Origin of the sequence: Xanthomonas protegens (assembly GCF_038442435.1) — a bacterium.
GTDB classification, from domain to species: Bacteria; Pseudomonadota; Gammaproteobacteria; order Xanthomonadales; family Xanthomonadaceae; genus Xanthomonas_A; species Xanthomonas_A sontii.
In genome coordinates, this window is sequence record NZ_JAQJCQ010000001.1 from 56839 (window position 1) to 113827 (window position 56989).

Genomic DNA, 56989 nt, shown 5'->3' on the forward strand with positions numbered 1-56989 from the left:
CGGCACCAGGCCCGAGGTGGACAGGGTCACGCGCTTGTTGGCCAGGCCGTAGCCCAGGTCGTCGCGCATCACGCTCATCGCGCGCACGACGTTGTCGAAATTCATCAGCGGCTCGCCCATGCCCATCATCACCACGTTGGTGAGGCGGCGCATCTGGTGCGGCACGTTGCCCAGGTGACGCGCCGCCACCCACACCTGGCCGATGATCTCGGCGGTGGAGAGGTTGCGGTTGAAGCCCTGGGTGGCGGTGGAGCAGAACGTGCAGTTGAGGCCGCAACCGACCTGCGAGGACACACACAGCGTGCCGCGGGTCTTGTCGGGGATGTAGACGGTCTCGATCGCGTTCTTGCCGTCCACGCCCATCGCCAGCAGCCACTTGTGGGTGCCGTCGGCGGAAGGCTTGTCGAACACGATGTTGGGGACGACGACCTCGGCATGCTGCTGCAGCTTGGCGCGCAGCGCCTTGCCGAGGTCGGTCATCTGGTCGAAGTCGGTGACGTAGCGGTGGTGGATCCACTTCATCACCTGGTGGGCGCGGTAGCGCGCTTCGCCGAGGGTCTCGGCGAAGAAGCGCTCCAGCCCCTCGCGATCGAGGTCGAGCAGATTCTGCTTGGCCGCCGCGCCGGTCCGCACGGGATCGGCGATGGCCAAGGGAGGATGGACGACCTCGTTCACGACGACCTCGCTTAGCGCGAAACCACTTCGGTGGCGGCGAAGAAATACGCCACTTCGTTGGCGGCGTTCTCGACCGAATCCGAGCCGTGCGCGGCGTTGGCGTCGATCGAATCGGCGAAGTCGGCGCGGATGGTGCCCGGCGCGGCGTCCTTCGGGTTGGTGGCGCCCAGCAGGTCGCGGTGCGCGGCCACGGCGTTCTCACCTTCCAGCGCCTGGATCATCACCGGGCCGGAGATCATGAACTCGACCAGCGCGTTGAAGAACGGACGCTCGCGGTGCACGGCGTAGAAGCCCTCGGCCTCGCGGCGCGACAGCTGCTTGTACTTGGCGGCCACGACCTTCAGGCCGGCCTTCTCGAAGCGCGAGTAGATTTCGCCGATGACGTTCTTGGCGACGGCGTCGGGCTTGATGATGGACAGGGTGCGCTCCAGCGCCATGGGAAGTTCTCCGTTGGGCGGGCCACTGAAGGCCCGAGGTTAACATGAAAAAAACCCGCGTCAAAACGCGGGCTTAGCCAGAATTGCGATGGACAATTCTATCCAATCGGCGCCGGCTTTGCACGGCCAGGCTGAATCGTGCTGCAAAGCAGCATGACGCGCCCACCGCCCGGGCCTAGACTCAAACAATCGTTTGATTGATTCTGGCGGCCGCATGGCAAAGCAAGCGCACTTCTCGACCAAGGACCGCATCCTCAGCGCGGCCGAGGAACTGTTCGCGCAGCACGGCTTTTCCGGCACCTCGCTGCGCCAGGTCACCAGCCAGGCCGACGTCAACATCGCCGCGGTGAACTACCACTTCGGGTCCAAGGAAAACCTGGTCAACGAGGTGTTCCGGCGGCGCATGGACGAAATGACCGCCGCGCGCATGGCGCAGTTGGAAACCGCGCAACGGCAGCATCCCGGCCAGCTCGGCCCGGTACTGGCGGCCTTCGTCGAGCCGGCCCTGGCGATGGCCCAGGAGCGGCAGAGCGGCGGCGCCTTCGTGCGGGTGATCGCCCGCGCCTATGCCGAGAACAACGACAGCCTGCGCCAGTTCCTGTCCGACCACTACGGCCATGTGCTGCGCGAGTTCGGCAAGGCCATCGCCGCCTGCGTGCCCGGGCTGAGCAAGCAGGAGCTGTACTGGCGCCTGGACTTCCTGGCCGGCGCCCTGACCTACGCCATGGCCGACTTCGGCCTGATCAAGCGCCCCGCCGGCGTCAGCGAGGGCGCGCACCGCGCCCACGCCGCCCGCGAACTCATCCGTTTCGCCGAAGCCGGCTTCCTCGCCCATTCGGTTCCCTGATCCCGCAAACGTTGACCCACAGAGGCTGATCGCTATGTCCAATCCCCTGCTCGTCCGCCGTGCCGCCGTCCTGGGCGCGGGCGTGATGGGTGCGCAGATCGCTGCGCACCTGACCAACGCCGGCGTCGACACCGTGCTGTTCGACCTCCCCGCCAAGGAAGGCCCCGCCGATGGCGTGGTGCTCAAGGCGATCGCCAACCTGACCAAGCTCAGCCCGGCGCCGCTGGCCAGCACCGCGCTGGCCGAGGCCATCACCCCGGCCAACTACGACTCCGGCCTGGAGCAGTTGCGCGGCTGCGACCTGATCGTCGAAGCCATCGCCGAGCGCATGGACTGGAAACAGGACCTGTACAAGAAGATCGCGCCGTTCGTGGCCGACCATGCGGTGCTGGCCTCCAACACCTCCGGCCTGGGCATCAACGCCCTGTCCGACGTGCTGCCGGAACAGCTGCGCCACCGTTTCTGCGGCGTGCACTTCTTCAATCCGCCGCGCTACATGCACCTGGCCGAACTGATCCCGGCCAAGCACACCGAACCGGCCGTGCTGGAAGGCCTGGAAAGCTTCCTGGTCACCACCCTGGGCAAGGGCGTGGTCTACGCCAAGGACACCCCGAACTTCATCGGCAACCGCATCGGCGTGTTCTCGATCCTGTCCACCATCCACCACACCGAGCAGTTCGGCCTGGGCTTCGACGAGGTCGACGGCCTCACCGGCCCGCTGGTCGGCCGGCCGAAGTCGGCGACCTACCGCACCTCGGACGTGGTCGGCCTGGACACCATGGCGCACGTCATCAAGACCATGGGCGACACCCTGCCGAACGATCCGTGGCATGCCTTCTTCAAGGCGCCGAAGTGGCTGGAGGCGCTGATCGGCAAGGGCGCGCTCGGCCAGAAGACCGGCGCCGGCATCTTCCGCAAGGTCGGCAAGGACATCGTGGTGCTGGATCTGCAGAAGCAGGACTACCGCCCGGCCGACCGCGCCGCGGCGCCGGAGGTGGTCGAGATCCTGAAGATCAAGAACCCGGCCGAGAAGTTCGCCAAGCTGCGCGAGAGCCAGCATCCGCAGGCGCAGTTCCTGTGGGCGACCTTCCGCGACCTGTTCCACTACAGCGCCTACCACCTGGCCGACATCGCCGAGACCGCGCGCGACGTGGACCTGGCGATCCGCTGGGGCTACGGCTGGGCGCTGGGTCCGTTCGAGACCTGGCAGGCCGCGGGCTGGAAGCAGGTCGCGCAGTGGATCGCCGACGACATCGCCGCCGGCAAGAGCATGAGCAGCGCGCCGCTGCCGAACTGGGTGTTCGACGGCCGCGACGGCGTGCACGCCGCCGAGGGCTCGTACAGCCCGGCGCGCGACGCCAAGCTGCCGCGCTCGGCGCTGCCGGTGTACAAGCGCCAGCGCTTCCCCGATCCGCTGTTGGGCGAAAAGTTCGCGCAAGGCGAGACCGTGTTCGAGAACGACGGCCTGCGCATGTGGCACGACGGCGACGACATCGCCGTGGTCAGCTTCAAGACCAAGATGAACACCGTCTCCGACCAGGTGCTGGACGGCCTGCAGGAAGCGGTCGGCCGCGCCGAGAAGGACTTCAAGGGCCTGGTGCTGTGGCAGCACAAGGAACCCTTCTCCGCCGGCGCCGACCTGGCCGGCGCGCTGGGCCTGCTGCAGGCCGGCAAGGTCGATGCGTTCGAGGCGATGGTCGCCAACTTCCAGGCCACCAGCCAGCGCATCAAGTACTCGCTGGTGCCGGTGGTCGCGGCGGTGCGCGGGCTGGCGCTGGGCGGCGGTTGCGAGTTCCAGATGCACAGCGCCAAGACCGTGGCCGCGCTGGAGAGCTACATCGGCCTGGTCGAGGCCGGCGTGGGCCTGCTGCCGGCCGGCGGCGGCCTCAAGGAGATCGCGGTGCGCGCGGCGCAGGCCGCGGGTCCGGGCGGCGACGTGTTCGCCGAGCTGAAGAAGACCTTCGAGACCGTGGCCATGGCCAAGGTCTCCACCTCGGCGGTCAACGCCAAGGAACTGGGCCTGCTGCGCGGCACCGACAAGGTGGTGTTCAACAGCTACGAATCGCTGTACATCGCCAAGGCCGAGGCGCGCGCCCTGGCCGAGGGCGGCTACCGCCCGCCGCTGCCGGCGCGACGCATCCAGGTCGCCGGCGACGTCGGCATCGCCACCTTCAAGATGCTGCTGGTCAACATGCTGGAGGGCCGCTTCATCAGCGAGTACGACTACGAGATCGCCACCCGCATCGCCACCGTGCTGTGCGGCGGCGAAGTCGACCGCGGCGCGCTGGTGGACGAGGAATGGCTGCTCAAGCTCGAGCGCAAGCACTTCGTCGAACTGGCCCAGCAGGAAAAGACCCAGGCGCGCATCGGGCACATGCTCAAGACGGGTAAGCCGCTTAGGAACTGAGATTCGGGAGTCGGGATTGGGGATTCGTGACAGCGGATCCCCAACACCTGATGCCACCCTCGCCTCCCACCATTTATCAGCCGGGCAAAACGCATTCGACGTCGGGATCCGCTCTGACGAATCCCCAATCCCGAATCCTCAATCCCGGCTTTCGGAGAAAGCCAAATGAGCAAACAGATCCAGGAAGCCTACATCGTCGCCGCCACCCGTACCCCGGTCGGCAAGGCGCCCAAGGGCATGTTCCGCAACACCCGTCCCGACGACATGCTGGCGCACGTGCTGCGCGCGGTGGTGGCGCAGGCGCCGGGCATCGACACCTCGCGCATCGACGACGCGATCATCGGCTGCGCGATGCCCGAGGGCGAGCAAGGCATGAACGTGGCGCGCATCGGCGTGCTGCTGGCCGGCCTGCCGAACTCGGTGGCCGGGCAGACCATCAACCGCTTCTGCTCCTCGGGCATCCAGGCGGTGGCGCTGGCCGCCGACCAGATCCGCCTGGGCAACGCCGACCTGATGCTGGCCGGCGGCACCGAATCGATGTCGATGGTGCCGATGATGGGCAACAAGGTCGCGCTGTCGCCGAGCGTGTTCGCCGACGACCACGTGGCCATCGCCTACGGCATGGGCATCACCGCCGAGAAGGTGGCCGAGGAATGGAAGGTGTCGCGCGAGGACCAGGATGCCTTCGCCCTCGCCTCGCACCAGAAGGCCATCGCCGCGATCGCCGCCGGCGAGTTCCGCGACGAGATCAGCCCCTACGAGATCGTCTCGCACCAGCCCGACCTGGCCGGCAACGTCATCGCCCTGCGCAAGAAGCTGGTCGACACCGACGAAGGCCCGCGTCCGGACAGCTCGATCGAAGGCCTGGCCAAGCTGCGCCCGGTGTTCCGCAACGGCCAGTTCGGCGGCAGCGTCACCGCCGGCAACTCCTCGCAGATGAGCGACGGCGCCGGTGCGGTGCTGCTGGCCTCCGAGCAGGCGATCAAGGACTACGGGCTGACCCCGCTGGCCCGCTTCGTCAGCTTCTCGGTCGCCGGCGTGCGTCCGGAAGTGATGGGCATCGGCCCGATCGAGGCGATTCCGAAGGCGCTCAAGCAGGCCGGCCTGAGCAAGGACCAACTGGACTGGATCGAGCTCAACGAAGCCTTCGCCGCGCAGTCGCTGGCGGTGATCCGCGACAGCGGCCTGGATCCGTCCAAGGTCAATCCGCTGGGCGGCGCCATCGCCCTGGGCCATCCGCTCGGCGCCACCGGCGCGATCCGCACCGCGACCCTGGTGCACGGCCTGCGTCGCCACAAGCAGAAGTACGGCATGGTCACCATGTGCATCGGCACCGGCATGGGCGCCGCGGGGATCATCGAGGCGCTGTAAGCATGCGGCGCCCTACCCTCGTCCGTTCCTGCGTGCCACCTTTCCCCAAAGGGCGCCATGGTCCCGATGGGAAAAGGGAACAGCTATGGCCCCTCTCCCACCGGGAGAGGGGTTGGGGTGAGGGTCCGGCACCAAGCGTTGTTGTCAGACCAGCGCAAAAACAGAAAAAGGCAGCCTCACGGCTGCCTTTTTCTGTTTGTCACCTGATTCGACCTATCTGGATCGGATCAATGCCTGAAGCTCCTTGGCCAGCGCGCCGCCTACAGCGGCGCACGGCACCAGGCTCACTCCTCGGCGAGCATCTGGGTCAGCTTCTCACGCGCCGGCTTGGCCAGCTTCTTGTTCTCCAGCGCAAACCGGATGGTCGCCTCGACCAGGCCCAGGTGGGTACCGCAGTCGAAACGGGTGCCCTCGAAGCGATACGCATCGACTTCCTCGCTCTTTAGCAGCGCGGCGATGGCGTCGGTCAGCTGGATCTCGCCGCCGGCACCGGTGCCGGTGCTTTCCAGCAGTTCGAAGATCTTCGAGCTGAGCACGTAGCGCCCGACCACCGCCAGATCGCTCGGCGCGTCTTCCGGCTTGGGCTTCTCGACGATCTGCGCGATGCGGCCCTTGCGGCCGTCGAAGGCCTCGGTGGCGACGATGCCGTAGCTGGCGGTGTTCTCATGCGGCACGTCTTCCACCGCGATCACGCTGGCGCCGCTGCGCTCGTTGAGGTCGGCCATCTGCTTCAGCGCGCCGTCGCCGCGGTTCCAGATCAGGTCGTCCGGCAGCAACACCGCAAACGGCTCGTCGCCGATGACCGACTTGGCGCACAGGACGGCGTGGCCCAGGCCCAGCGCTTCGGCCTGGGTCACGAAGATCGCGCGCACGCCTTCCGGCAGCACGTGGCGGATCATTTCCAGCTGTTCGTGCTTGCCGGCACGCTCCAGCTTCTGCTCCAGTTCGTAGGCCTTGTCGAAATAATCCGCGACCGCGTGCTTGTAGCGGTTGGTGACGAAGATCAGGGTATCGCACCCGGCTTCGATCGCCTCGTCCACGGCGTACTGGATCAGCGGCCGATCGATGATCGGCAACATTTCCTTGGGAACCGTCTTGGTGGCGGGAAGGAAGCGGGTACCCAAACCTGCCACCGGGAATACTGCCTTGCGGATTCTCTTGCTCATCAGAGCCTTCTGGCCTCGCGTGCGGGGAATGGAACGATGGTAGCGGAGCTGTCGTGACCGTCTTGCTGACGCAAGGGCGCGAACTCCGGCATGGTCATGCGCAACACCTTCTCGATGGTGTCGCTGTCGTAGTCGGCCACCGCGGCGCGCAACTGCTGCACGCCGCGCAGCACGTCCTCGCGCGAGAAACTGCGCACGCCGGCCTCAAGGATCTTCGGATGCGAGGTGGGCCGGTAGTTCTCGTCGGCGTAGAACAGCGTCTCGTGCAGCTTTTCGCCAGGCCGCAGGCCGGTGTAGACGATGGCGATGTCGCGCCCGGGCTGCTTGCCCGCCAGGCGGATCATCTGCTCGGCAAGCAAACGGATCGGTACCGGCTCGCCCATGTCCAGCGTATAGATGGCGCCATGCGATGCCGAGGCCGCCGCCTGCACGATCAGCTGGCTGGCTTCGGGAATGGTCATGAAGTAACGCGTCACCTGCGGATCGGTAACCGTCACCGGACCGCCCTGGCGGATCTGCTCGCGGAACAGAGGCACCACGCTGCCGGCCGAGTCCAACACATTGCCGAAGCGCACGGTCACGAAGCGCGTGCTCACCGCCTGGTCGTCCAGCGACTGGCACACCATCTCGGCGTAGCGCTTGGACGCACCGAGCAGGTTGACCGGATTGACCGCCTTGTCGGTGGAAATGAACACGAAGGTCGAGACCTTGGCCGCGACACAGGCGCGCGCCACGTTCTCGGTGGCCAGCACGTTGTTGCGCACCGCCTCGCGGCACTGCCGCTCCAGCAGCGGCACCTGCTTGTAGGCGGCGGCATGGAACACCGCGTCCGGCTCGGCCACCTGCATGGCGTGGCGGATCACCGCCGGATCGCCGCAATCGCCGAGCACGCAGTCGATCTCCAGATCGGGGAACGTGCGGTGCAGGTCGGCATGGATGGTGATCAGCGCCAGCTCGTTGATCTCAAGCAGCACGATCTTGCGCGCGCCGTGACGCGCGCACTGCCGGCACAGTTCCGAGCCGATCGAACCGCCGGCGCCGGTCACCAGCACGGTACGCCCCGAGAGCCAGCCCTTGATCAGCTTCCAGTCTGGGGTCACCGGCTTGCGACCGAGCAGGTCCTCGATCGCGACCTCCTTGAGCTCGCCCGGCAGGTAATGACCTTCGAGCACGTCGAGCAGGCGCGGCACGGTGCGGAACGGCAGGCCGGTGCTCTCGCAGATCGCCACCACCCGCTGCATGCCGGCCGCGTCCAGCGACGGGATCGCGATCACCAGCAGCTTCGCGGCGGTTTCCTTGGCGATTGCGCCGGCTTCATCGATGCGGCCCAGGATCGGCAGGCCCTGCAGCTTGGCGCCGTGCAGGTGACCAGCGTCGTCGACGAAGCCGACCGGATGATAGGCGCCGGAACGGCGCAGGTCGCGTACCAGCGCCTCGGCCGCACGGCCTGCGCCGACGATCAACACCCGCCGCGCGGTATCGTCCGAATGCGCGATCTGATAATCCTTCCAGGCGCGGTACAGCAGGCGCGGCGCGCCCAGCAGCGCCGACAACGCAAACGGATACACCATCAGCACAGAGAGCGGGATCGCGTCGAAGCGGCTGTAGGCCAGCCCCAGCACGATCGCCACCAGGCCATAGAAGCTGGCCTTGAAGATATTGAGCAGGTCCGGGACGCTGGCAAAGCGCCACAGGCCGCGGTACAGGCCGACCTTCCAGAACACCAGCCCCTGCGCCACCAAAACGATGGCGGTGTTGAGGTTCCACAACGGCAGCGGGTGCTCGCCGGGGAGCATGGTGTAACGCGCCGCGTGCAGCAGCTGCCAACAGACCCAGACGATGACCAGATCGTGGACAACCACGGAGGCCTTGGGAAACAGCTCGGTGACTCGGTCGCGCGTGGAAAGCATCAGTGATCCGTGAGAGTTCGGCGCATCCGGTTGCGCAAGGCCAGCCAAAGCACACCTGCCGAACAGAACCAGGCGATCGTCAGACCGGCCTGCATGCCCGCATCCAGGGGCCTGCCCAGCCGCGCAATTGTAATCGCGACAATGCTGAACAGACCGTAGGCGAGCGTGACGACAGTATGGCTACTGCCGGTATGTACCCAACGCTGATAGAAATGTTGCGCGTGCGGTTGCCACCAGCGTTCGCCGGCGAGCATGCGCGAGACGAGCGTGAAGCCTGCGTCGATTGCAAAGGCCGACAGCGGCAATGCCGGCAGCCAGGGCGCCTGCTCGCCAGCAACGAGGCACCAGGCGAACAGCGCGGCGATCAGGTAGCCAAGCGCGCCGCTGCCGACATCGCCGAGGAAAATGCGCGCCCGGGGGTAGTTGAACGGCAAAAATCCCGCGCAGGCCACCAGCAGCACCCAGCACGGCCAATGCAGCGGAGCCGATAGAAGGCTGGCGAATCCGAGGGCGGCGAGCATCGCCTGGCTGCTGGCCAGCCCATTGATGCCGTCCATGAAATTCCAGATATTGATTAGCGAAACCGTCGCCAACCACACCAGCGCGACCATCCACAGCGGTTGGCTCGCCTTGTAGACAAGTGCAGCCAGCAGGGTCGCGGCGACCGCATGCACCAGCAATCGCAGCGCCGCCGATAGCGACCGGTGGTCGTCCCACCAACCGATGCCGGCCACCAGCAGCAGGCCCGCCGCGACGGTGGCGACGCCGGCGCCGTGCTGGGGCCACTGCAGCGCCGCCCAGGCGCAGGCCAGCAGCACCGCCGCCACGATCGCCACGCCACCGCCGCGCGGCGTGGCCACGGTGTGGCTACGCCGCTCGCCCGGCGCGTCCATCAGCTTGCGTTTGAGTGCGTACTGGCGCGACAGCCAGGTGCCAGCCGCGCTGAACACCCCGAGCGCCAAGAGCAGCGCGGCTCCTGCGATGGGCACTACACCACCGCGTAGTTGAGCAGGGGCTTGACCGTGCCCCACTCCTTGCAACTGGGGCATTGCCAGTGGTGGGTGCGCGCGCCGAAGCCGCAGCGGGTGCAGCGGTAGCTGGGATTGCGCACCAGCAACTGGTCGGTGATGTGCTTGAGATCCTGCAGGGTCGCGGTGGAATCGGCGCCCTCGGCCAGGGTCAGGTCGATCAGCGCGGACTCGCCGCGCACCGACGGCCGGTCCTTGAGCTGCCGGCCCAGGTAGGAACGCGCGGCGGAAATGCCTTCCTGCGACTCCATCAGGCGGGTCAGCGCCAGCACCGGGGCGATGCCGCGGTAGTGCTCGGTCATCTCCGACAGGAACGCGCGCGCGCCGCTGAGATCGTCGCCGCGGCGGTAGCACTCCATCAGCGCCGGCATGATCTCCGGCAGATAGTCGGGATCGTGGCGCGCGGCGCGCTCGAAGGCGCGGATGGCGGCCTCGTCGTTGCCGTCGTCGACATCGATGCGCCCTTCCAGGATGCCGGCACGCACAGACTTGGCATCGGCCTGGTAGGCGCGCGCGATCGCCTCCCGCGCCAGGTCATTCTTGCCCGAGGCGCGATAGCGGTCGGCCAGTTCGCATTCGAACTGGGCGATCAGCTTGCCCATCGGCTCGCCGGTCACCTCTTCGTAGCGGGTGGCGTTGTCGATGGCCTTTTCCCAGTCGCGTTCGGCCTGGTAGATGCCGATCAGGTGCTTGAGCGCCTGCGGCGCACGCTGGTCGATCTGCGCCAGTTCGGTGAACACGGTTTCGGCGCGGTCCAGCAGCCCCGACTTCATGTAGTCCTCGCCCAGCGCCAGCAAGGCCTGCACGCGCTGCGCGTCGCTCAGGTCGCCGCGCTGGACCAGGCCCTGGTGCAGGCGGATGGCGCGGTCGACCTCACCGCGGCGGCGGAACAGGTGGCCCAGCGCGACCTGGGTCTCGAAGGTTTCCTTGTCCAGTTCGGCGATGTGCAGGAACAGCTCGATCGCCTTGTCCGGCTGCTCGTTGAGCAGGTAGTTGAGGCCGCGGAAATAGGTGCTGGACAGCCGGCTGACCTGGGTATCGCCATGGCGCTGGCCGCCACGGCGGCCGATCACCCAGCCGCTCAAGGCCGCCAGCGGCAGGAACAGGAAGAACCAGAACCACTCGGTCAGAAAGTCCATCGAAGATCAGCGTCCGTCCAAGGGCTGGTGGGCATGGGAGGAAACCGGCGCGACGGCCGGGGCAGCGGCGTTCGCGGCCTTATTGGCGCGACGCAGCTTGGCATACAGGGGGATCACCAGGGCCGCCAGGACCAGCGAGGCGCCGATCAGCACGCCGGCGAACAGCGAGACGATGATGGCGATGCCGGAGGTGGTGGCGATGCTGGAGAACACGAAGTTGATCTGGATCGGCTGCGAATTGAGCGACCCGATGACCAGGCCGGCCAACAGCAACACCAGCAGGATCAGCAGTCGTGCAATCTTCATGAGCAACTCCAGCGTCGGGAGACACTAGATTAGCCGAACAGGCGTGGATTCCGGCAAGCGCCGGACGCCGGGCTCAGGGCGTGTCGGATTCGACCGGGACGACGCCGCTCACGCGCTCGCGCAGCTCTTTGCCAGGCTTGAAATGCGGCACGTGCTTGCCAGGAAGCGCGACGGACTCGCCGGTCTTGGGATTGCGTCCCAGGCGCGGCGGCCGGTAATGCAGGGAAAAGCTGCCGAAGCCGCGGATCTCGATGCGATCGCCGCCGGACAGGGCGCCGCCCATCATTTCCAACAACGACTTCACCGCCAGATCGACGTCGTCCGACTTCAGATGCGCCTGCTTGCGCGCCAGGATTTCGATCAGCTCGGATTTGGTCATTACGGATTCGTGCAGTGGGGTCGCAACCTGGCACGGCCCGGGAACACCGGGCCGTGCCAGTAACGCTGCGTGTGGCGGATTACTCGGACTTGTTGCCGTTCAGCTGCGCACGCAGCAGCGCGCCCAGCTGGGTGGTGCCGCCCGACGCGGACTGGTATTCCTCCAGCACTTCGCGCATTTCGGCATCGTCCTTGGCCTTGATCGACAGCTGCAGGGTGCGGCCCTTGCGGTCCATGCCCACGAACTTGGCTTCGATCTTGTCGCCGACCTTCAGGTGCTGGCTGGCGTCGTCGACGCGCTCGTTGGCGATGTCGCGCGCGGCGACGTAGCCTTCGATGCCGTCGGCCAGGTCGATGGTGGCGCCCTTGGCGTCCACTTCACGCACCACGCCCTCGACCTTCGAGCCCTTCGGGTTGGCAGCCATGTACTGGCCGAACGGATCCTGCTCCAGCTGCTTGACGCCCAGGCTGATGCGCTCGCGCTCCGGGTCCACCGCCAGCACCACGGCTTCCAGCGTGTCGCCCTTCTTGAAGTTGCGCACGATGTCTTCGCCGGTGGTGTTCCAGCTGATGTCGGACAGGTGCACCAGGCCGTCGATGCCGCCGTCCAGGCCGATGAAGATGCCGAAATCGGTGATCGACTTGATCTGGCCGGACACCTTGTCGTTCTTCTTGTGGGTGGCAGCGAAGGTTTCCCACGGATTGGCGGCGACCTGCTTCATGCCCAGCGAGATGCGGCGACGCTCTTCGTCCACGTCCAGCACCATCACTTCGACTTCGTCGCCGACCTGCACGACCTTGGACGGGTTGACGTTCTTGTTGGTCCAGTCCATCTCGGACACGTGCACCAGGCCTTCCACGCCCGGCTCGATCTCGACGAACGCGCCGTAATCGGTGACGTTGGAGACCTTGCCGAACACGCGGCTGTTGGCCGGGTAACGACGCGCGATGTTGTCCCACGGATCCTCGCCCAGCTGCTTCAGGCCGAGGCTGACGCGGTTACGCTCGCGATCGAACTTCAGCACGCGCACGTCCAGCTCGTCGCCGACGTTGACCACTTCGGACGGATGGCGCACGCGCTTCCAGGCCATGTCGGTGATGTGCAGCAGGCCGTCGATGCCGCCCAGGTCCACGAACGCGCCGTAGTCGGTCAGGTTCTTGACCACGCCCTTCAGGATCGCGCCTTCCTGCAGCTTGTCCATCAGCTGCTCGCGCTCTTCCGAGTGCTCGCTTTCGACCACCGCACGACGCGAGACCACCACGTTGTTGCGCTTGCGGTCCAGCTTGATCAGCTTGAACTCCAGTTCCTTGCCTTCCAGGTAGGCCGGGTCGCGCACCGGGCGCACATCCACCAGCGAACCGGGCAGGAACGCGCGGACATCCTTGATGTCCACGGTGAAACCACCCTTGACCTTGCCGCTGATGCGGCCGGTGATGGTCTCGTTCTTCTCCAACGCTTCTTCCAGCTCGTCCCACACCATGGCGCGCTTGGCCTTCTCGCGCGACAGCACGGTCTCGCCGAAGCCGTTCTCGAGCGAGTCGAGCGCGACCTTGACCAGGTCGCCTTCGGCGACGTCGATTTCGCCAGCGTCGTTACGGAACTGCTCGATCGGCACGATGCCTTCGGACTTCAGGCCGGCGTTGATCACCACCACGTCGCCGCGGACTTCCACGACGGTACCGGTGACGATGGCGCCGGGCTTCAGCTTGGCCAGATTGGCTTGGCTGGCTTCGAACAGTTCGGCAAAAGATTCGGTCATTTGAAATTACTCTAGTGGACACACGGACAGGGCGTTTTCTTCTGGAAAACAGCGACTGTCCACCTGTTAGTCGGCCCGAACGGCGGCCGGGTGTGGAATGGAAAAACCGCAGCGCGGAATTGCGCAGCGGAGCCTTTGACGCTATCGGTGGAACATGGATGTTGCGGGTGTAACGAGGAACCGGTGGCGTGCACGACGCCACCAAACTGCTGCCCTGCCCTGCGTGCCGCTCAGACCGGCAGCAACTGCAGGACGCGGCCCACCACCTGGTCGATGTCCATGCCGGTGGTATCGAGGAGGACGGCATCGTCTGCCGGCCTCAGCGGGGCCACCGCGCGTTGCGCATCGCGTGCGTCGCGGGCCATGATCTCGCGCAGCAGGTCGCCGAATATAACCGAAACTCCTTTTTCCTTCAACTGCTTATGCCGGCGCTGGGCGCGCTCCTCGGCGCTGGCGGTCAGGAACACCTTGTACGGGGCGTCCGGAAAAATCACCGTGCCCATGTCGCGGCCGTCGGCGACCAGCCCCGGCGGGGTGCGGAAGGCGCGCTGGCGCTGTTTCAGCGCCGCGCGCACCTCGGGGATCGCGGCGATCGCCGAGGCCACCGCGCCGGTGGTCTCCAGGCGCAGCTCGTCGGTGGCATCGGCGCCGTTGATCCGCACCCGCAGGCCGCCATCGGCAACCTCGTCGAACTCCACCCGGGTGTCGAAGGTGCAGCGCACCAGGGCGGCGGCATCGGAAATGTCCAGATTGGCCCAGCTGGCCGCCACTCCGACCGCCCGGTACAGCGCCCCCGAATCCAGGTAATGCCAGCCCAGGCGGGCGGCGACGATGCGGCTGACGGTGCCTTTGCCGGCCCCGGAAGGGCCATCGATGGTCAGGACGGGAGCGGGCTCGTTCATGCGGTTCCTCGGACGGGGGGCGGCGCATTGTAGCGCCGACGCCGGCCGGGCTGGCGCAAGCAGTTGAAACCATGAAGAAAACCAGGCTACAATCGCCGGCTTACTGATCCCGCGCCATGGTTTCGGCCGTGCCGCCCTCCTTCGAATCCACAAGTTTACGCCGAGGTGTGCCATGAAAGTCCTGTCCTCCCTGAAGTCGGCGAAGGCCCGTCACCGCGACTGCAAGGTGGTCCGCCGCCGCGGTAAGGTCTTCGTGATCTGCAAGTCCAACCCCCGTTTCAAGGCGCGTCAGCGCTGATCCGACCCGGCCTGCCCTGCCGCGCCGCGCGCAGCGGTGGCCGGTCGTCGACGAAAGCCGCCTTCGGGCGGTTTTTTGTTATCGAAGTTTGCTGTAATCGGCGTTCGTCCTCTGGGGAGTACACGTGATGAAGCATCGTCTGTCCGTCCTGCCGCTGCTGGCCGTGTTGGGCCTGGCCGGCGGCGCCCACGCCGAGACCCTGCTGGTCGACCGGGTCAAGGAAGAACCCGCCGCGGCGCTGCCGACCCGCGGCCTGAGCATGGCCCAGGTGCAGGCGCGCTACGGCGCCCCGCAGCAGAAGCTGGAGCCGCGTGGCGGCCAGAAGCGGCAATGGCCGACCATCAACCGCTGGGTCTATCCGGCCTTCACCGTGTACTTCGAGAAGCAGAAGGTGGTGGACGTGGTCGCCAACAAGGCCGACGCCAACGAGATCGGCCCGAAACCCGCGATCCGCTGACGCCGATCCTGCGCCCGGTCGCGCCTGCGCCTGGCCGAGCACCCCAGTACTGCCGCGTCGCCGCCGCCCAGCCGCGGCGCGGTGCAAAGCTCCCGCGCCTCGCCGGTGCGGGATAGGAACGACACACACCCTGGCGCGATGCCGGGCACAACCTGAGTAGTGGTCGCAATGACTGATCGTCTTCGCCTTCCCGCGGAATGGGAGCCCCAGTCCGCCATCCTGATCGCCTGGCCGCATGCCGGCACCGACTGGGCCGAGCGCCTGGCCGAGGTCGAGGAAACCTACATCGCCCTGGTCGCGGCGATCGTGCGCTTCCAGCGGGTGCTGATCTGCGTGGCCGACGCCGACCTGCAAATCTACGCAGAGGCGCGCTTGCGCTCGGCGCGGGTGGACATGCAGCGGGTGCGCTTCGTCGAGGCCGAGTACGACGACACCTGGCTGCGCGATTCCGGCCCGATCACCCTGGCGCGCGCCGGCGGTGGCTTCCAGCTGCTGGACTTCCGCTTCACCGGCTGGGGCGGCAAGTTCCAGGCCAGCCGCGACGACCAGTTGGTGAGCGTGCTGGCCGAACAAGGCCTGTTCGCCGACAGTGACGTGCGCCGCATCGACTTCGCCCTGGAAGGCGGCGCCATCGACTGCGACGGTGCCGGCACGCTGCTGACCACCTGGCAGTGCCTGCACGAGCGCCACCCGCAGCGCAGCCGCGAATCGCTCAGCCACGACCTGGCCGACTGGCTGGCGCAGCAGCGCGTGCTGTGGCTGGACCACGGCTACCTGGAAGGCGACGACACCGACGCGCACATCGACACCCTCGCCCGCTTCGCCAGCCCCGACGCGATCGTCTACCAGGCCTGCGACGACGCCGGCGATTCGCACTACGCCGAGCTGCAGGCGATGGGCGCCGAACTGGCCGCGTTGCGTACCGCAGACGGCGCGCCCTATCGCCTGTTCCCGTTGCCGTGGGCGCAGCCGGTGATCGATCAGGGCCGGCGCCTGGCCGCGTCCTACGCCAACTTCCTGATCGTCAACGGCGCGGTGCTGATGCCGGCCTACGGCGACGCGGCCGATGCGCAGGCGCAGGCGGTGATGGCGCAGGCCTTCCCGCAGCACGAGATCGTGCCGATCCCCTGCCGCGCGCTGATCTGGCAGAACGGCAGCCTGCACTGCATCACCATGCAGCTGCCGGCCGGACTGCTGGCGAACTGAGCCGCCGCGCCTGCGTCGCACGTCGGCGCAGCCCCAAGCACCCCGCGCCGCCGCCACGCGTGGCGCGGGATTCATCTCCCCGGAACCTGCCGCGCGGCCATCCGCGCTACCATGCCGGTTTACCGCGAACCTTGATTCCGCAATGACCCGAACCACTCTTTCCGTCGCGCTGATCCAGGAGCGCAACCACGGCGACGCCGCGGCGAACCTGGCAGCGATCGAATCGCGTGTGGCCGAGGCCGCCGCGCAGGGCGCGCAGCTGGTGCTGCTGCAGGAACTGCACAATGGCGCGTACTTCTGCCAGCACGAGTCGGTGGACGAATTCGACCTGGCCGAGCCGATTCCCGGTCCCAGCACCGAGCGCCTGGGCGCGCTGGCCAAGCGCCACGGCGTGGTCCTGGTCGGCTCGCTGTTCGAGCGCCGCGCCGCCGGGCTGTACCACAACACCGCGGTGGTGTTCGAAAAGGACGGCAGCCTGCTGGGCAAGTACCGCAAGATGCACATTCCCGACGATCCGGGTTTCTACGAGAAGTTCTACTTCACCCCGGGCGATCTGGGCTTCACCCCGATCCAGACCTCGGTCGGCCGCCTCGGCGTGCTGGTGTGCTGGGACCAGTGGTATCCGGAAGCGGCGCGGCTGATGGCCCTGGCCGGCGCCGAACTGCTGCTGTATCCCACTGCGATCGGCTGGGACCCCAGCGACGAACAGGCCGAGCAGGAACGCCAGCGCGATGCCTGGATCCTCAGCCATCGCGGCCATGCCGTGGCCAACGGCGTGCCGGTGCTGAGCTGCAACCGGGTCGGCCACGAGCCGTCGCCACTGGGCGCGTCGGGCATCCAGTTCTGGGGCAACAGCCACGTGCTCGGCCCGCAGGGCGAGTTCATCGCCGAGGCCGGTGGCGAGCCGACCGTGCTGGTCTGCGACGTGGACCTGCAGCGCAGCGAGCACGTGCGGCGGATCTGGCCGTTCCTGCGCGACCGCCGCATCGATGCCTACGGCGACCTGCTGAAGCGCTACATCGACTGACCCGCAGCGCCGTGCCGGGTCGTTGCTTGTGCAGCGCCGTTGACTGCGGCGCGGCGCGACTCGGTCTCAGGCGCCCATGCCGATTGCGGCCGATGCCCTCACACCCCCATGCCCGCTGAGCCCCGGCGCTGCCGAGGCGCCCTCCGATGAGTGATGGAATGAACGAACTTTCCCAGGCCGACGGCGACGACGCGCTGTTCGACGGCCAGCCGTACCGCATCGTCGAACGCGACGGCATCCGCTACACCCTGCTCGGCACCGCGCACGTGTCCCTGGCCAGCGTCGCCGCGGTGGAACGGGCGATCGGCAGCGGCCGTTTCGATGCAGTGGCGGTGGAACTGGATCCGCAACGCCTGCAGGCGCTGACCGATCCGGACGCGCTGACCAAGCTGGACCTGGTGCAGGTGATCCGCAAGGGCCGCGTGGCCCTGTTCGCCGCCAATCTGGCGCTGGCCGCCTACCAGCGGCGCCTGGCCGAGCAACTGGGCATCGAGCCCGGTGCCGAACTCAAGCGCGCGGTGTTGCTCGCGCGCGAACGGCAGTTGCCGGTGTACCTGATCGATCGCGAAGTCGGCCTGACCTTCAAGCGCGCCTCCAGCCGGCTCGGCTTCTTCGGCAAGCTGAAGCTGGCCAGCGGCCTGCTCGGCGGCCTGTTCGCCTCCGACGAGGTCGGCGAGGCGGAGATCGAGAAGCTCAAGCAGGGCGACATGCTCGAAGCCAGCTTCGGCGATTTCGCCAGCGAGAGCCCGGCGCTGTACGACACCATCATCGCCGAGCGCGACCGCTACATGGCCACGCGCCTGCGCGAGGAACAGGCGCAACAGCGCGCGCTGCCGCTGGCCGGCAACGCCGAACCGCTGGAAGGCGCCCCCGGCGCCGGCGTGCGCGAGGTACTGGCGGTGGTCGGCGCGGGCCACCTGGCCGGCCTGGCGCGGCACCTGCAGGGCGACCAGGACGACCCGGCGACGCTGCGCAAGGCGCTGGAAGAGGTGCAGACCAAGAAGAAGGTGCCGTGGATCACCCTGACCCTGACCGCACTGGTGCTGGGCGGCGTGGCCTGGGGCTACTGGCACGGCGGCTTCGCCCTGGGCACCGACCTGCTGCTGCAGTGGGTGCTGTTCACCGGCGGCCTGGCCGGGCTGGGCTGCATTCTGGCCGGCGGGCATCCGCTGAGCGTGATCGCCGGCGCCATCGCCGCGCCGCTGAAGCCGTTCCGCCCTGGCGTACCGGCCGGGGCGTTCAGCGCCTTGGTCGAAGTACACATGCGCAAGCCGGCCTATGGCGACTTCCTGGCGTTGCGCGACGATGCGCAGAACCTGCGCGGCTGGTACCGCAACCGCGTCTCGCGGGTGGTGCTGACCTTCCTGCTGACCAACCTGGGCAGCATGCTCGGCGTGTGGCTGGCCGGCTTCCGCATCTTCGGCAAGCTGGCGGGATGAACAGCCAAAGGCATTGACCTCGTAGGAGCGGCTTCAGCCGCGACGGGCCTTCCCTGAGACGCCTGTCGCGGCTGATCCCACAAAATGGGACAAGAGCCGCTCCTACGAAAAGCTCATGCGGCTTGCGGTGCGGCGATACCACGCGCACGCCGCACCAAGCCCGCCACGCCGTTACTCAGATCGTCCAGGATCGCGTAGATGGTCGGCAGGAACAGCAGGCTGACCACGGTCGAGAACGCAAGGCCGCCGGCGATGGCGCGCGCCATCGGGTAATAGGCCGGGCCGTCGCCGAACATCTGCGTGGTGGTCAGCGAGATCGGCACCATCGCCAGGATCGCCGTGCCCATGGTCATCATGATCGGCCGCAGGCGCTCGCGCGAGCCTTCGATCAGCGCCTCGGTGCGGCCCAGCCCGCGCCGGCGCAGATTGTTGATGTGCTCGATCATCACGATGCCGTTGTTCACCACCACGCCCATCAGCACCAGGATGCCGATGAAGGCCATGATCCCGAAGCTGGTGCCGGTGATCCAGAACAGCCAGAACACGCCGAACACCGAGAACAGCACACCGCTCATGATCGCCACCGGGAACAGCAGCGATTCGAACATCGCGGCCATGACCACGTAGATCATCACCAGCGCGATCAGCAGGTTGAACAGCATCTGCTTGCTGGCCTGGTCGTCGTCCTGGCCGTCGGCGCCGTCGAAACTGTAGCGGTAGCCGACCGGGAAGCTGACTGCGTTGAGGGTGTCCTCGATCGCCTGCTTGGCTTCCGGCGCGGTGACCTTGGCGCCGAGGTTGGCGGTGATGGTCAGCGTGGTCTGCCGGTTGGTGCGGGCGATCTGGGTCGCGGCCGCGCGCGGCTGCGTTTCGACCAGGCTCAGCAGCGGCACGCTGCGCCCGTCCTGGGTGCGCACGTTGAAGCTGTCCAGGTCTTCCGGCGAGGTCTGCTCGGCGCCGGCGAAGCGCACCCACACCGGCACCTCGTTGTCGCCATGGCGGAACTCGCGCAGCGACGCGCCGCGCAGCGCCAGGCCGACGAAGCTGGCGACCTGCTCGGCGCTGAAGCCGAACGCGGCGGCGCGCTCGCGGTCCACCCGCACCGCCAGTTCGGCGCTGCGATCGCCGCTGTCCACGCGCACGTCGCGCAGCTCCTTGCGCCGCGCCAGCACCGGCACCACGTCGTCGGCGAGCGCGCGCAGCGCCTCGGTGGAATCGCCGACCAACTGCACCTGCACGGTCTGCCCGCCGCCGTTGCCGCCATCGCCGCCGTTGCTGTTGCCGACGTGGAAATCCACCCGCGCCGAGCGCGGCAGTTCCTTGCGGATACGTTCCATCAGCGCGGGCAGGTCGCGGACCTGCTTCAGATCGACGGTGAGCGTGGTGCTGCTGCCCTCCTCCTCGCTGAACCAGGAATACACCTGGGTCACGTGGTATTGCGCGCGGCGCGCGTCGATGAAGCGTTCCAGCCGGGTCACTTCCTCGGCCATCTGCTCGCGTGTGTAGGCGCCCTTCCACTGGTAGCCGATGAAGACCTGCTCGCCGCCGTCGCCGCCGAACATGTCCTTCTTGGTCTGCAGCATCGGGATCACGCTCAGCGCGCTGATCAGCACGATCGCGCACACGCTCCAGCCACGGTGCGCCAGCGACCAGGCCAGCACCCGCGCGTAGCGGCGCTGCAGGCGCGGGATCAGCCCGTGCGGGGAATGCACCAGCGCCGGGGTGCGCATGCGCGCCGACAGCATCGGGATCAGACTCACCGCCACCAGCCACGACGCCAGCAGCGACACCGAGATGGTGATGGCGATCTGCGACATGAAGATGCTGATGTTGTTGGTCTCGCCGAACAGGTTCGGCAGGAACACGATGCAGTGGCACAGGGTGCCGGCCGACAGCGCGATGGCGACATTGCGGGTGCCGAGGATGGAAGCGCGCTGCGGCTGGTCCGGCATGCGCTCGCGCTCCTGGTAGATGCTCTCCACCACCACCACCGCGTTGTCCACCAGCATGCCCACCGCCAGCAGCAGGCCCATCATGGTCAGGATGTTGAGGGTGACGCCGGCGAAGTACATGAAGCCCAGGGTGATGGCGAAACAGATCGGGATCGCCAGGGTCACCATCAGCGTCGACGGCCAATGCCGCAGGAAGAAGAACAGCACCGTCACCGACAGCAGCAGGCCGACCGCGCCGGCTTCGGCCAGTTCCGCCAGCGACGAGGTCACCGCCTTGCCCTGGTTGTCGATGACCTTGATCTGCACGTCGCTCAGCGCCGGCTGCTTGCGGATCTGCTCGACCTCGGCCAGCACCGCGCGCGAGACCTCGACCAGATTGGCGCTGCGCTCCTTGAACACGTCCAGGCCCACTGCCGGGCGCCCGTCCAGGCGACGGCCGTAGCTCATCCGGGTCGGCTTCAGCCGCACCTCGGCGATGTCGCCCAGGCGCAGGCCCTTGGCGTCGATGCCCAGGTCGCGCAGTTCCTGCAGGTCGCGCAGTTCGCCGACCGGCTGCACACGCAGGCGCTGGCCGTTGTCGTCGATCTGCCCGGCCGACAGCGAGAAGTTGAGCTTGCCCAGGCGCTCGCTGAGCTGGTTGAGGCTGAGGTTGTGCGCGCTGAGCCGGTCCGGGGCGATGGCGATCTCGACCTCGTTCGGCGGCGCCCCGGACACCGACACCTTGGCCACCCCGGGAATGCGTTCCAGGCGGCGCTTGAACTCGCGGTCGAGCATGTCGTACGCGCCGGTCAGGTCGGCCGCACCGGCCAGGCGCACCTTCAGCACCGGCTGGTCGCTGCTGGACCACTTGAACACGTTGTAGCGCCGCAGGTCGGTCGGCAGGTCGGCACGGATCGCATCGATGCGCTCGCGCGCGTCGGAGGCGGCGATGGCGATGTCGCGGTCCCAGTCGGAGAACTCGATGAAGATGTTGGCGCCGTCGGCGGTGGCGGTCGAGCGCATGCGCTTGATCCCGGTCATCGTCGCCAGCGCTTCCTCGGTCGGCCGCACCAGGTTGCGCTCGACCTCGTCCGGGGTCGAGCCGGTGTACGGCAACTGCACGAACAGGAACGGCGCGGAGATGTCCGGCAAGGCCTCCAGCGGCAGGCGGAAGGCGGCGATCAGCCCGACCACCACCAACGACACGAAGCACATGATGGTGGTGACCGGACGGCGGATGCTGAACTCGGCGACGCTCATGCCGGTGCGCCCTCGCCGTCCTGCAGGCGCTGCTCGCCGTTTTCACGTTGCCGCGCGCGCCGCCCGCGCTCGGCGTAGTACGCGTCGGCGCGACGGTCCAGGCGGTCGTAGACCACCGGGATCACCAGCAGGGTCAGCAGCGTGGACACCAGCAGCCCGCCGATCACGGTGATCGCCATCGGCGCGCGCACCTCGGCGCCCTCGCCACTGGCGATCGCCAGCGGCAGGAAGCCGAACAGCGTGCACAGCGTGGTCATCACGATCGGCCGCAACCGCGAGCGCGCGCCTTCGATCAGCGCCGCGCGCTTGGCCACGCCCTCCTCGCGCAACTGGTTGACCTTGTCGATCAGGATGATCGCGTTCTTGGTCACCAGGCCCACCAGCAGGATCAGGCCGATGAACACCACCACCGACACCGGCTTGCCGGTCAGCAGCAGCGCCAGCACCGCGCCGACCAGCGCCAGCGGGATGGTGAACAGGATGACGAACGGGTGCAGCAACGACTCGAACTGCGAGGCCATCACCAGGTACACCAGGAACACCGCCAAGCCGAACGCGAACAGCAGCGAGCGCGCCGATTGCGCCAGTTCCTCGCCCTGCCCGCCGATGTGCATGCCGACGCCGGCGCCGAGCGGATCGCGCGCCACCATCTCGCCGACCTCGCGCACCGCCGTGCCCAGGTCGATGTCGCGCAGATTGGCCGAGACGATCGCCACGCGGATCTGGTCGGCGCGGTGGATCTCGCTGGGACCGGTGGTGGCGACCACGTCGGCGACCGCGTCCAGCGTCACCGGCCGGCTGCTGCCCGGATTGACGATCAGCCGGCGGATGCTGTCGACGCTGGCGCGGTCGCTCTGTTGCGCGCGCACCAGCACGTCGATCTTGCGGTCGCGGAAGCTGTAGCGGGTGGCGACGTCGCCGCGCACCTTCTTCACCACCACGTCGGCGATCTGCCGCGTGGTCAGCCCCAGCGCGCCGGCGCGCTCCTGGTCGAAGCGGATCTGGATCTCCGGAAAGCCCTCCTCCACCGTGGATTTGACGTCGGCGAAGTGGCCGTTGCCGCGCAGCAGCGCCGCCAGCTTCTGCCCGGCGTGCTGGATGGTTTGCAGATCCTGGCCGCGCAGTTCGATCTCCAGCGGCGTGGAGAAACTGAACAGCTCGGGCCGGCTGAAACCGACCTGCACGCCCGGGTGGTTGCGCATCGTCGCGCGCATGCGCTCGCTCTGCTGCGCCTCGAACTGCGCGCTGCCGCCGCCGGCCATGGCGATGGTCAGCTTGCCGATGTTCTCGCCGCTCTCGGTGGGGTTGGCGTCGAGCCGGGTGCCGCTGCCGCTGACGCCGTACAGCGCCTGCACGCCGGCGTCCTTGCCGTGGACCTCCTGCAGTTCGCGCACCAGCGCATCGGTCTGCCGCAGCGGCGTGCCGGCCGGCAGCTTCACGGTCATCTCGAAGCGGTCCTGCGCCAACTGCGGGATCAGGTCGGCGCCCAGCAGCGGCGCCACCGCCAGGGTCGCGGCGAAGGCCAGCGCCGCCAGCCCCAGCACCCAGCCCGGACGCGCCAGCGCACCCGGCAGCAGCCGCAGGTAGCCGCGTTCGGCCAGCGCGTACGGCGCCATCGCCACGTCGCTGGCCTTGCGCATCACCGGCGCGACCACCGCCACCGCACCGCGCCACAGCCGCACGACCGACCAGGCCACGCCGAAGAACACCCCACGCACCGCCGCAGCGGCGCCGCGCCGGCTCCAGGCCAGCGGCTTCAGCCAGCCGCGCCGCGGCTGCCAGCGCGGCGGCGGCGGTTCCACCGGGAACGCCAGCGGCGCACGGCCCTTCAGCGAACTGAGCATCGGGATCAGGGTCATCGACACCACCAGCGAGATCGCGATGGCGATCGCCACGGTCAGCGCCTGATCGCGGAACAGCTGCCCGGCCACGCCCTCCACGAACACCAGCGGCAGGAACACCGCGATCGTGGTCAGGGTCGAGGCGACCACCGCCATGCCGACCTCGCGGGTACCGACGATCGCCGCATCCAGCACGCTCAGGCCGCGCTCGCGCGCCTTGGCGATGCTTTCCAGCACCACGATCGAGTCGTCCACCACCAGGCCGGTGGCCAGCGCCAGTCCGCCCAGCGACATCACGTTGAGGCTCAGCCCGAGCCGGTCCATGAAGAAGAACGTGGTCACGATCGACACCGGCAGCGACAGGCCGATCACGAAGGTGCTCCAGCCGTCGCGCAGGAACAGGAAGATGATCAGGATCGCCAGCAGGCCGCCGATCACCGCATCCTTCTTGACGTCGCCGATGGCGTGCTCGATGAAGCGCGACTGGTCTTCCAGCGTGGTCAGCTCGGCATCGGCCGGGATCTGCGCCTGCAGTTGTTCCAGGCGCTTGCGCAGCGCCGCCGCGGTGGCCACGGTGTTGGCGTCGCCTTCCTTGTAGATGGCCAGTTCCACCGCCTCCTTGCCGCCCAGGCGGATGATCGCCTCGCGCTCCTTGTAGCCCTGCCGCACCTGCGCCACGTCCTTGAGCCGGATCGGCATGCCGCCGGCGACGGTGGTGGTCGTGCTGGACGTCGCGCTCTGCGCCGCCGAGGCCGCCGCGATCGCGGCTTCCGAGCCGGTGGAGGCGGCGATCGCGTACATCTGCTGCAGGGCCGCGTCGGCCGCGTTGCCGCCGGCGCCCTGCGTGGTCAGCAACAGATTGCGGATCTCGTCCAGGTCGGCGAACTGGTTGACGGTGCGCACCAGGTAGCGCTGCGTGCCCTGCTCCAGGCGCCCGCCGGAGAGATTGACGTTCTCGTCCTTGAGCCGCGCGATCACCGTGTCGATCGGCATGTTGAGCTGCGCCAGCCGCTGCTGGTCGATATCCACCTGGATCTCGTCCTCCAGGCCGCCGCCGACCTTGACCGCGGCCACGCCCGCGACCGGCTCCAGCTTCTTCTTCAGGTCTTCGTCGGCATAGCGGCGCAACTGGGTCAGCGCGCGCACCGCCTCGGCGTCGCTGTGCGCGGCGGTCTTGCTCGACAGCACCAGGCGCATGATCGGTTGGGTGGACGGATTGAAGCGCAGCAGCACCGGCGCCTTGGCCTCCAGCGGCAGCGACAGCGCCTCCATCTTGTCGCGCACCTCCAGGCTGGCCTGGTCCATGTTGGTGCCCCAGGCGAACTCCAGCACCACGTCGCTCTGCCCGGTGCGCGAGACCGACTTGAGCTTGCGCAGGTTCTTGACCACGCCGACCGCTTCTTCCACAGGCTCGGTCACCAGCGTCTCGATCTCCGACGGCGCGGCGCCGGCGTACTCGGTGCGCACGGTCAGGGTCGGATAGCTCAGGTCCGGCAGCAGGTTGACCTTGAGCCCGTGCAGTGCGATCGCACCGAACAGCAGCATGGTCAGCGTGATCATCGCGATGGTCACGCGGCGGCGGGTGGCGAATTCGACCAGGCCGCCGCCGTGCGCGGTGGCGGGCGCAGGCGGTGCGTGCGCGTCGGAATCGGCGCCGTGCATCAGCGCGCTCCGGCGGTGCTGGCCGGGGCGGCTTCGGCCACCTCGCGCTGCGGCGCGATCACCTGCACGCGGCTGCCGTCGCGCAGCGCGACCTTGCCGGCGGTGACCACCTGGTCGCCGGCCTGCAGGCCCTGGCGAATCTCCACCCACGGCCCTTCGGCATACCCCAGGGTCACCGGCACCCGCGCGACCTTGCCGGCGACCACGCGGAACACCGCCGGCTCGCCATCGTCGAGCAGCGCCAGCCGCGGCACCACCAGCGCATCGGCGCGCTGGTCGTAATCGATGCGGATGCGGCCGAACATGCCCGGCTGCAGCGCTTCCGCCCCCTCGTCGAAGGCGCAGACCACGCGGAAGGTGCCGCTGCCGGCATCCACCACCGGCGCGATGCGGTCGACCCGGCCGCGGAACTGCTTGCCCGGCAGCGCGTCGGCCAGCAGGGTCACCGGTTGCCCGGTCTTGAGCGTGGCCAGTTCGCGCTCAGGCACGTTGAGCGTGGCTTCCAGCCGCGAATCGTCGACGATGCGGAAGATCGGCGTATTGATCTGCACGAAGTTGCCGGTCTTGATCGAGCGCGAGGCGATCACCCCGGAGATCGGCGCCACCACCGTGGCATAGGACAGTTCCAGCGCCGCCAACTGGTGTTGTGCGCGCACGTTGGCCAGGTCGTACTTGATCTGGTCGACGTCGGCGGCGCTGACCAGTTGCTGGCCCACCAGCTGCTGCGAGCGCCGGTAGTTGTTCTCCAGCTTGCGCAGCTGCGCCTCGCTCTGCGCCAGCGCCAGTCGCGCGCGGTCGGGGTCCAGCCGCACCAGCGGCTGCCCGGCGCGCACCTGCTGGCCTTCCTCGGCCAGCACCGCCAGGGCCACGCCGGAGGTCTTGGCCACCACCTGCGATTCGGCGCGCGCCTCCAGCGCCGCGGTGCCGCTGTAGCTGGCGGCCACCGCACGGCGGCTGGCCGCCGCCACCTCCACCGGCACCGCCTCCGGCGCCTTCTCGCTGTCGGCGGCCTTGGCCTTGGCCTCCGCGGCCGGCTTGCAGGCGCTCAGCAGCAGCGTGGTGGTGACCAGCAGCGCGGCAGCGTAGGTGGCAGTGCGGCGCGTGAGCGGTCGCGTCATCGTCGTGTCCTTGGTGGATGGCGTGAATGGTGTTGTAGATAAGTAGATCACCAATCGACGTCGTGCCGAATGCCCCAAAGGTCACGGGTCGCCCACCGCCGCCAGTTTCGAAGCCGCGAAAGGTGAGGCTATACTCGGGCCGTTCCGTGTTCCCCCACGCCGGAACCCCAATCCGTCCTCCGGACCACGAAACCATGCGCACGCAGCCGCTAGCCGCTTGTTTTGCTCTGGCCGTACTCGTTTCTGTTGGGGCCGCCCCGGCCATGGCGCAGACCGCGCCGGCGCCCGCCGCTCCCGCCGCCGCAGCCGCGGCACCCGCGCCCCTTCAGGGCAACGCGGCCAACGGCCGGGTGCTCACCTACACCTGCCAGGGCTGCCACGGCGTCACCGGCTACAAGAACGCCTACCCCAGCTACCGCATCCCCAAGATCGGCGGGCAGTCGGCGCAGTACCTGACCCAGGCGCTGACCGAATACCGGCTCGGCAAGCGCAAGCATCCGACCATGCAGGCCCAGGCGGAAAGCTTCTCCGACCAGGAGATCGCCGACATCGCCGCTTTCCTGTCCACCCTCAAGTAGGCCTCCCATGCCGAACGCCGCGCACGCCTTGCGTCCCGCCCTCGTCCTGCTTGCCGCCCTGTGCCTGGGGGCCTGTTCGCAATCGCAGGTGGAATCCACCAGCAAATCCGCCGGCGACCCCGGCCACGCCAGCGGCGAGCACGGTTCCGGCTCGTCCGCCGGCCTGCCCGGCGGGCGCATCGAGGCCGGCGACAAGCTCGCTCACGCCAAGGGCAAGGCCACCGGGCAGAGCTGCATCGACTGCCACGGTGCCGACGGCAACGCGCCGATCGACCCGACCTATCCCAAGCTCGGCGGCCAGTACGGCGACTACCTCGCGCACGCGCTGCAAGCCTACCGCGGCGGCACCCGCACGCATCCGCTGATGAGCCCGCAGGCGGCGCAGCTGAGCGACCAGGACATCGCCGACCTGGCGGCCTACTTCGGCTCGCGCAGCAGCCAGTTGCGCGATTTGCACGGCGTGAATTGAGCGCACCACGCGCAGACGGACCTCGCACGCCGCATGACGCGCGCGGTCGCCTGCACCACGCTGTGCTGAGCAGCGGCGGGGGGGACCGCGCACAGCGCGCGTTCCGGATGCGCCACTGTCGACGCGCGACCAGCTCGCCGCCACTTTCGCGTGGTGCGCAATCCGGTGTCGCTCCGACCCTATCCAACGACGTGAGGCACATACGTAGGAGCGGCTTCAGCCGCGATTGGCGTTCCCGGTAATGCCCTTCGCGGCTGAAGCCGCTCCTACGAAACAGCACCTCGTGCGCCACGGGTTGTTGGTGCTGCCTTTCAGTCGCGATGAGCCCTCGCAGGCAACGCCGTGCAGGCTGAAGCCGCCCACTCGGACCAAACCGCGTCCGGTCCACGTGTGCCGCAGCTGGTGATGTGCGACGCCCGCATTTCGGAGCGGGCGGGTACACCGCCACTCAGCGACTGCCGTTGTCTTCCTGCAGCTCGCGCTTGAATGGCACGTTCGGCGGCGGCCGCGCACCAGCCGGCTGCTCGTTGAGATTGGGGTCGGTGATGCTGCAGCCGCCGCCCACCTGCAGGATCGAGACCACGCAGGAGATGCTGCTGGTGGTGCCCGGGATCGGGATCTTCACCGACTTGATGCCGCGCCGCACCCACTCTTCCAGCAGCGTCGCGTTCGGCAGCCAGTACTTGTCGAACGAGGTCGGCGTGTAGTCGTACGGCGGACGCTTGAGCCATTCCCCGGCCTTTTCGATGCGCTCGCGCGTCCAGGTGTCGGTCTCCGAGCCGGGCGCGCTGCGCGCCGGCGCCTGGTCGTTGCCGCGGCCATCGGCCAGGCGCACGCTGCCGTCGGTATTGAACAGGCCGCCGCCCTTGCTGGCGCCGGCACCGGCATCGCCGGGGCGGTTGCGTGCGGCCGCGCCCCAGTCGTCGCCGCGCTGCGGCGTGGCCCAGCCGCCGTCACGTGCGACCGGCGCCGGACCGCTGCCCGGGCTCGCGGCCTGGCTGCCGGGCGGCGCGGTGCCGGCCGCGGGCGCGGTCGGCTTGGCGGCCGCGCTGGCCGCAGCGCCGGCAGCGGCGGCCGGTGCCGGCTGTGGGGTCGGCATGCTCGTCGGCGTCGTGTCCGGGCTTGCGGCCGGGGCAGCCGCCGGCGCCGGCGTGGGTGCGCTCGCGGTGGCGGTGCTCGGCGTCGGCACTTCGATCTGACGCACCTGCGGCACGTCCGCACTGCGCAACACCGGCGTGGGCGTCGGCGTGCGCAGCTGTGGTGCGGGAACCTGCACCTGCGGCAGCGGTGCCGGCACTTCCCGTTCGCGCACCTGCACCTGCGGCGCGGCTGGGCGCGGCACCGCGATGTCGCGCGGCCGCAGTTGCGCCACGGTCGGCACGTCGGTGACCACTTCGACCTCGCGCAGAGGCACCTGTACGTCGGGCGGCACCACCGCGCGCGGTGTTGGCACCGGGACACGCACGCGCGGTGGCGGCGGCAGTACGAAGTCGCGGGTGGGCGTCGGCGTTTCGGTCACCTGCAGCGGCTGCTCCGCTGGCGGCGGCGGTGGCGCACTGGCCGTGGTCGGCGCGGGCACCGGAGGAGCCGGCGCTGGCTCCGCGGCCGGTGCAGGCGCAGGCGCGGGCGCTGCAGCGGCCGGCGGCGTCGGGCGCGCACGCGACACGGCGCGCTGCGCACGCGGCGGCGTCGGCGACGTCGCCTCCGTGGACGCGGCCGCTTCGGCCGGCGCACCGCCACCGCTCTCGGCCGGGGCGCCGCGGCCGACGAATTCCACCTGCACGCGTCCGGCGGCATCCGCATCGGCGCGTGGCGGCAGCCAGCGCACGAACGCCACCCACAGCAGGAAGATGGCGAACAGCAGATGCAGCAGCAGGCTGAGCAGCACGGCGATGCGCCGCCACCAGCGTTGGTCGTACGGCGCCGGATCCCAGTGCTGCCACCACAGGCGGCGAAACGCCTGCCACAGCGGCAGGGCCGGCAGGCGCAGGGTCGCCGGCGGCTGTGCCGGCGGCATCGCCGCGATCAGCTCGGGGGCCGCGAACGGACGCGGCAGCGCAGGCTGCGCCGCGATCCAGTGCGCCCATGCATACGGCAGGCCGGTGCGGCGATCGCGCAGCAGCTTGCGCGGCGTGCGCGCCAACAACACATCGAGGATGTCGGCGGCGCGCGTCACCGGCAGCGGAACGTCAGGCGGCCGAATCGCGCGGGATGTAGGGAGCGCTGCCGCTGTCGTGGTCGGTGGCGTCGCGCACCGCGGTCACCCCCGGCACGCGGCCCATCAGCGTCTTCTCGATGCCCTGCTTCAAGGTCACGTCGGCCATGCCGCAGCCATGGCAGCCGCCGCCGAAGCGCAGCAGCACCACGCCGTCGGCGGACACTTCTTGCACCGCCACGCGGCCGCCGTGCTGCGCCAGCTGCGGATTGACCTCGTTCTCCACCACCCAGCGCACCCGCTCCACCAGCGAGGCCGCCTCGCCCGGGGCTTCGCCCTTGATCTTCGGCGCCTTGATGGTGAGCTGCTGGCCGGTGCCCTGGGTGACGTAGTCGATTTCGGCGCCGTCGAGCCAGCCGACGCTGTCGGCCGCCACGTACAGGGTGAAGCCGTCGCAGTCGATCGCCCATTCGTCGCCGGCCAGGTCCGCCGGCTCGGCGAACTCCAGCCGCGCATCGGCGCGCGGGGTGCCGGCATCGACCGCGCTCAGGCGCACGCCCATGCCGGGCACGGCCTCGCGTTCGAGCAACTTGCGGAAATGGGCCTGTGCGTTGTCTGAGATCTGGATCATGCGGGTATTCTAGACCCTTCCACGCCCTGCGCTCATCGCGGGCGGTATCTTGACCGGCCCTGTCCGTTCCACCGCAGAGACCTTCCATGAACGACCTGATCCCGCTCGCCCAGGCCCATTGCTCGCCCTGCAAGGGCAGCGAATACAGACTGACCCAGGCGCGCCTGGCCGAACTGCTGCCGCAGGTGCCCGGCTGGGAAGTGGTCGAGAACGGCAACGCGATCAGCCGCACCTTCCGCTTCCCCGACTATTACCGCACCCTGGCCTTCGTCAACGCACTGGCCTGGATCGCGCACCGCGAGGACCACCACCCCGATCTGGGCGTGCACTACGACCGCGTGGTGGTGCGCTATTCCACCCACGATGTCGGCGGTCTCAGCGAGAACGACTTCATCTGCGCCGCCAAGGCCTCCGCTCTTCCGGAATGACCCACATGACTGCTGCCGCCCGCCGTCTGCTCCCCCTGGCCTGCCTGAGCGCCGTGCTGCTCAGCGCCTGCGGCCAATCCCAGCAATCCCAGCAACACACCGTGACGCAGCCGCCGACCGAGGTCGCCGCGGTGAAGACGCCGCCGCCGGACTACCCGATCGACGTGGCCTGCGCCGGCATCGGCGGCACCGTGGTGCTGAAGGTGGTGGTCGGCGTGCAGGGCAAGCCCACCGAAGTGGACGTGGTCACCGGCAGCGGCCAGGCCAAGCTCGACGCCTCGGCGCAGGAGGCCGTGCGCGGCTGGACCTTCAATCCCGCCACCCGCAACGGCAAGGCGGTGCCGTGGACCATCCAGGTACCGGTCAACTTCAATCCGCCGCAGCCGCGCCCGGACCGTTGCTTCGCGCTGGACGCGCAGGCGCACAAGGCCGGCTGAGCCACGGGCGCGCATCGCGCGCCTTCACGCGACACCCGCACTGCGCCGGGTTTGATCGACGCCTCTTCCTCGGAGCCGCCGGCGCATGCTGGAGATCCCACTGCACAATGTCCTGGTCGCGCTCGCCGTGACCCTCGGCGCCGGCCTGGCCACCGGCCTGGGCAGCGTGCTGGTGTTGTTCAGCAAGGGGCCCAATCCGCGCCTGCTCGCCTTCGGCCTGGCGTTCTCCGCCGGCGCGATGGTGTACGTCTCGCTGACCGAGATCCTCGGCAAGTCGATCGCCGCCTTCAGCGAGGCGTTCGATCCACGCCTGGGCCAGGCCTATGCCACCCTGGCGTTCCTGGCCGGCATGGTGCTGATCGTGGCCATCGACCGATTGGTGCCCAATCCGCACGAAAGCCTCAACAGCCGCGATCCGCTGTTCCGCGACGACAACCGCGCCTACGTCAAGCGCGTCGGCCTGCTCACCGCGGTGGCGATCACCGCGCACAACTTCCCCGAGGGTCTGGCCACTTTCTTCGCGACGCTGGAGAGCCCGGCGGTCGGCATGCCGCTGGCCTTCGCCATCGCCGTGCACAACATCCCCGAGGGCATCGCCATCGCGGTGCCGGTGCATTACGCCACCGGGCGCAAGTCCTATGCCTTCGCCGCCAGCCTGCTGTCCGGCCTGGCCGAGCCGATCGGTGCGCTGATCGGCTACGTCGCGCTGGCGCGCTTTTTGTCCGATGCGGTGTTCGGCGCGGTGTTCGGGCTGATCGCCGGGGTGATGGTGTTCCTGGCCCTGGACGAACTGCTGCCGGCGGCCAAGCGCTACGCGCAGGGGCACGAGACGGTGTACGGCCTGGTCGCAGGCATGGCCACGCTGGCGCTCAGCCTGGTGCTGTTCCGCCTGTCCGCACCGGTCTGATGGCAGCGGCCGACGCCGGCTGAACGCGCGCTCGCTGGCCTGCACGAGCACGCCGCGCAGAAAGGTCGCAGACACCCAAGGCGGCGCATGCTGCGGCCACCTTCGCCCCGCTCGATGAGGTGTCGCATGGATCTCCGTCCCCTGCCCCCGGCCAGGCTGGCCCTGTTCACCGCACTGAGCGTGGTGGCGCTGGGCGCCTGCCAGCGACAGGACGCGCCCGCCCCCGCGGCCCAGGCCGATGCGCCCACCCCGGCCGCGGCACCCGCCCCTGCCCCCTACGTGGCGCCGACCGCCGACCAACTCTATCAACTGGTCGCACCGATCGCGCTGTTCCCGGACAAGCTGCTGGCGCAGACCCTGGCCGCCTCGGTGTACCCGGACCAGGTGGTGTCCGCGCAGGACTGGCTGCGCAACAACCGCACCCTGTCGGCCACCGACCGCCTGCAGGCGGCCGCGGCGCAACCCTGGGACCCTAGCGTCAAGGCGCTGACCGCCTTCCCCGACGTGGTCGACCAGCTGGCCGGCAACGGCGACTGGACCCGCGCGCTCGGCGACGCCTATGCGCACGATCCCAACCAGGTGCTGGACGCGGTGCAGGTGATGCGCCAGCGCGCGCAGGCGCAGGGCCACCTGCGCAGCACCCCGCAGCAGCGTGTGCAGGTGGTGCAGCGCACCGTGGTGGAGCCGGCCCCGGCCTATGCCGACGCGGTGCCGCCGCCGACCCGCACCATCGTCATCGAACCGGCGCAGCCGGACGTGGTCTACGTGCCGCGTTACGACCCCGACGTGGTCTACGGCGCACCGGTCAACGTCTACCGCGAATACCGCTATCGCCCGCCGCGCCCCTACTACGACACCGGCGACCTGGTCACCGCCGGCATCATCTCCTTCGGCGTCGGCGTGCTGGTCGGCGACGCGCTCGAACACCACCACCACAGCGTGTTCGGCTGGCTGGAACCGGCGCCGCCGTGGCACAGCTGGGGCTGGAACAACTGGGGAGTGAACTGGAACGCGCCGCCGTCGGCGCCGAACTACGTGGTCTACCGCAACAGCGTGTACGCGCCGCGCACCACCATCATCAACAACCACTACGACAACCGCAGCTACGTGCACAACGACTACCGCGGTGCGCCGCCGCCGGCCGCGCCGATGGGCGGTCCGGGCGGGCAGCAGGCCTTCGCTGCCGCGCGTGCGCCGGGGGCCGCGATGGCCGCCGCGGCGATGGCGGCGCGCGCCCCGGCAGCGGCGTTCGGGCCGGCGCGCGCGCAGCCGCCGGCGATGCCGCAGACCATGCCGCACTTCACCAACCAGATGCTGCAGGCCGGCCGTCCGGTCGCGGCGATGCCGCCGCCGGTGCAGCGCCTGCCGGCCACAGGCACGCCGGCGGCCATGGCGGCCGCACGCGATCCGCGCCTGCTGCCCGGCTTCGTCCAGCATGCCGCGGCCCCGCAACGCATCGTGGCGATGGCCCAGCCGAATACGCCGCGCGCGACTCCGGCGATGCCGGTCCCGCAGTTCCACGGCCGTCCCGTGCCGCAGGCGCTGACGCCCAGCCAGGCGCCGCGCGAGGCCATCGCCAATCGCGGCGGCATGCCGGAAGCGCGCTTCGCCGAACCGCCGCGGCGCGGCGACCCCGGCATGCAGCCGTCCGGCTTCGCCCGCGAGATGGCACGCACGCAGCCGCCGCGCCAGGCGATGCCGGGCGAAGCCCCGCGCGCGCAGGCCTGGCATGCGCCGGCACCCGAGCGCGAGGCGATGCGTGCGCCGATGCCGGAACCGCGCCAGGAGCAGCGCGTGGCCCGGTTCTCCCCGCCACCGCGCATGCCCGAGCCGCGGCCGGCCGAGTCGCATCCGGCACAGCAACGGCAAGCACCTGCCCATCACGACGGGCATCACGACCACGACCACGACCACCACGAAAGCTGAGCACGATCCGGGGGCGGCCGCGATGCCGCTCCCGGGTTCAGGAGCCTCGCCTCAGCCGAGGCGGTTCAGCGCTTCGGCCAGTTCCTCGGCCAGCGGGGCATTCAATAGATAAGGCGTCTTGCCGTCGTCCAGGCTGAACTCCAGCGAGGCGGCATGCAGGAACAGGCGCTTGAGCCCGATCTGCTCGCGCAGGCGCTTGTTGACCGCCGGATCGCCGTACTTGTCGTCGCCGGCGACCGGATGCCCCAGGTGCTGGGCATGCACGCGGATCTGGTGGGTGCGGCCGGTCTCGATCCGCACCTCGCAATAGGAATGTCCGCCGCGCCGCTCCAGCACCCGGAAGTGGCTCAGCGACGGCTTGCCCGCCGCGTTCACCTGCACGTGGCGCTCGCCGCCCTGGCGCAGGCCGATGTGCAGCGGCGCGTCCACGCTCATGGTGCCATCGGGCATGCGCCCGACCAGCAGGGTCAGGTAGCGCTTGCTGATGCCACGGCCCTGGACCCGGTCGTCCTCGCGCATCAGCGCCTGCAACTCGGTCAGCGCCGAGCGCTTCTTGGCCACGATCAGCAGCCCGGAGGTGTCGCGATCGAGCCGGTGCACCAGCTCCAGCGACTGATTGGGACGAAGCGCACGCAGCGTCTCGATGGCGCCGAAACTGATCCCGCTGCCGCCATGGCTGGCGACGCCCGAGGGTTTGTTCAGCGCCAGCAGCCGCGCGTCCTCGTAGACGATCGCCGCCTCCAGCCGGGCCATGAACGCGTCCGGCGGCGCGCTCTTCTCGCCCTCCTCGCTCAGCCGCACCGGCGGGATGCGCACCTCGTCGCCGGCCTCGAGCTTGCGCTCGGCCTTGGTGCGGCCGCCATTGACCCGCACCTGGCCGCTGCGCATCAGTTTGTAGATCAGGCTGCGCGGCGCGCCCTTGAGCTGGCCGAGCAGGAAATTGTCTACGCGCTGTCCGGCCCTGTCTTCCGGGACCTTGAGAATGCGCACCGCGCTGGTCGCGACATCGCGCGGCTTTGGAGGGATCGGGGGGGAAGTCATCAGGCAGTTTATTCTGTTACACTCGGGGGGCGAGATAAGGGTTTGATTTCGTTGGAAGTTAGTTGAGGGCCAGAAGCCCGGCTTACGACGATTCCGGCACAGTGCGCGACCACCGCCCCCGGGGCGGCCATGTTAGCGGCTCACCGGCCTGCCCGGCCATCGCCGGACGCCGCAAGCGTCCGCGCTGAACATGCCCCGTGCGGCGCCCAGCCTGGCTGGAGTCGCCGCCGGTCCTGAACCACCTAAAAGCAAGAAGCGCTCCCGCGGCTCGCCGTGGTGTCGTAGCGCTGGAAACCCAAGACGCCCACCCCGCGCCTGCGCGATGGGCGACGAAGCGTGACCAGAAGCGAAACCCCATGGCGTTCCGCGCGGTAGCAGCGCGAGGAACGCAACAATGAAGCGAATGCTGATCAACGCCACGCAGGCAGAAGAACTGCGTGTGGCCATCGTGGACGGCCAGACCCTGTACGACATCGACATCGAGCAGCCGTCCAAGGAACAGAAGAAGTCCAACATCTACAAGGGCCGCATCACCCGGCTCGAACCCTCGCTGGAAGCGGCCTTCGTCGAATACGGCGGCGAGCGCCACGGCTTCCTGCCGCTGAAGGAAATCTCCCGCGATTACTTCCAGGCCGGCGTCGACCACAACAAGGCGACGATCCGCGAACTGCTGCGCGAGGGCCAGGAAGTCGTGGTCCAGGTGGACAAGGAAGAGCGCGGCAACAAGGGCGCGGCCCTGACCACGTTCATCTCCCTGGCCGGCCGCTACATGGTGCTGATGCCGAACTCGCCCAGCGCCGGCGGCGTCTCGCGCCGGATCGAGGGCGAGGACCGTGCCGCGCTGAAGGAAGCGCTGGACAAGCTGAACATCCCCGACGACATGGGCGTGATCATCCGCACCGCCGGCGTCGGCCGCGATGCCGAAGAGCTGCAGTGGGACCTGGACTACCTGCTGCAGGTGTGGAAGTCGATCGCCGAGGCCGCCCTGGCCAAGCCGGCGCCGTTCCTGATCTACCAGGAGTCGCGGCTGATCATCCGCGCTCTGCGCGACTACCTGCGCGCCGACATCGGCGAGATCCTGGTCGACACCGCCGAGATGTACGGCGACGCCCAGGAGTTCATGCAGCAGGTGATGCCGCAGAGCCTGCGCAAGCTCAAGCACTACACCGACGACATCCCGCTGTTCAACCGCTTCCAGATCGAGTCGCAGATCGAGGCCGCCTACGAGCGCAGCGTGCGCCTGCCCTCCGGCGGCTCCATCGTGGTCGACCAGACCGAAGCGCTGACCGCGGTGGACGTCAACTCCTCGCGCGCCACCAAGGGCAGCGACATCGAGGACACCGCGTTCCAGACCAACCTGGAGGCGGCCGAAGAGGTCGCGCGCCAGCTGCGCCTGCGCGACCTCGGCGGCCTGGTGGTGATCGACTTCATCGACATGGCCTCCAACAAGCACCAGCGCGAGGTCGAGAACCGCCTGCAGAACGCGCTCAAGTACGACCGCGCACGGGTGCAGATCGGCCGCATCTCGCGCTTCGGCCTGCTGGAGATGAGCCGCCAGCGCCTGCGTCCGTCGCTGGGCGAATCCAGCCAGATCGTCTGCCCGCGCTGCGACGGTCACGGCCGCATGCGCAGCGTCGAGTCGCTGTCGCTGTCGATCATCCGCGTCGCCGAAGAGCACGCGATGAAGGAGAACACCGGGCAGGTGCTGGTGCAGGCCCCGGTGGAGATCGCCAACTACCTGCTCAACGAGAAGCGCCGTGCGCTCAGCGAGATCGAGAAGCGCCACGACGCGCCGATCGTGATCGTCGCCGACGAGCAGCTGCACACCCCGCACTACGAAGTGACCCGCCTGCGCGAGAACGAGCTGGGCGAGGAAAGCACCAAGCCCAGCTACCAGCGCGGCACCCCGCGCAAGCTGCCGGTGCACGCGCTGACCAAGGCGCAGTTGAACATCCCGGCGCCTGCGGTGACCAATGTGAAGCACTCGCAGCCGGCCCCGGTGCGCGAAGTGGTCGAAGAACCCGTGGCCGCGCCGGCACCGGCGCCAGTGGTTGCGCCGGCCCCGGTCGCACCGCCGGCCACCGGCGTGGTCGGCTGGCTGAAGCGCATCTTCGGCGCCGGCGAGAGCCCGGCCCCGGCCCCGGCCGCCGCCGAGCCGGCACAGCGCCAGCGCCCGCAGGACGGCAATCGCAACCGCAACGACCGTGGCGATCGCAGCGACCGCAATGCGCGCCGCGACGGCAACCGCAATGGCGGCCAGGGCGGCAATGCCGCGCGTGGCAACGGCAACAACGGCGGCGGCAACGCGCGCCGCGACGAGCGCCGCGCCGGCAACGGCGCCGCCGCGCCGGCCGGGCAGCAGAACCAGCAGCCCAAGGCGCCGCGCAACGAACAGGCCACGCAGCAGCCCAAGCCGCAGCAGCAGCCGCAACAGCCCAAGCCGCCGAAGCAGCAGCAGCAGCCGCAGAACCCGCCGCGCCAGCCGAAGCCGCAGCAGGATCCGGCACAGGCCGCCGTACAGGGCGACAAGCCGCCGCGGCAGCCGCGCGCCGAGGAGGCCGTCGCCAGGCAGCAGGCCGCGCCCGCCGCCACCGCACCGGTGACCCCGGCGCAGGACGCCACCACCCTGGCCGCCGCCGCGGTCGCCGGTGGCGCGATCGCCGCGTCGCAGGAACCTGCTGCGGCCGTCGACGCTGCAGCCGCCGCACCGGTGCAGCCGGCGCAGACCGCGGCAGCAGCGAGCATCGATGAACGCGAAAGCGCCGCCGAAACCGCCCAGGCCGTGCCCGCCGGCGAAGGCGCCGAGGGCGAGGACGGTGCCGGCGACGCCGGCGGCCGCCGCCGTCGTGGCCGTCGCGGTGGCCGCCGCCGTCGCCGTGGCAATGGCGAAGCCGGTGCTGCCGGCGATGCCGCCGGCCTGGACGATGCCGACCTGGATGCCGGCGACAGCGACGGCGAAAGCGCGCCCGCGCCGAGCCGCAGCCAGCCGGAGTTCGACTTCGATGACGACGGCACCACCGATGCCGCTCCGGCCAAGCCGCAGCCGCCCGTGCAGGAAAAGCGCGAGCCGCAGGAGAAGCGCGAGCCGCGTCGCGAGCGTCCGGCTGCTGTCGGTGCACCGGCACCGGCCGACGACGCTGCCCAGGCCCCCGCGCCGATCGCCGCCGACCCCGTGCCTGCGCCGGCCACCGCACCGATGCAGCCGGCCGCCCCTGCCGAGGCCGCGACCGCATCGCCTGCGCCGACCGCGCCGGCCGCTGCAGCCCAGGGCGTCAGCGACGCCGCCGTGGCCCACGCCGACACCGTGGTCGCTGCCGCACCGGTAGCAGCCGCAGTCGCCGAGACCAAGCCGGTCGTGCAGGAAACTGTCGCCACCGAGCGCGCCGCGGCACCGGCCGAACCCGCAACGCCGGCCGTCGCGCCGCAGCCGCAGGCGGTCACCACCGCCGTCGAGCAGCCGACTGCCACCGCCGCCAAGGCGCCGGTCGCCGAGCCGGACGCGGCGGATGCCACGGCCACCGTCGAGGATCCGGCAAGCGTGACCACGCCGGCGGCAACCACCGTCGCGCCGAGCGCAGCGCCGGCCGTCACCGTCACGCCCACCGCTCCCGCGGAACCGCGTGCGGAAGACGCTGCCCCGGCCAAGCCGGCTTACGCACCGGTGCAGACCACCCTGCTCGACGCCTTCGCCGAGGCACCGGCGGCGGTTCCGCACAGTGGTGAGGCAGCGGCCGCAGCGTCGACCGAGGCCGCTTCGGTCACGCCGGTACGCGACGACACCGCAACGTCCATCGCTGCTCCGGCGACGCCGGCGCAGGCGGAGATCGCGGCTGTGGACGAGGCGGCGCGGAAGGAACGCGCTGCTGCCGCGGCGCAGTCCGCAGCGCCTGCGCCGCATGCCGCGGACAAGGCGGACAGCGACGAGCACAAGGATCGCGGCTGATCCCCGCCCCTGCCGTTGCAGCATGAAAGAAGCGGCCTTCGGGCCGCTTTTTTTGTGGGCGCCCGTCAAGCGCATCCATCGCTACGGCTCAAGACGATCGTCTGCACGCGCACTGTCTTTCGCGCGTCCCGTTCGGCGCAGCGGCAGGGGTTTCCCTTCCAAAGCCACGGCAAAACTCGTTTTGCCGTGGCTCAACGAGATACACCATCCCCTCGTAGGAGCGGCTTCAGCCGCGACGGGGCTTTCCCGATGCGCCGGTCGCGGCTGAAGCCGATCCTACGGAAACACGCGATGCGTGCAGTACGTGCTGCGCGGAACGCTGCGACCGAAGTGTTTTGAAGACCCACCACCCCATGCACGTCCGCGTCGTTGTGCGCTCGCTGCAGCCGCGAATGATGCATCGCGCAGAGCACGCAGTCCCTACTCCACGCTTTCGCCAAGTGATGCCGCGGCGATACCCAGCCAGTCAGACCGCGGCACGCGCCAATGCCGGGGGCGTCGGCGATACCCGCGGACGCGCGTTCGCAATCGATCCTCTGCGAACAATCCGTGCGTTGGCGCAAGCACAACGCAAAAGCGGCCCGAAGGCCGCTCTCCTGTCAGCTCGGCAGGCAACGCCGACTACAGCGGATGCGTCGGATCCAGCAAGCCGTATTGCGTGGCCAGGCGCGCCAGGGCGATGTTGTCCTGGATGCCGACCTTTTCGAACAGGCGCGCCTTGTGCGTGTTGACGGTCTTGGCGCTGAGGCTCAGGCGCTTGGCGATGTCTTCCTGGCGCAGGCCGCGGGTCAGCAGCAGGGCCACTTCCAGCTCACGCGGCGACAGTGTATCGAATGGCGAACCGCCGCCTTCCAGATTGGCCAGCGCCAGGTTCTGCGCGATGTTGGCGCCGAGATAGCGCTTGCCCATCGCCACGTCGCGGACCGCGCGCAGCAGTTCCTGCGCGTCGCCGGCCTTGCCGACATAGCCGGACGCACCGGCTTCCAGCAGGCGCTTGGGCAGCGGGCCGTCTTCCAGCACCGAGACGATGATGACCTTGGTGCCGTGGTCGCCCTTGACGATGCGCTCGGTGACTTCCAGCCCGCTGACGCCGGGCATGTGCAGATCGCACAGGACGATGTCCGGCTTCAGCTGCCGGATCTGCGGGAGCGCATTTTCACCGCTGTCGGCCTCGCCGACGATCTCGATATCCGTTTGATTCGACAGGATCAGCTTCATGCCCGTACGGACAAGAGCGTGATCATCGACCAGAAAAACCCTGATGGCCATCTCGTATAACCCCAACGCAGCGGATACCGCACCATCCAGACTATCTGCGTGAATTATTCAGGGCAATACGAATTCGTAGACAAACGACGACGCTTCACGGAGTGCTCATCTGCACTTCGCGAAACGTCATCGTGTCGTCATCAAAACCCTGCCGAGCTTACTCAAGGCTCGGCACGCAGGGTCGAGTGACCTGCCAGCGCTCTCCCCGTAAGGCGCGCGACGGTCCCTGCGTCAGGCCGGGGCCAGTATGCTGGTGCGGCGATAAAAGCGTTATCAGGACAATCCTGATCTCACGTCAGAATTATCTGACCCTCCCCCTTCCCGCTTCCGGACACCACCCCGCTGCGGTTCCCGGACAGGCCCGGCGAAATTTTCCGACACTCGCGTCGGAAATGGCCGATGCGACCTCTCCCACGCGGCGCAGCCACGACATGCCTGGCCGCCTGCGGCACACTGCCCGAGTGAACACGATCCGCCGCTATGTCATACAGGACCACGCCGCCTGCCTGGCGCTGTTCGACAGCAATGTCCCGCAGTTCTTCGATCGCAGCGAACGCGCCGGTTTCGACCGCTTCCTGCAGCACGACACCGGTGCCTGGCATTACCTGGTTATCGCCCGCGCCGGCGCGGTCGTGGCCTGCGGCGGCCACGCGCTGCGTGCCGACGGCCGCGTCGCCAGCTTCGGCTGGGGCATGGTCGACCGCCGCCTGCACCGCCAGGGCCTGGGCCGCGCACTGACGGAGGCCCGGATCGACGCCTGCCGCCGCAGCGCCGGCGTGACGCGGATCGAACTGGACACCAGCCAGCATACCCAGGCGTTCTACGCGCGCTTCGGCTTCGGCGTCGAACGCGTGATGACGGACGGCTATGGCCCGGGGCTGGACCGTTGGGACATGGCGCTGAACCTGGATCGCCTGCTCGCCTGCTGACTCCCCCCGGCCACCGGCATGCGCCAAGCTGCAGTGCGCTCGGCCATGGCGGCCCTTGGCCAGGACGAAAGCAGCAACATGCCCCGCTGCAGGCAAGGCCTGCGACCAGGACGAAAAAGCACACACGCAGGCGGCGCACTGCGCTCGGCGCATCCGATCGATGCACTGATCGCCGCCGCCCCCACGCACACTCCCTCAGCCGCGCGCCACCGCGCAGATCGCCTCGATCAGCAGGCGCTCGCAGCCGCGCGGCAGATCATGGCCCATGCCCGGCACGGGCAGATACCTGGCGCTGGGAATCGCGTGCGCCGTGTCCTCGCCACAGGCCGACAGGATCAAGGGATCGTCGCTGCCGTGAACGACCAACGTGGGCGCGGCGATGGTGGCCAAGCGCGCGCGCCGATCGCCGACCGTCGCGACAGCCGCCATCTGCCGTGCCGTGCCGCCCGTGCCACGGCAACGCGCCAGTTCCTGCAGCAGCAGCTTACGATGGGCTTGAGCATCGAACGGATACCGCCTGCCCGCGAGCCGGCGCGCGAACGCCAGACGCGCTCGCAGATAGCCGTCCAGATCGTGCGCGGGATCGGGTTCAGGCGCCAACATCAGCGCCATGACCTCCGGCGTCGCCTGTGGCAGCGCGGGGTTTCCCGTGCTCGACATGATCGAGGTGAGCGACAGCACCCGCTGCGGATAATCGCTTGCCAGTATCTGCGCGATCATGCCGCCCATCGAGCGTCCGACGATGTGCGCACGCGCCACGCCCAGCCCATCGAGCAGTCCGATCGCATCGCTGGCCATTGCGGCGAGCGTATACGGCGTCTCGGGCCGTCGCCCGGCCCGCAGTGCGGCGGCGAGTTCGGCGAAATCCGGCACTGCGCACGTGCTGAAGTGAGTGGAGGCACCGGCATCGCGGTTGTCGAAGCGGATGACGCGATAGCCCCTGGCTGCCAGCCCCGTGCAAAAGGAGCTGGTCCAACGAATCATCTGCGTCCCCAATCCGGAGATCAGCAGCACCGCCTCGGCATCGGCATCGCCCACGCTGTCCCATGCGATGTCGAGGCCTTCGACGCGTACGCGTTGTACAGTGCCGATCGCTCCAGCATCGCCGATCATCCGACAGAACACTCGGACAGTGGCAACAGGCGCGCGTCCTGCAGCGCCGCAGTGCGATGCCCAAGACCGGCGAGATACGCGGGATGGCTGGCGAAGCCGACGAACGCCGCCGGACTCGCTTGCCGGATCAGCATCGCCATGTCCCAGCGCTCGTCGTCGGGGCCGATCAGGAACGGACCGCCGCGACCGAGGAACAGCAGGTCGCCCCCGCTCGCGCGCAGGTGCGGCAACGTATGCCGGATGTAGCGATCGAACGCCTGCGCGCCGCTGATGGGCACGGCGGGTGCCAGTTGCGGATGCTGCGCGTAATCGGCAACCTCGCGAAATCGCAGCAGGTTGAGCATCACCAGCGACGCAGTCATGCCACGCTGCAGGAAGCGGCGACCGGCGTCCTGGGTCGGTTCGAGATAACGCGTGCGGCCCGGGTCATGCATGCGGCGCTCCAGATATGGGGGGCGAAGACGCGCCAGCGGGGGCGTCGAAGGCGAGGTGCAGCGCATATGCGCGGACATCCGCAGGCCAACCGGCGATGCGGTGTTCCAATGCGGCGCGATCGTCCGCAAAGAGTGCGCGCAGCGCCTCTTCGTAACCGGGCAAATCGCCGGCCAGCGCCTGCATGAAACGATATGCGCGCTCCTGCGCAGCGCGACGCTGCTGGCGTGGCTGCGTCGCCTTGCGGGCCTCGTCCACCAGCCGACGCAGCACGGCCGAGGCACCACCGGGCTGCGACGCCAGCCATTCCCATTGCCGCGGCAACAAGGTCACCTCGCGCGCGACGACCCCCAGCTTGGGGCGTCCGCGGCTTCTGCCGTGTCCCCCCGCGTCCGGCACGACGGCGGCGACGGCGCCAGAGCCGTCGCGTTCGGTGGCGGACGCCGGCGGTCTCGACCACCGTGCCAGAACCTCCGCATCGCTGCCCCGCACATCGAGATCGACGATGCCGCCGCTGGCGTCGTCGAAGATCAGCAGCGTCTCGCCCGCCAGTACCGCGCGCTTTGCAGCCAATGCGACCTCGCCCAGCGGCCCGGCCATCCACATGCGGTGGCCGGCGAAGGCGGTAGAGGGCATTTGCAGGGGATCGGGCATGGCAGACACGCTGGAAACGTTCGGCAATTTATACCCGGGTAAAATTCATCCGTCAACGACGTCCGCAGATCGCTTCGTTGGGTCGACACGCGCTGTCGAACGCGGCCCCGCTCCTTCGCCGCGCCGCATTCGTCCTCATGCGGCGAGCGCATAGCGACGGCAGTGCTCCAAATAGCCGGCCTCGTGGTGGCCGGCGAGCGCGACCACGCTCTCCCAGAGCCACGACGGTGCGTCGATGGCCTTGCGCCGATCGGCGTTCAGCAGTTCTAGCCACCCGGCGCGCGTCCGCGGCTTCATCTGCCGCGCATGCGCCTTGCCGACGACGAAGGCGAGATAGCGCGCCGAGCGCACCGCCTCGGCGTGATTGAACTGGTCGACTTCGAGTTTCAGATCGCGCGGCGAGAGTTCGCGAATGAACAGCGAGCGGCCCAGCAGATGTACCGGCAACATTCTGCTGCCCAGGTAGGGCGACAGCGCTCGCGCCGCGGCGGTCACGCGTTCGGCGTTGTCCGCCGGCATCCGCGCATCGGGCGCTGCCGGGGCGATCGGTGCGATCGCCTCCTTCAGATCGACCAGCGCATAGGACCAGTGGCCCTTGCCGGTCTTCAGGCCGACGATCGCCGCGTAGCGCAGCAGGCCGAGCGAACTGCAGCCCTTCATCCAGTACGCCGCATCGACCAGGCGCACCTCGCGATCCTTGGGCTTTCCCTTCAGCGACAGCACCATCTGCGCGACCGCCGGATCGGCGAACAGCCGCTCCAGCGCCTCGCGCTCTTCCGGCGCCAATGCCCAGAACTTCTCGCCCAGCGGAATGCGCGGCTCCACCGCCTGCAGACGCTCCTTGGCCAGATGCCGCCAGCGCCGGCCGAAGGCCTCGCGGCGGATGCTGCGCACGGTCTCGGGTTCGGCACCGGGGTGATCGCGGGTCGGATCCTCGATGGCGGCGCCATAGCCGTCGATCATCGCCTCCATCATCCGCGCCGTGGTGACACCGGGCAGGTCCGAGCCGCGTGCCGCGGTGGCCAGCGACAGGCCCAGGCGGATCAGATCGTGCGCGGGATTGCCGATCACGCCCTGGTCGAGGTCGCGGATCTGGATCTCGACGTGCCCCTCGCCGTCGGCGACCGGACCCAGGTTGCCGAGATGGCAGTCGCCGCAGATCCAGATCGCCGGCCCCATCGGCACGCGCCGCGCCGCCGGCGACGCCGCCAGCCATTCGTAGAACTTGAGCGTGTTGCCGCGGACATAGGCGTGGGCGGAGCGGGCCATCTTCAACGTGCGTTTGCGTTCGAGGATGACGGGGCGTTCGGCGAGGCTGGGCATCGAAGGTCGGACCTGGAGCGGATGGCGTGGGGGTCACGCGCGGCGGCGCCGACGCTAGCAGAGCCGAACGGAATGGTCCGTGCACGGCGCAGGTGCCTGGGCAACATACGCAATGATCGCGGGGATCGCGCGGCCACGCCCCGCATGCAAGCGCGGTGGTGGTGTGCGATTACGCGGGTTTCCCGCTTCTTCTGCCACCGACGCGCCTGCCTGCGTCGGTCGGATCCAGCCTCTCCGCTGCCTCCCGCGTGACCAGGCACGCGCCAACGGCAGCGCCCGGCGTCGACGTCATCTTAATCACGCCCCCGGCTATGCTCCGCGCACCTCACATAACTTAGGGAGAAGTTCATGCGTCTGACCATGCCGGCAACGGTTGCTGTGTGTGTGCTGCTCGCCGCCTGCAGCAAGGGTGGCGACAAGAACGGCGACAACGTCGCGATGTCCAACGCCTCGGTCGCCGACGTGGCCAAGGTGCAGGCGGCCAAGCTGCAGCCCGGCCAATGGGAGATGCGGGTCGAGCAAGTGAGCAGCGAGACCAGCGGCGGCTCCGGCAACATGCCGCAGATGCCGAAGGTGCCGCCGAGCACCGCCAAGGTCTGCCTCACCGCCGAGCAGATCAACGATCCCACCAGCCTCTTCGGCAGCGCCTCGCCGATGCAGAAGAACTGCGTGTACGACTCCTTCAGCATGAAGGACGGAAAGATCGACGCGAAGATGCATTGCACGATGGGCGACATCAAGGTCGCCGGCACGAGCACCGGCACCTTCAGTGCCACCGAGATGGCTTCCGAATCGCATTCCGAGATCACCGGCCTGCCGGGCGGCATGTCGATGAAGACGCACATGAAGATGGACGGCAAGCGCCTGGGCGAGTGCCAGCCGGGCGATATCAAGGCGGGCGACACCAAGGCACCGCCTGCCGGCTGAGTCAGTTTCTCCCGTCGGGGGAAATCAAGGGCACGCCACTCTGATTTCTTCCCTGGTCTGCAGCGCCGCGATGGTTCGCCATCGCGGCGCTTTTGTTGGCGCTGGTGCAGCGCGTCTTACCCGTGCAGGGCCTGGCAGCATGGATGTCATCGTCCTACGCGCGCTGCCACGATCGTCTCCAGTCGTCAGGGGCATGCGAGCACTGCACTGACCGCTGCATTTCGTTCTGTTTCACGCCGCACAGGGAAAGGTGACGAGCGCCAAGCGCGCGTCCGCCAGCGTGACGCAAAGGCCCGACCGTGCATTGACCGCCTGGGTGCACCTACTGTCCCACCATCTCCGCGTCGCGCCGATGCCAGGACATCCGCCAGGGCTGCGTCGTCACGTAACGACGCGATGCTCCGAACTACTTCAACGCCCGCCAGCTCCGCCCCGCACGGAAGGCGCGCTCGAGCGTCGCCGCGAGCAGGCAGATCTTCAGCGTCTGCGGCAGGATGCCATCGCCCGGATCGCTGGGCGTGCCCAGCACCACCGACAGCTGATTGGCGATCGTCTGCCACACCACCTGCGGGTGCGGGCCGATCAACCGGGTCAGTCCCATCCAGGCCCAGGCCGAGGCCCAGTCCAGGGCGCGATACAGCACGATCAGGGTGACCAGGGCCGCCAGCCCGGTGGCGCCGGCCAACTGCACGCTGTTGGCCGCAGCGCGATAGCGCGACACGGTGCCCGCCCAGAAATGGCCGATGAAGTCGCGCAACCACGTCGGCAGCTTCCGCCACAGCCCCAGCGTGCCGTCGACCTTGCTTGACCACTTGCCGGGCGCATTCAATTCGGCGTTGTGCACGTCGTAGCGGTAGATCAGCGCAGCCAATGCCAGCCAGACCACCGGCAACAAGGCCGAGAAGAAGATCACCACCAACGTGTCCGCCACGCCCGGCGGCGCCTGCTCCACCGCGCCCGGCAACGCGGCATGCGCGACACCGATGGGATGGCTGATGCCCTGCCACAGGTGCTGGCCGAGATCGGCGATGCGCAGATGCGCCAGCCAGCGGAACACGCCGCCCTTCCATTCGGTGAGCACGTACATGCCGACGAAGGTCCAGCCGGCCTCGCACAGCACGATCAGCACGTTCCACGCCGGATGCGCGCTGCGCTGCTTCTGTTTTTTCGCGCCGCGCCGGATCAGCCACAGCAACGCCACCGACGCCGCCAGCCACCAGCCGCCGGACACCTCGAACAGCGACCCGCGGTAGGTCGGACCGAACGGATTGAACTGCCCCAAGCCCTCGCGCCCGTAGGCACGGATCGTCTCGCCGAGGAAACCCCAGGCGGCGTAATAGGCGAAGAACGGCACCAGCGCCTGCGAAACGATCGCCGACAGGCGGCGCCAGCGCGCCCTGCCTTCGTCCTGTGCTGTCGTCGCGTCGGTCTGGTCAGCAAGCGCCGCACTGGCGATCCCGGGCAAGGCCGGGCGCAGCGTTTCGAACAGCAGGACGAAGATCACCAGCTTGACCAGCACCACCAGCGTCAGCGACAGCAAGCCGGCGAGCCGGTTCTGGTAGCCGATCCACACCGCGGCCTGCAGCAGCAGTTCGTTGAGCAACACGCCGGCCAGCGCCACGGCCAGCAGTTGCGGCAGGTAGCGACCCCAGAGCCGCAGCGTGTCGCCGATCAGTCCCAGCGGCCCACCACGCAGCGCCAACTCAGTCATGGCCTTGCCCCCGCGCGAAACGCAGATAGTGCGGGCGACCGCCGCGCGTGCTCACGGTGAGTTGCAGCTGCGCAGCCACCGCACGTGGCACCAGGTAGTAGCCATCGATCGCCAACGGCACGCCCGGCTTGGCCGCGGATACGGCCAATCCATCGCAGGCCACGCCGGGCGACTCGCCAGGCTTGGCCAGGGCACGCTGCAACAGGTCCGGTACGGTATCGATCGCAGACCAGGAGCGACTGGCACCGTCGACCAGCTTGAGCGTGCAATCGCTCCACTGCGCGCCGGATGCACCCGGCACCAGCGTCAGCCGCGTGCGCACGAACGTACGATCGGCGGGCAGTCCTGGCTCAAGCGGCAGCACATCGACCGACGCGAGCCGAACGGCGGCGCCGTCGTAGTCCACGGTCTGCGCCATCGCCACATCCACCGGCCGCCATTCGCGCGCATGCAACAGTTCCCGCACGTCGCGCCAGCCGATCGCGGCCATCGTGCACGGCACCAGCACCACCAATGCCGCCAGTGCAAGCCAGCGCATGCGCCGCTCGGAAGCGGCCGGAGCCACGTCGCGGTCAGAGGCGTGCATGCAGCGCATCCAGATCGAGCACATCGGTGACCGCCGCCGCGGGCGAGAGCGGCGGATAACGCACCTGCGCCTCGGCCGTCAGCTGCGGGTCGCGGTCTTCCGACAGCACCAGCGTGCCGCCGGCCCTGGCGAGCGCGGTCGGCAGTTCGAAGACCAGCACGTCCTTGCGCTCCAGCCCGGGCTGCAGCGTCTTGATCGACGACAACACCGCATCGCCCATCTCCGCGCGGGCGCTGGCGCGATAACGACGCCCATCGGGCGTCGCCCAGACCCGGCCGTACACGCGCGCGGTCGCGCGCGCGACCTTCGACCGCACCGGCACCACCAGCCACACGCCACCGCTGTCGCGCTGCTGCACCGCGCCCGCCGCCTTGAAGCGGATCGTGTGCGCGAGCTGCGGCGTGCCGGCGTCCACGGCCAGATTGTCGGTCTGCACCCAGCCGCCCGGCGCTCCGGACACCGCGATCGGGCCGGTGATGCGCTCATAGCGCGGCATCGTCCAGCGCATCCCGGCAAGCAGCACGAAGCCGAGCACCAGGATCGCGATGCCAGCCAGCCGCTTCACGGTTCACCCGCCTGTGCGCCGGCACGCGCTGCGCCAAGCGGCAGTTCCACGACCCCGACCGGATGCGGATCGGTCCACAGCGGCTGCGCGTAGAGATTGTCGAAGGCCTTGAAAGTCCTGGCGGTGACGTCGAAGCGCAGGCGCGCAGCCGTCTGCTCCGTCGCCGGATACGTCCACACCAGAGCGACCTGTTCCGGCAGGCCAGGTTGCAACTCGGTGGTCGCCGCACGATCGCGCAACAGATAGGCCGTCGGCCGCGCATCGGCACCGCGCGGCGGCGTCTTCAACGCCACTGCCTGCACCAGCGATCCGCTGGTCTGCGTGGTGCGATTGGTGGCCTGCAGATACAGCACGATCGCCTTGCGACCGTCGCGCGACACCACCTCGCCATCCGGTAACCGGTCGCTGCTCTCTACGTGATCGAAGCGCAGCGACCATTCGCCTGCGGCGACGTCCTTTCCGGCCTGCAGCGCGGGCGGCACCGGCGCCTCCTTGGCCTCGAACAAGCCGATGCCCCACCCCACCACGATCGCGGCAATGCCACCGATCCCGGCCAGCATCCGTGTCCGCCACTGTCCTAGAGACGCTTTGCTCGCCAAACCAGGTGACCCTTTTGGAAGCTCGAGGGGACGGTAGCACCGGGGCACGAGAAGTTACAACTTACGAAATGAATGAGAAATCCGGTGCCGATTTAGCGCAGGACGCGACTTCAAAGTCGCCATATTTTCTTCGAGACCTAGCAGCCATCAACTTGACGCGAAAAGCCATCGAGAGCCTTTACAGCCATATCGATATCATGACGATCTCGCCGCATACGTTCGATGACTTGCTTTAGAGGCTCCGATTGAGAAGACGAAAGTCCCACCGCCGAGTCCACAGTAGCAACTCCGACCTTTGGCTCGCCGGCGACTGAGCTAATCAAACCGGCATTCCTATTCATCACAACAGCATTAATTTCCGCATGACAAGAGGCTTTTAGCTTGTCACGCTGTGTCGCAATCAACTCCAGGATGGCCTGTCCAAAATCAAGCGCCTTATCTTGGGTCGGTATTACGCCCTTATGCACCACATCATTGCGAAACTGTACAAGTGATCCTGACAGCATCTTTGGAGGCTCCATAAAGCGAGCGGACCAAAGAGCAATGTAGGCTCCCAACTGGCGCTCAGACTTATCAGTGATTACCTTCCACGACGCATCGATCAGCGAGTGATCCAAGCCTCGCGCCAACAAAAGAACCCGAGCCGTGAACTCATAAAATCTTTCAAGACTTGCCGCAAATGATGTGATGGCCTCTCGATAATAGCCGTCGATTACAGCATTGGAAGCGATATGAAAAAGAACTTCAAAGGGATGCTCCTGAACGATGAAAACAATCCGATGCCCATTTCCACAAGTAACGCGATAAATACCTTGCTGATGAAAAGGCACATAGAGGAACCCATGTTTTCGCTCAGACGCGCACTCCAAACATGAGCAAATAAAATTCATCGCATCGATCCCAGGGATTCACTATTAAAAAGCTGTAAAATTGCAAATGAGCCAGAGTCACACCAGCAATCATGCGTCGCCATTTAATAAGTAACTGGAAATGGCGGAGAGAGTGGGATTCGAACCCACGGAAGGTTTGACCCTTCGCCGGTTTTCAAGACCGGTGCCTTAAACCGCTCGGCCATCTCTCCGTTTGCGAACGCAGCGGTACTACGGAAGAGCATCGCAGCCGCTTGAAGCACAACGCCGCGGAAGCGCGACGCTGCAGTGCCTGTCCCGCTCGACGCGGTCGGTGCCGCCGACGGCCCCACATGCACCCCGAACCCAAACCCACCAGCACGGGCGCGCATTTTTGCACGCCCGCAGCAGTTTTGCTCGACCGACGTGCTAGGCCGGCGTCTGGATCAACCCGCCTCGACCGCCATCGCGCCCAGGGTCGAGTGGCGGGCCTTGGTACGTTCGGGGCAGTTGCCGCCGCAGTCCAGGCGCGAGGCCTCGATCTGGCGCGGCAGGTGTTCGGCGAGGAAGTCGATGAACACGCGCACCGCTGGCAGCAGGCCGCGGCGCGAGGCGAACACGGCGTGGCAGATGCCCTGCGGCAGCGACCATTCCGGCAGCACCACTTCCAGTTCGCCGTTGCGCACGGCTTCGGCGCAAACGGTCTCGGGCAGCAGGGTGATGCCGAAGCCGTCCTTGACCATGGACTGCAGCAGCGGGAAGTCGAAGCCGGCCACGCGCGGCTGCAGGTCGACGCGCCGTACTTCGCCGGCCGGGCCGTGCAGTTCCCAGCGCTGCCGGGCTTCGTCCTCACTGATGCTGAGGGTGACGTGCGAGGTCAGTTCCTCGGGGTCCTTGGGGCGGCCGGCGCGATCCAGGTACTTGGGGCTGGCGACCAGCAGTTCCTGCACCTGGCCGAAGCTGCGCATCACCAGGCTGCCGTCGTCGTCCAGGCGCGAGCGCACGCGCAGGGCGACGTCGTAGCCTTCGTTGATGATGTCGACGCGGCGGTTGCTGATGTTCAGTTGCAGCCGCACCTTGGGGTACTGGTCCAGGAACATCGGCAACAGCTTGGGCAGCTGCATCTGCGCCAGCGACACCGGCACGCTCACCCGCACCAGCCCGCGCGGCTCGGCACTGAGCCGGTCGACCACTTCGCGCGCGGCCTGCGCCTCGGCCAGCATGGTCTGGGCGTGGCGGTGCACGCTCATGCCCAGGTCGGTGACGGCGAAACGGCGGGTGGAGCGCTGCAGCAGGCGCACGCCCAGGTCGCTCTCCAGCTGGCTGATGCGGCGGCTCAGGCGCGACTTGGGGATGCCCAGGGCGCGCTCGGCGGCGGCGAACCCGCCGTGGTCGACCACCATGGCGAAGTAGTACAGATCGTTGAGGTCGTGCATGTTCTTTCGATATTTAGAACGATGGGGACAATCGGATCCGGTTCATTCTACTCCTACAACGATTTGCGCTGCAGGGACGCCGGTCGCGCTCGCGCGGTGGCTCAGGCACGGATGTAGACGCGCGCAGGGTAACCCCGGCCGGGCTAGCGCGAAGTGACGGGGACGGGAGTTCGGCGCACGCGGAACGCCGCCGCGGCGCTGCTGCAGTGGCCACTCCAAGCGAACGCCCTGCCCCATCCGGGCCGAAGCCCCACTTGTGGCGCAAGGCGGGGCACTGCCCGCATCAGGACAATTTGCCTGAGCGCAGGGACGGACAGAAGAGCGTCGCCGCCGCAACGGCGACGCGAGGCGCGCCCGGGGCGGACACCCCGGGCCCGAGCGATCAGCCGATCCGCTCGGCCCCGCCCATGTAAGGGCGCAGCGCGTCGGGCACGGTGATCGAGCCGTCGGCGTTCTGGTAGTTCTCCATCACCGCGATCATGGCGCGGCCGACCGCGGTGCCGGAGCCGTTGAGCGTGTGCAGCAGTTCGGGCTTGCCGGTGGCCGGGTTGCGCCAGCGCGCCTGCATGCGCCGCGCCTGGAAATCGCCGCAGTTGGAGCAGGAGGAGATCTCGCGATAGGTCTGCTGCGACGGCAGCCAGACTTCCAGGTCGTAGGTCTTGCTGGCCGAGAAGCCCATGTCGCCGGTGCACAGCAGCATCTTGCGGTACGGCAGGCCAAGCGTCTCCAGCACCACTTCGGCACAACGGGTCATGCGCTCGTGTTCGGCGGCGCTGTCCTCCGGGCGGCACACGCTGACCAGTTCCACCTTCTCGAACTGGTGCTGGCGGATCATGCCGCGGGTGTCGCGGCCGCCGCTGCCGGCCTCGGAACGGAAGCACAGCGAGTGCGCGGTCATGCGCAACGGCAGGCGCTCGGCCTCGACGATCTCGTCGCGCACCAGGTTGGTCAGCGAGATTTCCGAGGTGGAGATCAGGTAGCGCTTCTGTTCGCCCAGCGCGGTGGCGAACATGTCTTCCTCGAACTTCGGCAACTGGCCGGTGCCGTACAGGCTGTCGGCGTTGACGATCACCGGCACGTTGGTTTCCTGGTAGGCATGCGGGCCGGTGTGCAGGTCCAGCATGAACTGCGCCAGGGCGCGGTGCAGACGCGCGATCGGCCCGCGCAGCACGGTGAAGCGCGCGCCCGACAGCTTGGCCGCCGACTCGCCGTCCAGCCAGCCGTGGCGCGCGCCGAGTTCGACGTGGTCCTTGACCTCGAAATCGAAGCTGCGCGGGGTGCCCCAGCGCTGCAGTTCGACATTGTCGGCCTCGTCCTTGCCGGCGGGCACGTCGGCCTGCGGCAGGTTGGGAATCTCCAGCGCCAGCGTCTCCAGCTGCGCGCGGATCTCGTCCAGGCGCTGCTCGGAGGCCTTCAGCTCGTCGCCGAAGCCGGCCACTTCGGCCATCAGCGCACTTGCATCCTCGCCCTTGGCCTTGGCCTGGCCGATCGCCTTGGAACGGCTGTTGCGCAGGCTCTGCAGTTCCTGGGTCCGCACCTGGATGCGCTTGCGGTCGGCCTCCAGGGCCTCCAGGGCGGCCACGTCCAGCGCATATCCGCGGCTGGTGCGCAGGCGCTCGGCGAGGTCGGCGGGCTGTTGGCGAAGCAGAGCGGGATCGAGCATGGGCGCGGGGTGCCAGGGGAACGAACCCGGGATTATCGCCTGTCCGTCGCGGTTTTGCCGACTCGCGCCCGCCGCGGCGCGCGATTCACCGCGGCTATGCCAGAATCGAACGGTTCCCTACGGTGAGTCCCATGTCCACGTCGCCCTCGTCCTCCAAGTCCGGCATCGTGCTGCATCTGCCGCGGCGCCTGCTCGCGATCGTCGGCATCGCCTTCGCCGCCGGCCTGCTGCTGTTCCTGGTGGTGTGGCTGGTCGGACGCAAGGACAACGATTTCTACAAGCCGCAGCCGGCGCAGGTGCAGCAGGAAACCGAACAGGTGAAGCCGCTGCCCGAGCCACTGCCCGCCGGCAGCGCCGCCAGCAGCATGCCGCAGGCCAAGCCCGCGCCCGCCGGCGACGCGCCGAAGCTGGTGGAGACCGCACCGGCGCCGCCGCCGACCACGGAAGCGCCGGCGCCGGCCGCAGGCGGCGATGCCGCCGGCAACACGGCCACCGCGCTGGCACCGGGCAACCGCCCGGTGCCGCTGGAAGGGCAGACCCCGCCACCGCGCTATCCCCCGGCGGCGCTGCGCCGTGGCGATGCCGGCACGGTGGTGGTGCGGGTCGAGGTCGATGCCAGCGGCGCGCCCGCCGGCGTGGCCCTGCTCCGCCGCAGCGGCTCGCGCGATCTGGACCGCGCGGCGATGGAAACCGTGCGCCGCTGGAAATTCCGCCCGGCGCAACAGAACGGCCGTGCGGTGCCGGCCAGCATCGAGATTCCGTTCGACTTCAAGCCGGGTCCGTAACTGAACCGCCGCCCGGACACGCGGGCGGCGTTCACATGGGGGTGACACCCCCGAGGCGGGTCCTGGGTGACACTGGACCCGTCCCACGGCACCGGAGTTGCCGCCATGCCCACCCCGTACAAGTCGACACAGCCGCTGGACGCGTGGAAGCGCCCCGCCCGCCCGTCGTCTGCGCGTAGGGAAGCACATGCGCGGGCCGATCGCGGGTCGCCGTGGGCCTGGATGATCGTGATCGCACTGGCTCTGGCGGTGGCCGGCTGGTGGCTGGCGGTGGACCGCGACGACGACGGCAGCGGCTCCCGTGCTACCCAGGCGACACCGTCGACACCCGCCAACGACCCGCCGCGTCCGCAGCCGACGCACTGACGTTCCGAAACCAGACTTGCCTCTTCCGCCGGCCGCGCTTGCACGCGGCCGGTGCTGCGCAGGCGGTCAGGCGGTGCGCAACGCGAAGCCGGCGCCGCGCGCCAGCGTGTCGAAACCCGGGAACGACGTCGCCACGTTCGCCACGTCCTGGATCCGCACCTCGCCTTGCGCCAACTGCCCGGCGATGGCGAAGGCCATGGCGATGCGATGGTCGCCGTGGCTCTCGATGGTCCCGGCACCCAGCGTGCCGCCGTGGATGGTGGCGCCGTCCGGGGTCTCATCGACGACGATGCCGAGGCTGCGCAGCCCGGTGGCCATCGCCGCCAGGCGGTCCGACTCCTTGACCCGCAGCTCCGCCGCGCCACTGACCACGGTCTGCCCTTCGGCCGCGGCGGCAGCGACGAACAGCGCCGGGAACTCGTCGATCATGTCCGGCACCACGCTCTCGGGAATCGTCGCGCCGCGCAGCGCCGCGTAGCGCACCCGCAGGTCGGCGACCGGCTCGCCGCCGTGCTCGCTGTGGTTGTGCTCGACGATGTCCGCGCCCATCAAGCGCAGCGCAGCCAGCAGACCGGTGCGGCGCGGATTGAGCCCGACCGCCTTCAGGGTGATGTCCGAGCCGGGAATGATGCTGGCAGCGACGATGAAGAACGCCGCCGAGGAGAAGTCCGCCGGCACCGCGATATCGGTGGCGCGCAGACGCTGGCCGCCGCGCAGGCGCGCCTGGCCGGGCGCGAACTCGATCTCCACGCCGAACGCGGACAGCATGCGCTCGGTGTAGTCGCGTGTGGGATGCGGCTCCTGCACCGTGGTGACACCGTCGGCATACAGACCGGCCAGCAGCACCGCCGACTTGACCTGGGCGCTGGCCACTGGCGAGACGAAGTCGATGCCGCGCAGCGGCTGGCCGCCGTGGATGCGCAGCGGCGGCACGCCATTGGCCTCGGTGTCGATGCGCGCGCCCATCAGCGCCAGCGGCTCGGTCACCCGCCGCATCGGCCGCTTGGACAGCGACGCATCGCCGACCAGCACGCTATCGAACGGCTGCGCCGCGAGCAGACCGGCGAGCAGACGCATGCCGGTGCCGGCGTTACCGCAATCCAGCTCGCCCTGTGGCGCCTGCAACCCATCCACGCCCACGCCATGCACGACACGCTGCGACGGCGACGGCGTCTCGATCCGCACCCCGAGCCGCGCGAAGATCGCCGCCGTCGAACGCGTGTCCTCGCCCTCGAGAAACCCCTCGATCCGCGACGTGCCATCGGCCAACGCCGCGAACATCACCGCCCGGTGCGACACCGACTTGTCCCCCGGCACCGTCAGCGTGCCCTGCAGCGCAGTGCCGCGCGTTGCGATCCAGCCTTGCTCGTTGCTCATTATCGTTCCTGAAAGTCCAACCACCCGAAGATCCACTACCACCCGGCGACATCGGCGCCGCTACAGCGCGCTTGCGCTGCTGCCACGACGCTTACACCAAGTCAGCCACCGCCGTTGCTCTTGCTGTTGCTCTTGCTGTTGCTCTTGCTGTTGCTCTTGCTCTTGCTCTTGCTGTTGTTCCTGCTGTTGCCGTTGTTCTTGCTTTCGCTGTTGCTCTCAATCCCCCGTGAGGGCTGGCGGACACGGCGGGTAAAACCCCGCGAGGGGCGGCGCGCAGGATGCGCGTCGTTTTCGGCAGGCACATGGATGTGCCTTCCGAAAATTCCCGTCGTGTCCGCGGACCCCGCGCGCAGCGCGGGGCAGCCCGCCCGGGGGTGTGTTTCTTTTGGTTACTTTTCTTTGCACAAGCAAAGAAAAGTAACTCGCGCGCAAGCGCGAAAGCTGTTGCCGTTAGCTGTTGCCGTTAAAGCTGTTGCTATTGAAAAAAGAGTTCATTTCCCCGAGAACGCCCCGTCGCGGCTGAAGCCGCTCCTACAACAGATGTACATCTCCTCGTGGCCAAAGCGCCCCGCCACGGTCAGAGCCGAAACAACAGCGCAACCACCTCAAGGCACCGCCACCGGATACGACCCCAACACCTTGATCTGCGCCGAATGCGCCTTCAACTCCGCCAACGCCAACTTCATCGCCTCATCCTCCACATGCCCCGCCAGATCGATGAAGAACCCGTACTCCCACTTCGCCTGATGCGACGGCCGCGACTCGATCCGATTCATGCTGATCCCATGCCGCGCGAACGGACTGAGCACATCGAACAACGCACCCGGCTTGTCGTGGATGAACACCAGCACCGACGTGCGATCGTGCCCCGACGGCGGGAAGATCTGCCGCCCGATCACCAGGAAGCGCGTCGTGTTGTCCGCGTCGTCCTCGATCGACTTCATGATCACCTTCTTCAGCGCGTACACATGCGCCGCACTCTCCCCGCCGATCGCCGCCGCATCGTCGGCATTGCGCGCCCGGCGCGCGCCCTCGGCGTTGCTGGAGACCGGAATCTTCTCCACCTTGGGCAGGTTCGCGCGCAGCCAGCCGGCGGTCTGCGCGAACGACTGCGGATGCGCATAGATCCGCTCGATCGCGTCCAGCCGCCCGCTGCGCGAGAGCAGGAACTGGTGCACGCGCAACTCGGTCTCGCCGCAGATCTTCAGGTTGGACGTGAGGAACATGTCCAGGGTGACCTGGATCGTGCCCTGCCCGGAGTTCTCCACCGGCACCACGCCGAAGTCGGCGTTGCCGCTTTCCACTTCCTGGAACACTTCCTCGATC

The 56989-nt window shown here is 68.6% G+C and carries 50 protein-coding genes and 1 tRNA gene (2 of these 51 running past the window's edge); 19 read left to right on the plus strand and 32 right to left on the minus strand.

The window, feature by feature from the left end:
- Positions 1-675: the 5' portion of a 23S rRNA (adenine(2503)-C(2))-methyltransferase RlmN gene (rlmN, locus tag PIQ37_RS00260; RefSeq protein WP_087963570.1), read on the minus strand. It extends 531 nt beyond the left edge of the window; only the first 675 of its 1206 coding nucleotides appear in the window; its start codon is at positions 673-675; its stop codon lies off the left edge, out of view.
- Between the two features lie 11 nt (positions 676-686).
- Positions 687-1112 (minus strand): nucleoside-diphosphate kinase, encoded by a 426-nt coding sequence (ndk, locus tag PIQ37_RS00265; RefSeq protein ID WP_002812972.1) that lies wholly within the window; start codon positions 1110-1112, stop codon positions 687-689.
- A 214-nt stretch (positions 1113-1326) separates the two neighbouring features.
- On the opposite strand from ndk, the gene PIQ37_RS00270 reads away from it, so the two are divergent.
- From PIQ37_RS00270 to PIQ37_RS00280, 3 genes are all read left to right on the plus strand, one after another.
- Entirely contained in the window at positions 1327-1959 is a 633-nt protein-coding gene (locus PIQ37_RS00270) for a TetR/AcrR family transcriptional regulator (protein WP_017910707.1), read from the plus strand.
- Between the two features lie 34 nt (positions 1960-1993).
- On the plus strand, positions 1994-4366 hold the full coding sequence (locus PIQ37_RS00275; RefSeq protein ID WP_342071924.1) for a 3-hydroxyacyl-CoA dehydrogenase/enoyl-CoA hydratase family protein: 2373 nt from the start codon (positions 1994-1996) through the stop codon (positions 4364-4366).
- A 165-nt stretch (positions 4367-4531) separates the two neighbouring features.
- On the plus strand, positions 4532-5737 hold the full coding sequence (locus PIQ37_RS00280) for an acetyl-CoA C-acyltransferase (protein WP_010342896.1): 1206 nt from the start codon (positions 4532-4534) through the stop codon (positions 5735-5737).
- A gap of 284 nt (positions 5738-6021) precedes the next feature.
- On the opposite strand, the gene galU is transcribed toward PIQ37_RS00280, so the two are convergent.
- The 8 genes from galU to cmk form a co-directional block, all read right to left on the minus strand.
- Positions 6022-6903, minus strand: a complete 882-nt coding sequence (gene galU / locus PIQ37_RS00285; protein ID WP_160960088.1) for a UTP--glucose-1-phosphate uridylyltransferase GalU — start codon at positions 6901-6903, stop codon at positions 6022-6024.
- The gene (locus tag PIQ37_RS00290) at positions 6903-8813 is read right to left on the minus strand and encodes a polysaccharide biosynthesis protein (protein ID WP_342071925.1); all 1911 of its coding nucleotides are present in this window, start codon (positions 8811-8813) and stop codon (positions 6903-6905) included. The genes galU and PIQ37_RS00290 overlap by 1 nt, the downstream gene beginning before the upstream one ends.
- Positions 8813-9802, minus strand: a complete 990-nt coding sequence (locus tag PIQ37_RS00295) for an MraY family glycosyltransferase (RefSeq protein WP_342071926.1) — start codon at positions 9800-9802, stop codon at positions 8813-8815. The genes PIQ37_RS00290 and PIQ37_RS00295 overlap by 1 nt, the downstream gene beginning before the upstream one ends.
- Entirely contained in the window at positions 9802-10980 is a 1179-nt protein-coding gene (gene lapB, locus PIQ37_RS00300) for a lipopolysaccharide assembly protein LapB (RefSeq protein WP_017916917.1), read from the minus strand. Before lapB ends, PIQ37_RS00295 begins: the two co-directional genes overlap by 1 nt.
- Positions 10981-10986: 6 nt before the next feature.
- Positions 10987-11286 carry a LapA family protein gene (locus PIQ37_RS00305; protein ID WP_209245736.1) on the minus strand — a complete coding sequence of 100 codons (300 nt, stop codon included), beginning with the start codon at positions 11284-11286 and terminating at the stop codon, positions 10987-10989.
- Positions 11287-11359: 73 nt separating this feature from the next.
- On the minus strand, positions 11360-11665 hold the full coding sequence (locus PIQ37_RS00310; RefSeq protein WP_010342890.1) for an integration host factor subunit beta: 306 nt from the start codon (positions 11663-11665) through the stop codon (positions 11360-11362).
- A gap of 79 nt (positions 11666-11744) precedes the next feature.
- Positions 11745-13424 carry a 30S ribosomal protein S1 gene (gene rpsA / locus PIQ37_RS00315; RefSeq protein ID WP_010342889.1) on the minus strand — a complete coding sequence of 560 codons (1680 nt, stop codon included), beginning with the start codon at positions 13422-13424 and terminating at the stop codon, positions 11745-11747.
- Positions 13425-13654: 230 nt separating this feature from the next.
- Complete coding sequence (gene cmk / locus PIQ37_RS00320) at positions 13655-14326, minus strand: (d)CMP kinase (protein ID WP_342071927.1); 672 nt, start codon at positions 14324-14326, stop codon at positions 13655-13657.
- A 172-nt stretch (positions 14327-14498) separates the two neighbouring features.
- Between cmk and ykgO the strand changes: the two genes are divergently transcribed.
- From ykgO to PIQ37_RS00345, 5 genes are all read left to right on the plus strand, one after another.
- Complete coding sequence (gene ykgO / locus PIQ37_RS00325) at positions 14499-14624, plus strand: type B 50S ribosomal protein L36 (RefSeq protein ID WP_010342887.1); 126 nt, start codon at positions 14499-14501, stop codon at positions 14622-14624.
- Positions 14625-14751: 127 nt separating this feature from the next.
- Positions 14752-15081, plus strand: a complete 330-nt coding sequence (locus PIQ37_RS00330) for a hypothetical protein (protein WP_017913727.1) — start codon at positions 14752-14754, stop codon at positions 15079-15081.
- Positions 15082-15249: 168 nt separating this feature from the next.
- Positions 15250-16287, plus strand: a complete 1038-nt coding sequence (locus PIQ37_RS00335; RefSeq protein WP_342071928.1) for an agmatine deiminase family protein — start codon at positions 15250-15252, stop codon at positions 16285-16287.
- A gap of 142 nt (positions 16288-16429) precedes the next feature.
- Entirely contained in the window at positions 16430-17314 is an 885-nt protein-coding gene (locus PIQ37_RS00340) for a carbon-nitrogen hydrolase (RefSeq protein WP_152236251.1), read from the plus strand.
- Between the two features lie 146 nt (positions 17315-17460).
- On the plus strand, positions 17461-18753 hold the full coding sequence (locus PIQ37_RS00345) for a TraB/GumN family protein (RefSeq protein WP_407136299.1): 1293 nt from the start codon (positions 17461-17463) through the stop codon (positions 18751-18753).
- A 113-nt stretch (positions 18754-18866) separates the two neighbouring features.
- Here PIQ37_RS00345 and PIQ37_RS00350 read toward each other — a convergent pair whose 3' ends face one another.
- From PIQ37_RS00350 to PIQ37_RS00360, 3 genes are read right to left on the minus strand one after another with little or no spacing between them, the layout of a single operon-like run.
- Positions 18867-21944 carry an efflux RND transporter permease subunit gene (locus PIQ37_RS00350; protein ID WP_342071930.1) on the minus strand — a complete coding sequence of 1026 codons (3078 nt, stop codon included), beginning with the start codon at positions 21942-21944 and terminating at the stop codon, positions 18867-18869.
- Positions 21941-25447, minus strand: coding sequence for an efflux RND transporter permease subunit (locus tag PIQ37_RS00355; RefSeq protein WP_342071931.1), 3507 nt, complete (start codon positions 25445-25447; stop codon positions 21941-21943). Before PIQ37_RS00355 ends, PIQ37_RS00350 begins: the two co-directional genes overlap by 4 nt.
- Complete coding sequence (locus tag PIQ37_RS00360; protein ID WP_342071932.1) at positions 25447-26565, minus strand: efflux RND transporter periplasmic adaptor subunit; 1119 nt, start codon at positions 26563-26565, stop codon at positions 25447-25449. The genes PIQ37_RS00355 and PIQ37_RS00360 overlap by 1 nt, the downstream gene beginning before the upstream one ends.
- Before the next feature lie 194 nt (positions 26566-26759).
- Between PIQ37_RS00360 and PIQ37_RS00365 the strand changes: the two genes are divergently transcribed.
- On the plus strand, positions 26760-27143 hold the full coding sequence (locus PIQ37_RS00365) for a c-type cytochrome (RefSeq protein WP_342071933.1): 384 nt from the start codon (positions 26760-26762) through the stop codon (positions 27141-27143).
- Between the two features lie 7 nt (positions 27144-27150).
- Positions 27151-27612, plus strand: coding sequence for a c-type cytochrome (locus PIQ37_RS00370; RefSeq protein WP_019800789.1), 462 nt, complete (start codon positions 27151-27153; stop codon positions 27610-27612).
- A gap of 448 nt (positions 27613-28060) precedes the next feature.
- On the opposite strand, the gene PIQ37_RS00375 is transcribed toward PIQ37_RS00370, so the two are convergent.
- The gene (locus PIQ37_RS00375) at positions 28061-29788 is read right to left on the minus strand and encodes a transmembrane repetitive protein (protein WP_342071934.1); all 1728 of its coding nucleotides are present in this window, start codon (positions 29786-29788) and stop codon (positions 28061-28063) included.
- A gap of 13 nt (positions 29789-29801) precedes the next feature.
- Entirely contained in the window at positions 29802-30398 is a 597-nt protein-coding gene (locus tag PIQ37_RS00380; RefSeq protein WP_017915596.1) for an NfuA family Fe-S biogenesis protein, read from the minus strand.
- Positions 30399-30484: 86 nt separating this feature from the next.
- Between PIQ37_RS00380 and PIQ37_RS00385 the strand changes: the two genes are divergently transcribed.
- The 4 genes from PIQ37_RS00385 (at position 30485) to PIQ37_RS00400 (ending at position 34096) form a co-directional block, all read left to right on the plus strand.
- Positions 30485-30826 (plus strand): 4a-hydroxytetrahydrobiopterin dehydratase, encoded by a 342-nt coding sequence (locus PIQ37_RS00385; RefSeq protein WP_017910810.1) that lies wholly within the window; start codon positions 30485-30487, stop codon positions 30824-30826.
- A gap of 5 nt (positions 30827-30831) precedes the next feature.
- Positions 30832-31263 (plus strand): energy transducer TonB, encoded by a 432-nt coding sequence (locus PIQ37_RS00390; protein WP_152239108.1) that lies wholly within the window; start codon positions 30832-30834, stop codon positions 31261-31263.
- A gap of 85 nt (positions 31264-31348) precedes the next feature.
- Positions 31349-32170, plus strand: a complete 822-nt coding sequence (zupT, locus tag PIQ37_RS00395) for a zinc transporter ZupT (protein ID WP_267111892.1) — start codon at positions 31349-31351, stop codon at positions 32168-32170.
- A gap of 126 nt (positions 32171-32296) precedes the next feature.
- A complete protein-coding gene (locus tag PIQ37_RS00400) occupies positions 32297-34096 on the plus strand; it encodes a DUF3300 domain-containing protein (RefSeq protein ID WP_342071935.1) in 1800 nt (599 codons plus the stop codon).
- Between the two features lie 51 nt (positions 34097-34147).
- Here PIQ37_RS00400 and PIQ37_RS00405 read toward each other — a convergent pair whose 3' ends face one another.
- The gene (locus tag PIQ37_RS00405; protein WP_342071936.1) at positions 34148-35137 is read right to left on the minus strand and encodes an RluA family pseudouridine synthase; all 990 of its coding nucleotides are present in this window, start codon (positions 35135-35137) and stop codon (positions 34148-34150) included.
- 394 nt (positions 35138-35531) lie between these two features.
- On the opposite strand from PIQ37_RS00405, the gene PIQ37_RS00410 reads away from it, so the two are divergent.
- Positions 35532-39080 carry an Rne/Rng family ribonuclease gene (locus PIQ37_RS00410; protein ID WP_342071937.1) on the plus strand — a complete coding sequence of 1183 codons (3549 nt, stop codon included), beginning with the start codon at positions 35532-35534 and terminating at the stop codon, positions 39078-39080.
- A gap of 621 nt (positions 39081-39701) precedes the next feature.
- Here the strand turns inward: PIQ37_RS00410 and PIQ37_RS00415 are convergent.
- Positions 39702-40349, minus strand: coding sequence for a response regulator (locus PIQ37_RS00415; RefSeq protein ID WP_342071938.1), 648 nt, complete (start codon positions 40347-40349; stop codon positions 39702-39704).
- Between the two features lie 461 nt (positions 40350-40810).
- Here PIQ37_RS00415 and PIQ37_RS00420 point away from each other — a divergent pair, with 461 nt between their 5' ends.
- Positions 40811-41278, plus strand: a complete 468-nt coding sequence (locus PIQ37_RS00420) for a GNAT family N-acetyltransferase (RefSeq protein ID WP_267087245.1) — start codon at positions 40811-40813, stop codon at positions 41276-41278.
- 195 nt (positions 41279-41473) lie between these two features.
- On the opposite strand, the gene PIQ37_RS00425 is transcribed toward PIQ37_RS00420, so the two are convergent.
- The 4 genes from PIQ37_RS00425 to PIQ37_RS00440 all read right to left on the minus strand — a co-directional run bounded on the left by PIQ37_RS00425 (position 41474) and on the right by PIQ37_RS00440 (position 44800).
- A complete protein-coding gene (locus PIQ37_RS00425) occupies positions 41474-42391 on the minus strand; it encodes an alpha/beta fold hydrolase (RefSeq protein WP_267083354.1) in 918 nt (305 codons plus the stop codon).
- The gene (locus PIQ37_RS00430) at positions 42388-42753 is read right to left on the minus strand and encodes a DUF1330 domain-containing protein (protein WP_267096233.1); all 366 of its coding nucleotides are present in this window, start codon (positions 42751-42753) and stop codon (positions 42388-42390) included. Before PIQ37_RS00430 ends, PIQ37_RS00425 begins: the two co-directional genes overlap by 4 nt.
- Positions 42754-42817: 64 nt before the next feature.
- Positions 42818-43477, minus strand: coding sequence for a DUF2239 family protein (locus tag PIQ37_RS00435; RefSeq protein WP_170268181.1), 660 nt, complete (start codon positions 43475-43477; stop codon positions 42818-42820).
- A 135-nt stretch (positions 43478-43612) separates the two neighbouring features.
- On the minus strand, positions 43613-44800 hold the full coding sequence (locus tag PIQ37_RS00440; protein WP_267111896.1) for a DUF2252 domain-containing protein: 1188 nt from the start codon (positions 44798-44800) through the stop codon (positions 43613-43615).
- Between the two features lie 348 nt (positions 44801-45148).
- Here PIQ37_RS00440 and PIQ37_RS00445 point away from each other — a divergent pair, with 348 nt between their 5' ends.
- Positions 45149-45727 carry a DUF3617 domain-containing protein gene (locus tag PIQ37_RS00445; protein WP_342071939.1) on the plus strand — a complete coding sequence of 193 codons (579 nt, stop codon included), beginning with the start codon at positions 45149-45151 and terminating at the stop codon, positions 45725-45727.
- 406 nt (positions 45728-46133) lie between these two features.
- Here the strand turns inward: PIQ37_RS00445 and PIQ37_RS00450 are convergent, their stop codons facing one another.
- The 8 genes from PIQ37_RS00450 to serS form a co-directional block, all read right to left on the minus strand.
- Positions 46134-47438 carry a hypothetical protein gene (locus tag PIQ37_RS00450; protein ID WP_342071940.1) on the minus strand — a complete coding sequence of 435 codons (1305 nt, stop codon included), beginning with the start codon at positions 47436-47438 and terminating at the stop codon, positions 46134-46136.
- On the minus strand, positions 47431-48024 hold the full coding sequence (locus tag PIQ37_RS00455) for a hypothetical protein (protein WP_342071941.1): 594 nt from the start codon (positions 48022-48024) through the stop codon (positions 47431-47433). Before PIQ37_RS00455 ends, PIQ37_RS00450 begins: the two co-directional genes overlap by 8 nt.
- Positions 48011-48589: a hypothetical protein gene (locus tag PIQ37_RS00460; protein ID WP_342071942.1), complete on the minus strand. Its 579-nt coding sequence runs from the start codon at positions 48587-48589 to the stop codon at positions 48011-48013. Before PIQ37_RS00460 ends, PIQ37_RS00455 begins: the two co-directional genes overlap by 14 nt.
- A complete protein-coding gene (locus PIQ37_RS00465) occupies positions 48586-49149 on the minus strand; it encodes a hypothetical protein (protein ID WP_342071943.1) in 564 nt (187 codons plus the stop codon). Before PIQ37_RS00465 ends, PIQ37_RS00460 begins: the two co-directional genes overlap by 4 nt.
- Before the next feature lie 176 nt (positions 49150-49325).
- Complete coding sequence (locus PIQ37_RS00470; RefSeq protein ID WP_342071944.1) at positions 49326-50078, minus strand: hypothetical protein; 753 nt, start codon at positions 50076-50078, stop codon at positions 49326-49328.
- Between the two features lie 101 nt (positions 50079-50179).
- Positions 50180-50269: transfer RNA gene (locus tag PIQ37_RS00475), tRNA-Ser, on the minus strand.
- A gap of 213 nt (positions 50270-50482) precedes the next feature.
- On the minus strand, positions 50483-51472 hold the full coding sequence (locus tag PIQ37_RS00480) for a LysR family transcriptional regulator (RefSeq protein ID WP_010342573.1): 990 nt from the start codon (positions 51470-51472) through the stop codon (positions 50483-50485).
- 382 nt (positions 51473-51854) lie between these two features.
- Positions 51855-53135, minus strand: coding sequence for a serine--tRNA ligase (gene serS, locus PIQ37_RS00485; protein WP_342071945.1), 1281 nt, complete (start codon positions 53133-53135; stop codon positions 51855-51857).
- 131 nt (positions 53136-53266) lie between these two features.
- Between serS and PIQ37_RS00490 the strand changes: the two genes are divergently transcribed.
- Together PIQ37_RS00490 and PIQ37_RS00495 are read left to right on the plus strand one after the other, a co-directional pair.
- The gene (locus PIQ37_RS00490; protein WP_342071946.1) at positions 53267-53920 is read left to right on the plus strand and encodes an energy transducer TonB; all 654 of its coding nucleotides are present in this window, start codon (positions 53267-53269) and stop codon (positions 53918-53920) included.
- Between the two features lie 228 nt (positions 53921-54148).
- On the plus strand, positions 54149-54286 hold the full coding sequence (locus PIQ37_RS00495; RefSeq protein WP_342072432.1) for a hypothetical protein: 138 nt from the start codon (positions 54149-54151) through the stop codon (positions 54284-54286).
- Between the two features lie 66 nt (positions 54287-54352).
- Here PIQ37_RS00495 and aroA read toward each other — a convergent pair whose 3' ends face one another.
- The 3 genes from aroA to pheA form a co-directional block, all read right to left on the minus strand.
- Positions 54353-55663: a 3-phosphoshikimate 1-carboxyvinyltransferase gene (gene aroA, locus PIQ37_RS00500; protein WP_342071947.1), complete on the minus strand. Its 1311-nt coding sequence runs from the start codon at positions 55661-55663 to the stop codon at positions 54353-54355.
- A 101-nt stretch (positions 55664-55764) separates the two neighbouring features.
- The gene (locus tag PIQ37_RS00505) at positions 55765-55965 is read right to left on the minus strand and encodes a hypothetical protein (protein ID WP_342071948.1); all 201 of its coding nucleotides are present in this window, start codon (positions 55963-55965) and stop codon (positions 55765-55767) included.
- Positions 55966-56268: 303 nt separating this feature from the next.
- Positions 56269-56989: the 3' portion of a prephenate dehydratase gene (gene pheA, locus PIQ37_RS00510; protein WP_017916069.1), read on the minus strand. 428 nt of this gene lie beyond the right edge of the window; 721 of the gene's 1149 nt are visible here — the last part of the coding sequence; the start codon falls outside the window, past its right edge; its stop codon occupies positions 56269-56271.

Coding starts and splice junctions, on each gene's coding strand:
- ndk (WP_002812972.1), bottom strand. CDS start 1,112: ATGGCGCTGGAGCGCACCCTGTCCATCATCAAGCCCGACGCCGTCGCC.
- PIQ37_RS00270 (WP_017910707.1), top strand. CDS start 1,327: ATGGCAAAGCAAGCGCACTTCTCGACCAAGGACCGCATCCTCAGCGCG.
- PIQ37_RS00275 (WP_342071924.1), top strand. CDS start 1,994: ATGTCCAATCCCCTGCTCGTCCGCCGTGCCGCCGTCCTGGGCGCGGGC.
- PIQ37_RS00280 (WP_010342896.1), top strand. CDS start 4,532: ATGAGCAAACAGATCCAGGAAGCCTACATCGTCGCCGCCACCCGTACC.
- galU (WP_160960088.1), bottom strand. CDS start 6,903: ATGAGCAAGAGAATCCGCAAGGCAGTATTCCCGGTGGCAGGTTTGGGT.
- PIQ37_RS00290 (WP_342071925.1), bottom strand. CDS start 8,813: ATGCTTTCCACGCGCGACCGAGTCACCGAGCTGTTTCCCAAGGCCTCC.
- lapB (WP_017916917.1), bottom strand. CDS start 10,980: ATGGACTTTCTGACCGAGTGGTTCTGGTTCTTCCTGTTCCTGCCGCTG.
- PIQ37_RS00305 (WP_209245736.1), bottom strand. CDS start 11,286: ATGAAGATTGCACGACTGCTGATCCTGCTGGTGTTGCTGTTGGCCGGC.
- PIQ37_RS00310 (WP_010342890.1), bottom strand. CDS start 11,665: ATGACCAAATCCGAGCTGATCGAAATCCTGGCGCGCAAGCAGGCGCAT.
- rpsA (WP_010342889.1), bottom strand. CDS start 13,424: ATGACCGAATCTTTTGCCGAACTGTTCGAAGCCAGCCAAGCCAATCTG.
- cmk (WP_342071927.1), bottom strand. CDS start 14,326: ATGAACGAGCCCGCTCCCGTCCTGACCATCGATGGCCCTTCCGGGGCC.
- ykgO (WP_010342887.1), top strand. CDS start 14,499: ATGAAAGTCCTGTCCTCCCTGAAGTCGGCGAAGGCCCGTCACCGCGAC.
- PIQ37_RS00330 (WP_017913727.1), top strand. CDS start 14,752: ATGAAGCATCGTCTGTCCGTCCTGCCGCTGCTGGCCGTGTTGGGCCTG.
- PIQ37_RS00335 (WP_342071928.1), top strand. CDS start 15,250: ATGACTGATCGTCTTCGCCTTCCCGCGGAATGGGAGCCCCAGTCCGCC.
- PIQ37_RS00340 (WP_152236251.1), top strand. CDS start 16,430: ATGACCCGAACCACTCTTTCCGTCGCGCTGATCCAGGAGCGCAACCAC.
- PIQ37_RS00345 (WP_407136299.1), top strand. CDS start 17,461: ATGAGTGATGGAATGAACGAACTTTCCCAGGCCGACGGCGACGACGCG.
- PIQ37_RS00350 (WP_342071930.1), bottom strand. CDS start 21,944: ATGAGCGTCGCCGAGTTCAGCATCCGCCGTCCGGTCACCACCATCATG.
- PIQ37_RS00355 (WP_342071931.1), bottom strand. CDS start 25,447: ATGCACGGCGCCGATTCCGACGCGCACGCACCGCCTGCGCCCGCCACC.
- PIQ37_RS00360 (WP_342071932.1), bottom strand. CDS start 26,565: ATGACGCGACCGCTCACGCGCCGCACTGCCACCTACGCTGCCGCGCTG.
- PIQ37_RS00365 (WP_342071933.1), top strand. CDS start 26,760: ATGCGCACGCAGCCGCTAGCCGCTTGTTTTGCTCTGGCCGTACTCGTT.
- PIQ37_RS00370 (WP_019800789.1), top strand. CDS start 27,151: ATGCCGAACGCCGCGCACGCCTTGCGTCCCGCCCTCGTCCTGCTTGCC.
- PIQ37_RS00380 (WP_017915596.1), bottom strand. CDS start 30,398: ATGATCCAGATCTCAGACAACGCACAGGCCCATTTCCGCAAGTTGCTC.
- PIQ37_RS00385 (WP_017910810.1), top strand. CDS start 30,485: ATGAACGACCTGATCCCGCTCGCCCAGGCCCATTGCTCGCCCTGCAAG.
- PIQ37_RS00390 (WP_152239108.1), top strand. CDS start 30,832: ATGACTGCTGCCGCCCGCCGTCTGCTCCCCCTGGCCTGCCTGAGCGCC.
- zupT (WP_267111892.1), top strand. CDS start 31,349: ATGCTGGAGATCCCACTGCACAATGTCCTGGTCGCGCTCGCCGTGACC.
- PIQ37_RS00400 (WP_342071935.1), top strand. CDS start 32,297: ATGGATCTCCGTCCCCTGCCCCCGGCCAGGCTGGCCCTGTTCACCGCA.
- PIQ37_RS00405 (WP_342071936.1), bottom strand. CDS start 35,137: ATGACTTCCCCCCCGATCCCTCCAAAGCCGCGCGATGTCGCGACCAGC.
- PIQ37_RS00410 (WP_342071937.1), top strand. CDS start 35,532: ATGAAGCGAATGCTGATCAACGCCACGCAGGCAGAAGAACTGCGTGTG.
- PIQ37_RS00415 (WP_342071938.1), bottom strand. CDS start 40,349: ATGGCCATCAGGGTTTTTCTGGTCGATGATCACGCTCTTGTCCGTACG.
- PIQ37_RS00425 (WP_267083354.1), bottom strand. CDS start 42,391: ATGATCGGCGATGCTGGAGCGATCGGCACTGTACAACGCGTACGCGTC.
- PIQ37_RS00430 (WP_267096233.1), bottom strand. CDS start 42,753: ATGACTGCGTCGCTGGTGATGCTCAACCTGCTGCGATTTCGCGAGGTT.
- PIQ37_RS00435 (WP_170268181.1), bottom strand. CDS start 43,477: ATGCCCGATCCCCTGCAAATGCCCTCTACCGCCTTCGCCGGCCACCGC.
- PIQ37_RS00440 (WP_267111896.1), bottom strand. CDS start 44,800: ATGCCCAGCCTCGCCGAACGCCCCGTCATCCTCGAACGCAAACGCACG.
- PIQ37_RS00445 (WP_342071939.1), top strand. CDS start 45,149: ATGCGTCTGACCATGCCGGCAACGGTTGCTGTGTGTGTGCTGCTCGCC.
- PIQ37_RS00450 (WP_342071940.1), bottom strand. CDS start 47,438: ATGACTGAGTTGGCGCTGCGTGGTGGGCCGCTGGGACTGATCGGCGAC.
- PIQ37_RS00455 (WP_342071941.1), bottom strand. CDS start 48,024: ATGCACGCCTCTGACCGCGACGTGGCTCCGGCCGCTTCCGAGCGGCGC.
- PIQ37_RS00465 (WP_342071943.1), bottom strand. CDS start 49,149: ATGCTGGCCGGGATCGGTGGCATTGCCGCGATCGTGGTGGGGTGGGGC.
- PIQ37_RS00470 (WP_342071944.1), bottom strand. CDS start 50,078: ATGAATTTTATTTGCTCATGTTTGGAGTGCGCGTCTGAGCGAAAACAT.
- PIQ37_RS00480 (WP_010342573.1), bottom strand. CDS start 51,472: ATGCACGACCTCAACGATCTGTACTACTTCGCCATGGTGGTCGACCAC.
- serS (WP_342071945.1), bottom strand. CDS start 53,135: ATGCTCGATCCCGCTCTGCTTCGCCAACAGCCCGCCGACCTCGCCGAG.
- PIQ37_RS00490 (WP_342071946.1), top strand. CDS start 53,267: ATGTCCACGTCGCCCTCGTCCTCCAAGTCCGGCATCGTGCTGCATCTG.
- aroA (WP_342071947.1), bottom strand. CDS start 55,663: ATGAGCAACGAGCAAGGCTGGATCGCAACGCGCGGCACTGCGCTGCAG.